Raw genomic sequence first — 47,113 nt, 5'->3', positions numbered from 1 at the left:
ACCGTCGTGACGCTCAAGGCCGAGGGTGAGGGCGCCGAGCAGGCGCTCGACGAGCTCGTCGCCCTTCTCGAGACGGACCTCGACGCGCAGTAGGCACCGCTTTCACAGACACCGGATGCCACGGCCCCAGGGCTCGTGGCATCCGGTGTTTGCGCGTCTCGCCACGCACAACTCCTGCTAGGTGCGCTTGTATGACGCGGGGTGGTCGACAGCCACGGGTCGTGCAGGAGTTGTGCGTGTGGGTGCGGCCACGCACGTCTTGTCGGCGGAATCGCGCGATGACGACGGGTGCGCCAGAACTCCTGCACGACGCTGCGGACCCCAGGCATGGATGGCGGGGTCGCCGGTTCTGCAGGAGTTCTGCAGCTCGATGACGGGCGTGCGACTCAGACCTCGGTGGAGTCCCCGGGGTCGAGGTCGACGAACGAACCGCCGTGCTGTTCGACGGCCCACGTGAGGCGGGCATCGCCCATCTGCTTGCCCGCCACCGAGAGGGTCATGTCGTGCGTGGCGAAGGCGCGCGCGGGCTTGACCTCGAGGACGTAGTCCATGGCCTCGGAGATCTTCAGCCAGGGCGCGCCGACCGGAGCGGCCAGGAGCGCGACGTGCGCACCCTTGGGCACCGTGTATGAATCGCCCGGGTAGTAGAACGCGTCGTTGACGAGAACACCGACGTTGTCGACGACGGGGATCGACTCGTGGATGACGGCGTGCTTCCCGCCGAAGAACTCGAGGTGGAAGGGTCCGAGGTCGAGCGAGTCTCCCGGGTGCACGACCGTGACGTCGAACCCCGCCGCCGCTTTCTGCACGCCCTCCGGCCCGTAGATGGGCACACCGGGATGCGCCTTCTCGAACCGCGTCAGGTGCTCGGGCGTCCAGTGGTCGGGGTGCTCGTGGGTGATCACGACCCCGACGAGGCCGGTGAGCTCCTCCAGCGGCGAGGTGAAGACGCCGGGGTCGATGACGAGGGTGTGTCCCGCCTCGGTGAGAACGAGAGCGGCGTGTTCGTGTTTGGTGACCTGCATGGGAGCGAGTCAACTCCGCGGTGGGGGAGCCTGCAACCGCTGGACGGCGGACCGGATGGATGCCACGGGGTGAACGAGATGCGTCGATGCGGCCCGAACTCTTCCCTCGCGGCGGCGCGCGCGGTACGTTGGGCCGGACACGCCCGGGCTGCGAGTCGATCGCGGCCCGATTTGTCGTGCGCGGCGCCGTAGTGCATACTTGAACGGTTGCGACGCGGCCCCATCGTATAGCGGCCTAGTACGCCGCCCTCTCACGGCGGTAACGCGGGTTCGAATCCCGCTGGGGTCACCAACGAGAAGAAGCCTCGACCGAATGGTCGGGGCTTCTTCTCGTTCCGGTGCCGCAGCTGGACGAGAAGCCGTCAGCGCGGGTTGGGCCCCGTCGTCCTACGCCTCGTGCGACCCCCGACGCTTCCGCACGATGCGCCGCACGCCCCACACGACCAGCACCACGACGCCCGCCACCGCGATCCACGGCAGCAGAAAGCCGAGGCCGATGACGACGCCGTTCAGGGTCGCGATGAGCCCGTTCCAGCCGGCGACCAAGCCGTCGCCGAAGCCGGCGGGATCGGCCGCCACGGTCTGCGAGCGCTCGGTGAGTTGCACGCTGAGCGACGACATCGCGACCTGCGACTGGATCGATGCGAGGACCGACCGGTCGGAGTCGAGCTGTGCCTGACGTTCGGCGAGCGCGGACTCGGCGGCGATGAGGTCGGCGACCGAACCGGCCTGCCCCATCAGCTCGGTCAGACGAGCGACGGATGCCTCGCCCGCGGCGACCCGCGCCCGCAGATCGACCGTCTGCTCGGTGACGTCGGAGCGGTTCACGCTCGTGGCGGTCACATCGCCCACGGCAGACAGGCCATCCATGACCGATGGCAGTGCATCGGCAGGGACGCGGACGGTGATCCAACCGGACGATACCGCGGGCTGCGATCCCGCTCCGTCGAGGGGGATGACGCCGTAGCCGCCGCCGACCTGCGACGACTCCACGTAGCCGTCCGCGGCGGTCGCGGCATCCGAGATCTGCTCGATCGCGGAGCGGACGTCGTCGACTTCCACGGTGCTGGAGCCGGTGGCGATGATCTCCCGGTCGGGGGCGTTCAACGATCCGGACTCGGTCGTTGCATCGCTCGCTGCGCCGCCGACGGCGCTCTCGGGGGCAACCGGCGCACCGAGGTCGCGAGCGCCGTCGCCCGCCACACCGAAGCCCGGGTCGATCGCTCCGCCTTCCGCGACACCGACGACGCCGGAGTCGAACGACGCGGTTCCCGGCGGCATCGACAGCATCGGTCCGATGACGGCCGCGACGACGAGCACGGCGGCCGCCGCGCCGACGCCCGTCCCGACGCCTCGCCGACGCTTACGGCGGGTGAGGCGCTCGTCGGCGATCCGGGTGAACACGACGGACTCCATGGCATCCACGCGGTCGTCGCGGAGGGCGGGGAGGGTGGGGGTGGTCATGGGGTCTCCGTCTCGATCGCGGTGGCGCGCACCCGGGAACGGATGCGGGAGAGGCGGTTGCGTACGGTGCCGTGGGACACGCCGAGCGATTCCGCGGCGGCCTGATAGCCGTAGCCCTCGGCGGCGCACAGGCGGAAGATCTCGCGGTCGAGATCCGCGAGACCGTCGACCGCGGCGAGGATCGCGGCGACCGTCTCGGCCTCCACGACCTGCTTCTCGACGTCGACGAGCGCGGGGATGCGCTCGTCCAGTTCCGCGGTGTTCCCGTGCCGGCGCTTCGACCGGAGCCGGTTCTGCGCCTGCAGGCGGCAGACCGTCGCGAGCCACGGCAGCAGGGAAGCACCCTCCAGCCGCAGCTTCGGGATCTTCCGCCAGGCGGCGACGAACGTCTCCTGAACGACGTCCTCCGCGTCGCTCTCGTCGTGGACGAGTCCGAACGCGATCCAGTACACCGGTCGCACGTACGCGCGATACAGCGACCGGAAGGCCGCTTCCGACCCGTCGGCGGCGCGCGCGACGAGCGCCCTGTCGTCGATGACGTCGTCGGTCATGGCATCCGTTCCCTCGATCCGGCACCCGTGCGAGCACTCTCTCACTCAGAGGTGTCCGCTCGCGCGCGATCGTCTCAGCCACTCGATAGACTTCAGCGTTTCCCCGAACGAAAGGCCCGTCATGGAGTTGCAGCTGGACCCGGTGTTCCAGACGGTCACCCTCGTGGTGCTCGTGCTGATCCTCGCCGCGGATCTGCTCATCATCCTCGCGCGTCCGCACATCCCCTCGCCGAGGGAGTCGACGCTGTGGGTCGTGTTCTACGTGGTGCTGGCGCTCGCGTTCGCGGGTGTGCTGGCGATCGTCGCCGGGGGAGAGGTCGCGGGGCAGTTCGTCGCCGGATGGCTCACGGAGTACAGCCTGTCGATCGACAACCTGTTCGTCTTCGTGCTCATCATGGGGCAGTTCGCGGTGCCGCGGCGCTACCAGCAAGAGGTGCTGATGGTGGGCATCATCATCGCGCTCGTGCTGCGGGGCGCGTTCATCCTCGTCGGCGCGACGATCATCGAGAACTTCAGTCCGATCTTCTACCTGTTCGGCGCGTTCCTCATCTACACCGCGGTCCGACAGGCGTTCCCGGGCGCGGACCACGAGGACGACACGCAGCGCGAGAACCTCATCGTCCGCATGCTGCGTCGCGTCCTGCCGATCAGCGATGCGTACGACGGCAAGAAGATCTTCACGCGCGTCCAGGGCAAGCGCGTGTTCACGCCCATGATCATCGTGTTCGCGGCCATCGGTGTGACCGACCTGCTGTTCGCAATCGACTCGATCCCGGCGATCTTCGGCATCACGCAGAGCCCGTTCATCGTGTTCACGGCGAACCTGTTCGCGCTCATGGGCCTGCGCCAGCTGTACTTCCTGCTCGGCGACCTGCTCGAGCGCCTGCGGTTCCTGCACTACGGCATCGCGTTCATCCTCGCCTTCATCGGCGTGAAGCTCATCCTGCACGCGCTGCACGTGAACGAGCTGCCGTTCCTCAACGGCGGTGAGCCGATCGAGTGGGCGCCCGAGATCTCGACGTGGGTCTCGCTCGCGGTCATCGTGGGATCGATGGCCGTCGCGACGATCGCGAGCCTGGTCGTCTCGCGGCGCGAGCCGGACACCGCGGGGCCGCAGGACGCGGCGGCGCGGGTCGCCGACGAGAAGGGCACGCCTCCTACCGTGGAGCAGCCGGACCGCGACTGAGGCTCCGTGCGCGGACCGCCGTGCCGGCGGTCAGAACGCGTGTAGGTTGGCCCCGAGGCCGCCGTCGACGTACTCCTCGCGCAGGATGCCGCGACGTCGGAGGATCGGCACGAGGTCATCGAGCAGCCGGTGCACGGTGACCGGGTGCAGGTCGCCCCACAGCAGCACGCCGTCGTTGCCCCAGTCGCCGAGCTCCTCGACCCGGTCGGCGAACTCCTCCGCGGTGCCGACGAAGCCCGACCCGTCCTTCAGACGGCCGAGGCGTGCGTGCGCCGCGAGGATCGCGCGCAGGGGAGCATCGGGCTCGTGCTTCCCGACGAGACGGCGGATGCTCCCTTCCGACACGTGCTCGCCGAAGATCGCGCGATCCAGAGGCTGATCGAGGTCGAGCCCGGTGAGGTCGATCTCGAGGTCGCTCGACTGCTTGCGGGCGATGGCGAGCAACGCGGCGTCGTCGGGATCCGCGGATGCCGCGACCAGCCGGTCGGCCTCCTCCGCCGATCCCACGAGCACGGGCTGGATCGCGAACAGGATCTTCACGTCGCTCGCCGCGCGTCCCGCGGCCTCGGCGGCCGCGTGGATGCGGCCGCGGTAGGCGCGGATGCTCTGCTCGTCGAGCGGGGCGAGAGCCAGCTGCACGTCGGAATTGCGCCCGGCGAAGGCGAGGCCACGGCCCGAGCCTCCGGGGGACACGATCGCGGGCTCGCCGTCGGTGAACGGCACCGCGTTGAGCGGGCCGTCGAAGCCGAAGTACTCGCCGCGGTGCGGGGCGGCATCCAGGCGCGTGCCGTCGGCGTACACGCCTGTCTCTTCATCCTCGACGAGGGCGCCGTCGCCCCAGCTGCGCCACAGCGCGCGGAGTCCGTCGATCCACTCCTCGGCACGGTCGTACGCGGCGTCGTGTCCGAGCTGCGGCGCGGTCGAGAAGTGCCGCGCGCTGCCGGTGTCGGTGACGACGTTCAGACCGAGGCGGTGGCCGCTGAGGTGCTGGAGCGTCGCGAACTGCCGGGCCGCGGTGTAGGGCAGATACGCCGCAGGGTTGACCGTGGGTGCGATGCCGAGGTGCCGCGTCGCGGCGAACAGGTAGGGCGCGAGGAGCAACGGATCGTGCTTGGGGCCGCCGAACGCGTGCCGCACGCGCAGGTCGATGGTTTCGGCACTGCCGAGCGACGGCGCATCCTCGATGATCAGCAGGTCGAAACCGGCCTGCTCGAGCGTGCGGGCCGAGTCCTGGTAGAGACCCGGCTCGGTCCATCGGTGGTTCCACCGGAGGTACGGGTGCCCCCAGCCGTGCGGACCGAAACCGCGGGCGAGGAACCACCCGAAGTGCTGGAGCCGGCTCACAGGACCACGACCTCACGGACGTCGGCATCCGCGGGCTCGTCGATGAGAGCGAGGGATGCCACGCCGTCGAGGGCCTGCGCGAGGTCGGCGATGATGTCGTCGACGTCCTCGATGCCGATCGACAGGCGAATGGTCCCCGGGAACACCCCCGCGCGTTCGCGCTCGGCGACGGTGCGCCCCGAGTGGCTCGTGCTCTGCGGGTGCAGGACGAGCGAGCGGACGTCGCCGAGGTGCGTCATGTGGGTGACGAGCCGGACGGACTGCACGACGTGCCGCGCGGCCTCGAGTCCACCGCGGAGGGTCACGGTGAACACCGAGCCACTGCCGCGCGTGAGGTAGCGCCGACCCAGATGGTGGTGCGGGTGCGATGAGAGCCCGACGTAGTCGACGCGCTCGACCTCGGGACGGGTCTCGAGCCACCGCGCGACGGCCAGGGCATTGGCCGACTGCCGCTCCATCCGCAGGCTCAGCGTCTCGACGCCCTGGCCGATGAGGAAGGCGTTGAGCGGAGAGGGCGACGGGCCGAAGCGGGGAGCGACACTCTCGCGCAGGTACTGCCCGCGCGCGCGCCGACCGTGCTTCTCGGCGTAGCTCGCCCCGCCGAGCCGGTCGGTGCCGACGAGGTGCGGGAAGAGGTGACCGGATGCCGCGGCGTCGAAGCGCCCGTCGTCGACGATGACGCCGCCGAGCACCGCGCCCTGGCCGGCGAGGAACTTGCTCGCCGAATGCACGACGACCGCCGCGCCGTATTCGATCGGGCGGAGCAGGTAGGGGGTGGTGAACGTGCTGTCCACGACGAGCGGGATGCCGCGCTCGGCTCCGATGGCGGCGACGGCGGCGACGTCGAGGACGTCGTTGCGGGCGTTGGAGAGCGTCTCGGCGAACATCGCCTTCGTCCGCGGAGTGATGGCGGCGCGCCACGCGTCGAGGTCGTCGGTGTCGACGAACGTCGTCTCGATGCCCAGACGCGAGAAGTTGTCGAGCAGCAGGCCCCGGGTGCCCTCGTAGATGTGCTCGGAGACGATGAGGTGGTCACCGGCATCCAGGAGTCCGAGGAGTGCGACGGTGACCGCGGCCTGACCGCTCGAGACGAGGATCGCCTGGTCGCCGCCCTCGAGCGACGCGAGGCGTTCCTCGACGGCCTGCACGGTCGGATTGCCGGTTCGGGAATAGCCGAAGCCGCTGCCGGTCGAGAAGTGCGCCGCCGACTCATCGAGGTCGGAGAAGGTGAACCCCGCGGTCAGGTAGATCGGTGTGGCCCGCGGTGAGGCGGGCGCGACCGAGGCCCCCACGTGCACCTGACGGGTCGAGAACCCGGTGTCTTCCTGCGCGCCCATGCGGCACTCTCCTTCCCGAAGCGGTGGCGACAGGCTCGCACGCGGACCCCGGCCCCGCCCAAACGTGCGGCGCCGTGTTACGCGGAGGCCCCCGACGGGCCGGTGGTATCGTGACGAGGTGCGGATCGTCGGCCTCCTCCTTAGCGGCCGCGACGAGACCTTGTCCTAGGCCTTTCTCGTCGCGGAGTTTCGTCGCGGGCCTCACATCCCATCCGAGGAGAAACGCAAGTCTCATGAGCACGACATCGATCGACGGCATCCACATTCCCGATCGCCCGCGGACCCTGGCCGAGAAGGTCTGGGACGACCACCTGGTGGTCAAGGGCGAGAACGGTCAGCCCGACCTCATCTACATCGACCTGCACCTAGTGCACGAGGTGACCAGCCCCCAGGCCTTCGACGGCCTCCGCGCCGAGGCGCGTCCGGTGCGTCGCCTCGACCTCACGATCGCCACCGAGGACCACAACACTCCGACGCTCGACATCGATAAGCCGATCGCCGACCTCACCAGCCGCACGCAGATCGAGACGCTGCGCCGCAACGCCGACGAGTTCGGTGTCCGCATCCACTCGCTCGGCGACAAGGAGCAGGGGATCGTCCACGTCGTCGGCCCGCAGTTGGGCCTCACGATGCCGGGCATCACGGTGGTCTGCGGCGACAGCCACACCTCGACCCACGGCGCGTTCGGGGCGATGGCATTCGGCATCGGCACGAGCGAGGTCGAACACGTCCTGGCGACGCAGACCCTGCCGCTGAAGCCGTTCAAGACCATGGCGATCACGGTCGAGGGCGAGCTGAAGCCGGGTGTCACGGCGAAGGACATCATCCTCGCGATCATCGCCAAGATCGGTGCGAACGGCGGGCAGGGCTACGTACTCGAGTTCCGCGGCAGCGCGATCCGCTCCCTCTCGATGGAGGGGCGCATGACGATGTGCAACATGTCGATCGAGGCCGGTGCCCGCGCCGGCATGATCGCGCCCGACGAGACGACCTTCGCCTACGTCAAGGACAAGCCGCACGCTCCGCAGGGGCAGGACTGGGACGACGCCGTCGCCTACTGGCGGACGCTGCCGAGTGACGAGGGCGCCGTCTACGACGCCGAGGTCTTCCTCGACGCGAACGAGCTGGAGCCCTTCGTCACGTGGGGCACGAACCCCGGTCAGGGCGTCTCGCTGTCCGACGTCGTGCCCACGCCCGCCGGGATCACGGACGCGAACGAGCGCGCCGCCGCCGAGCGGGCGCTGGAGTACATGGCGCTGGAGCCCGGAACGCCGATGAAGGACATCCCCGTGGATGCCGTGTTCATGGGCTCGTGCACGAACAGCCGCATCGAAGACCTGCGGGCGTTCGCGTCGGTGATCCAGGGCCGCACCAAGGCCGAGAACGTCCGCGTCATGGTCGTTCCGGGCTCGGCCCGCGTGCGTCTGGAAGCCGAGGCCGAGGGGCTCGACAAGGTGTTCACCGCCTTCGGCGCCGAATGGCGTTTCGCCGGCTGCTCGATGTGCCTCGGTATGAACCCCGACCAGCTCGCCCCGGGCGAGCGCTGTGCGTCGACGTCCAACCGCAACTTCGAAGGACGCCAGGGCAAGGGCGGGCGGACGCACCTCGTCTCGCCGCTGGTCGCCGCGGCGACCGCCGTGCGGGGCACGCTCTCGAGCCCCGCCGACCTCGATCCGCTGCCCGCGGAAACCGTCGCGACCGGGGCGGAGGCCTGACATGGAGAAGTTCACCACGCACACCGGCATCGTGGCCCCGCTGCAGCGCTCCGCCGTCGACACCGATCAGATCATTCCCGCGGTCTACCTCAAGCGCGTCACCAAGACGGGCTTCGAAGACGCGCTGTTCGCGAACTGGCGCCAGGACCCCGAGTTCGTCCTGAACCAGGATGCCTTCCGCTCGGCGTCCATCCTGGTGGCCGGTCCCGACTTCGGGACCGGTTCGAGCCGCGAACACGCCGTGTGGGCGCTGCGCGACTACGGCTTCCGGGTGGTGCTGAGCCCCAAGTTCGCGGACATCTTCCGCGGCAACTCGGGCAAACAGGGACTGGTCACGGGAGTGGTCTCGGAGGACGACGTCGAGCGCATCTGGGCGGCCGTCGCGGCGCAGCCCGGTGTCGAGATGACCGTGGACCTCGAGGCCCGCAGCGCCACGCTCGGCGACCTCCGGGTTTCGTTCGAGATCGACGATTACACTAGGTGGCGGCTTCTCGAAGGGCTCGACGACATCGGGCTCACTCTGCGCGAGGAAGACAAGATCGCGCAGTTCGAGGCGCGCCGCGAGGCATGGCGGCCACGGACCCTTCCGGTCCGCTAAGCCCGGTCGGCCCGATCGGGCCGCTCCGCCGCCCCTCGTCCACGAAGTGAGGTCCACCCCCCTATGAGCACACTCGTCACCGATTCCGGAGATCAGTTCTCCGCGCAGCCGGACTGGGAAGACGCGGAGACCCTCGTGATCCGCGGCGGACGCCCTCTGCACGGAACGGTCGAGGTCAAGGGGGCGAAGAACCTCGTGACCAAGGCGATGGTGGCCGCGCTCCTGGGCGACACCACCAGCACCCTGCGTGACGTCCCGAGCATCAGCGACGTCAAGGTCGTCCGCTCATTGCTCGAGGTGCACGGCGTCACCGTCACCGAGGGCGACGAAGAGGGGACGCTGCACCTCGACCCCTCCGGCGCGGTGGCCGCGCACTTCGAGGAGATCGATGCGCACGCGGGGGCGTCCCGCATCCCGATCCTGTTCTGCGGGCCGCTGCTCCACCTCTTGGGCGAGGCACTGATCCCGGATCTCGGTGGATGCCGCATCGGCAACCGTCCGATCAACTTCCACATGGACGCGTTGCGCGCGTTCGGAGCGGTTGTCGACAAGAGCTACGAGGGCATCCGCATCACGGCGCCGAACGGCCTGCACGGCGCGAACATCACGCTGCCGTACCCGAGCGTCGGCGCGACCGAGCAGGTGCTGCTGACCGCGGTCCGGGCGAAGGGCGTGACGGAGCTCCGCAACGCCGCGATCGAGCCGGAGATCATGGATCTCATCGCCGTCCTGCAGAAGATGGGCGCGATCATCTCGTACGAGCCCAACCGCGTCATCTACATCGAGGGCGTCGACCGTCTCGTCGGCTACGACCACCGCGCGATCTTCGACCGCAACGAGGCCGCGTCCTGGGCGTGCGCCGCTCTCGCGACCGACGGCGAGATCTTCGCCAAGGGCGCCCGCCAGCAGGACATGCTGACGTTCTTGAACGTGTTCCGTAAGGCCGGTGGCTGGTTCGACGTGCGCGAGGACGGCATCCTGTTCCGTCGGGGCGACGATCTCAAGCCCGTCATGGTCGAGACCGACGTGCACCCAGGCTTCATGACCGACTGGCAGCAGCCGCTCATCGTCGCGCTGACGCAGGCCCACGGCACCTCCACGGTGCACGAGACCGTGTACGAGAACCGTCTCGGCTTCACGCAGGCGCTGAACAAGATGGGTGCCGACATCGTCGTGCACCCGCAGGGTCTCGCGAGCCCCGACCGCCGGGTTCCACGGCGCGACCTCGAGCAGGCCGCCGTCATCAACGGGCCGACACCGTTGCACGGCGCCGACGTCGAGGTGCCCGACCTGCGCGGCGGTTACAGCTACGTGATCGCCGCCCTGGCCGCCGAGGGCGAGTCGACGGTGCGCAACATCGGCATCATCCGCCGCGGGTACGAGAAGTTCCTCGAGAAGCTCACCGCTCTCGACGCCGACTTCGACGTCGTGGGCTGACCCGTGGCGGCCTCTCCGGAGAAGAGCCGGCCGAGCGCCTTCTGGCCGCTGGCCGCTGTCGTGGTCCCGCTCGTCGGGATGTTCGCGCGCATCGAGATGCGCGGGGTCGAGAATCTCCCGCGCGAAGGCGCGTACGTTCTCGCTCCGAACCACAATTCGGAGTTCGACCCCCTCGTCATCGCCGTCGCGGTGTGGCGCGCGGGGCGCGCGCCGCGCTTCCTGGCGAAGGAGAGCCTGTTCAAGGTCCCCGTCCTCGGGGCTGCTCTGCGCGCCACCGGCATGGTCCCCGTTCCGCGGACCTCGTCGAGTGCGAACCAGTCGATCGCCGCCGCTCAGAGCATCGCCCGCGACGGCCGCGGGGTGATCGTCTATCCGGAGGGCACCCTGACCCGCGATCCCGACCTCTGGCCGATGCGCGGCAAGACGGGGGCCCTGCGTTTGGCGCTGGGGGGCGACCTGCCCCTCATCCCCATGGCGCAGTGGGGCGTGCAGCAGATCCTCCCTCGCTACGGCAAGCTGAAATTCCCCCGTCGCGTACGCGTGGTCGTCGAGTTCGGTCCGGCGATGGACGTCTCGGAGTACCGCGCGACGGCCACCCAGCCCGCGACCCTCACTCGGGCGACGGATGCGCTCATGGGCCGCATCGCGGAGATGCTGGCGGGGCTGCGTGGCATCCCGGCCCCCGCGGTGCGCTGGAACCCGTCCGCGCACGGGCAGAACGAGACGGGCCGCCTTGAGTCGTAAGCACGAGGTGGCCGGCCCCAAGGTCGCCGTCGTCGGTGCCGGCAGCTGGGGTACGACCTTCGGCAAGATCCTGGCCGATGGCGGTGCCTCCGTCGTCATGTGGGCGCGGCGACCCGAGCTTGCGGCCGAGATCACGGAGTCCAAACGCAACAGCCGGTATCTCGCGGGTATCAATCTTCCGCGCGCCATGACGGCGACGACGGATCTCGCCGAGGCTCTGCGCGGTGCCGAACAGATCTACCTGTCGGTGCCGAGCCAATCGCTGCGCGAGAATCTGGCCGCGATCCGGCCGCTGGTGGAGCACACGAACGTGCCGCTGGTCTCTCTCATGAAGGGCGTCGAGAAGTCGTCGGGCCTGCGGATGAGCCAGGTCATCGAGCAGGTGCTCGAGTGCGACCCGGCGCGCATCGCCGTGGCATCCGGTCCGAATCTCGCCCTGGAGATCGCGCGCGAGCAGCCGACCGCCGCCGTGATCAGCTCGCTGAGCCCCGAGACCGCCGAGGCCGTGGCCCGGCGGGCCCGCAATCGTTACTTCCGGTCGTTCGTGAACACCGACGTGATCGGCACCGAGTTCGGCGGTGTGCTGAAGAACCTGATCGCCGTCGCGATCGGGATCGTCGACGGTGTCGGCTATGGCGAGAACACGAAGGCCTCGATCATCACGCGCGGTCTCGTCGAGATGACCGACTTCGCCGTCGCCCAGGGCGCCCAGCCCGAGACGCTGCAGGGCCTCGCGGGCCTCGGCGATCTCATCGCGACCTGTCAGTCTCCGCTGAGCCGCAACAACACGGCGGGGCGCCTGCTCGGACAGGGTTACGGCTACCAGGACGTGGTCAAGCAGATGCAGCAGACCGCGGAGGGACTGGCATCCGTCGCCCCCGTGCTGCAGCTCGCGCGCGAAGTCGGTGTCGACATGCCGATCGTGCGCCAGGTGAAGATGGTGCTCGACGGCACCATGGATCCCCGTGACATCGCGCCGCATCTCACGACCGACGACGACCAGCCGCAGGGCGAGAGGACGCAGAATGACCAAACCGGTGGTGGCGGTGCTCTTCGGCGGGCGCTCCAGCGAGCATTCGATCAGTTCCGCCACGGCGGGCGGGGTGTTGCGGGCGATCGATCGTGACCGCTTCCGGGTGATCCCTGTCGGGATCACGCGCGACGGCGCCTTCGTGCTCGAGGACGACGACCCCGACAAGTTCGCGCTGCGCCCCGAGGCTCTGCCGGAGGTCCTCGACAACGGCAGCCGTGTGCGTCTGCCCGAGTCGGCGGTGTCGCGCGAGTGGACGGTGACGGATGCCGGCGGTGAGCGCTCCCTCGGCGATGTGGACGTGGTCCTCCCCATCCTGCACGGCCGCTTCGGTGAGGACGGCACGATCCAGGGACTCCTCGAGCTGCTCGGCATCCCGTACGCCGGGGGCGGCGTGCTGATGTCGGCGATCGGCATGAACAAGAACGTCACGAAGCGCGTCCTGCGTTCGGCGGGCGTACCCGTCGTGCCGTGGGTCGCCGTGACCCGCGCCGACCTCGTGCGGGATCGCGAGCTATGGGAGCGCCGTATCCGCGCGCTGGAGCTTCCCGTGTTCGTCAAGCCGAACGAGGCCGGGTCGAGCGTCGGCGTGACGAAAGTGTCACGGTGGGAAGACCTGGATGCCGCCCTGGAGACGGCCTTCGCCGAAGACCGCCTCGCGCTGGTCGAGAAGGCGATCGTCGGCCGCGAGCTCGAGTGCGGTGTGCTGCCCGGGCGCGACGGCGGTGCGGTGCGGGTGAGCGTCGCCGGCGAGATCGTGGTCACGGGCCGGGAGTTCTACGACTTCGAGGCGAAGTACCTCGACGCGCCCGGTGTCGATCTCGTGTGCCCCGCCGAACTGCGCGACGGCGAACTCGCCGAGATGCAGCGCATCGCCGCCCAGGCCTTCGAAGCCCTCGGCGGCGAGGGTCTCGCGCGCGTCGACTTCTTCTACACCGGCACGGAGTTCTACGTGAACGAGGTGAACACCATGCCCGGGTTCACCCCGATCTCGATGTTCCCGACGTGCTGGATCGCCTCGGGGCTGACGTACCCCGACCTCATCAGCGATCTGCTCGACGCGGCCCTCGAGCGGAACTGACACCCCTCAGGGCGTCGGCGCGGCCGTTGCGTCCGAGGGCGTCGTGCATACCTGGCCGGTCTCGGGCAGGTAGTCGCGGATGAGCGGGGCGAGCGCGCGCGCGATGTCGGCGCTGCTCGCGCTGCCGGCGTCGAGGAAGATCTGCACGGCCGGCTGGTGGCCGAATGTCGTCAGGGTGTACCGCTGATCGGCGGCCTGCGACTCATCGACGATCCAGTCGACCCCGTCGAACGTGCGGCACGGGAGCGTCGAGGGCCCAGGAGCCTCGAGTCCGCACGTCAGCAGGACGCTCGCGGGGGTGCCCCACGCGCCGGTCGCCTGCGCGTCGGTCCACCGGCGTTCCTGCCCGGAGATCGAGTCGGGCAGTCGCGAGATGACCTGGGCGCACGCGGGGTCGTTGGCGTCCTCGGCCGGCTCCATCGCGACCGTCGCGCTGCAGGCAGCCAACCCGGGGAGGAGGGCGAGGGCGGCGATCAGCGCGAGGGGACGACGGGAGCGGGGCACCCCTCCAGGCTAATAGCGTGGGAGGGTGACCGACGCCGAGCCCACCGTGGGGGAACTGTCCGAGGGGCAGGTTCTCCGCGGCATCCTGGACCGCCTTCCCGCCTCGACCGCTCCCGTCGGGCCGGGCGACGATGCGGCGGTGCTCGCGATTCCCGACGGCCGAGTGGTCGCCACCACCGACACGTTGGTGCACGGCCCCGACTTCCGACTCGCGTGGTCGTCGGCGGCCGACCTCGGCTACAAGGCGGCGGCGGTCAATCTCGCGGACGTCGCCGCGATGGGCGCGCGGCCGGTCGCTCTGCTCGTCGCGCTGGCGATGCCGGATGCCACGCCGCTGTCGTTCGTCCGCGGATTGGCGGACGGGCTCGCCGAGGCGTGCGCCGACCTGGCGCCGGGCTGCGCGGTGGAGGGCGGCGACCTCACCGTGTCGGACACGTTGACGATCGCCGTCACCGCGCTCGGCAGCCTCGACGGACGGGATCCGGTGCGCCGTTCCGGGGCGCGACCGGGAGACGCCGTGCACGTCGTCGGCGACTTGGGCGTCGCGGGTCGTGGGTTGGACGTCCTCTTCACGCGCTTCGTCGATGCCGGTGGCACGCCGATCGCGATCACCGCCGAGGATCGGATGGCGCTGGATGCCGCTGATGCCCAGGGCCTGGACCGCCAGCTCCGCCCGCACCCACCGATCGCGGACGCGCTGCGGGCCGCCGACGCGGGGGCGACGGCGATGATGGACGTGTCGGACGGACTGGCCCTGGATGCCGAGCGGCTCGCCGACGCGTCGGGCGTGACGATCGCGTTCGACTCCGCGGCGCTGGGTGAGGATCCGGCCCGGGCGCTGGGCGGGGGAGAGGATCACGGGTTCCTCGTGACGTTCCCCGCCGGGACGGTCGGACCGGGGCGGCGCGTCGGCACGGTCGAGCGCCGCGGCGAGATCGCCGTGACGGTCGACGGCCGCCCCTGGACCGGCCGGACCGGCTGGGATCCCTACCGCGACTGGGACGCCGGCCGCGGCTGAGGGGCGCAGAGCTGGTGCGTGAGTCGCCAAGATCTGTCGCCTCTCGCGACGCACAGGCGACAAATCCTGGCGACTCACGCGCGGTGCGCGGGGGAGAGGTGCGCGGGAGGAGTGGGGATCAGCGGGGCGGGCGGCCCCACCACAGCGTGGTGTCGCCGTAGGTGCGGTGGCGGTCGGGCTCGAGTCCCGCGGCATCCCAGTCCGGCGGGGAGGAGCGCTTCGCGCGCTCGACGATCACCGCGGCGTCTGGGCTCAGCCGGGGAGCGACGCCGACCAGGGCGCGCGTGATCTCGGTGTCGGGGACGTCGTACGGCGGGTCGAGGAACACGAGGTCCCACTCCGCGGTCGCGGTCTCGGCGTAGGTCGCCGCGTTGGCGCGGTGGACACGTGCGGTGCCCGGGACGCCGGCGGTGCGCAGGCGGTCGGCGTTCTTGCGGATGAGAGCGGCCGCGGGTCCCGACAGCTCCACGAGGTCGGCGGAGACGGCGCCGCGGCTCAGGCTCTCGAGTCCGAGCGCGCCGGAGCCGGCGTAGAGATCGAGGACGCGCGCGCCCTCGACCAGATCGGCTGACTCGAGGGCGCCGAACAGGGACTCGCGCACGCGGTCGCTGGTCGGTCGCGTGCCCTTGGCGGGAACGTCGAGGACCGTGCCGCCCGCGCGGCCGGAGATGATGCGGGTCACCCTCACACCCTACAAACCGGGTGTCCGGGGGGATGCCTAGACTCGGTGCATGCCCGGACTCTCGCTGTCGTCGCGACTCGACGGCGCCGTGGGCGGCAAGACCGCGGCGGCGTTCGAGCGGGCCTTCGGCATGAAGACGGTGGGCGAACTGCTCGAGCACTACCCGCGCCGCTACGCCCGCCGCGGCGAGCTCACCCCCATCGCGACGCTGCCGATCGGCGAGCCGGTCACGATCGTGGCCGAGGTGGTGAGCGCGACCGAGCGCCGCATGCAGAACCGGCGAGGCTCGCTGCTCGAGGTCATCATCAGCGACGGCGACGGCCGCATGTCGCTGACGTTCTTCAACCAGTCGTGGCGGCTGAAAGACCTCACCCCCGGTCGACGCGGCATCTTCTCCGGCAAGGTGGGGGAGTACCGGCGGCAGACGCAGCTGACCCACCCCGACTACGAGCTGTTCGACGACCTCGAAGAAGCGCGGGCCGAGGCCGAGGTCAACGCGAAGCGACCGATTCCGATCTACCCGGCGACCAGCACGGTCCCGAGCACGCTCGTGCAGAAGACGATCTCGCTCGTGCTCGACGCACTGGGCGCTGTCGACGACCCCCTGCCGGATCGGCTGCGGGAGCACCGCGGACTCGTGGGTGTGCGAGCCGCGCTCGAGCACATCCACCGCCCTTCTCATGACGACGAGATCCCGCCCGCGGTCGAGACCCTGCGCATGCAGGAAGCGTTCGTGCTCCAGACCGCCCTGCTGCAGCAGCGGCAGTTCGTCCGCGCGCTGTCGGCGACGAAACGTCCCGCCCTGCCGGGGGGGCTGCTCGAACGCTTCGACGCCGGACTGCCGTTCGCGTTGACCGCCGATCAAGAGACGGTCGGCGCCCGCATCGCCGATGACCTCGTGGGCGACTGGCCGATGAACCGCCTGGTGCAGGGCGAGGTGGGCTCGGGCAAGACCCTCGTGGCGCTTCGCGCGATGCTGCAGGTCGCCGAAACGGGCGGGCAGTCCGCCCTCATCGCCCCGACCGAGGTGCTCGCCGCGCAGCACGTGCGCTCGATCGCCAAGATGCTCGGCCCGCAGCTCGCACCCGAGCTGATGCCGACGCTCCTCACCGGGCAGCTCCCCGCCGCCGAGCGCCGCCGTGCCGCGCTGCGCGTGGCATCCGGTCAGGCCCGGATCGTCGTCGGCACGCACGCGTTGCTCAGCTCGACCACCACCTTCGCCGATCTCGGTTTCGTCGTCGTCGACGAGCAGCATCGCTTCGGCGTCGACCAGCGCGAGGCTCTCCGCGCGAAGGGCGACTCTCCGCACACGCTCGTGCTCACGGCCACCCCCATCCCGCGGACCGTCGCGATGACGGTGTTCGGCGACCTCGACGTGTCGACCATCCGGACGATGCCGGCCGGGCGCGCCGGCATCCAGACCTTCGTCGCCCCGCTCGCGGAGAAACCGGGCTGGTTCGCCCGCGTGTGGGACCGCGTCGCCGAAGAGGTGGCCAAGACGCACCAGGTGTTCGTCGTCTGCGCCGCGATCGACGCCGAGAAGCTCACGAAGGACGAGGTCGGCGACGAGCCGACCGACGGTGCCGACGCACGCACGCGGTGGGGCGTCGTGCAGGTGGGGGCGCTGCTCGACACACTGCCGGCGTTCGCCGACATCCGCGTCGAGATCCTGCACGGCAAGATGCCCGCGGACGAGAAGGATGCCGTGATGCAGGCGTTCGCGCGCGGCGACATCGATGTTCTGGTCGCCACGACGGTCATCGAGGTCGGGGTCGACGTCCCGAACGCGTCGACGATGGTGATCCTCGAGGCCGACCGTTTCGGAGTGTCGCAACTGCATCAGCTGCGCGGGCGCGTCGGCCGCGGCGGGCTGCCCGGCCTGTGCCTGCTCGTGACGGAAGCGGCGCCGGGAACCTCGTCGCGCTCACGCGTCGAGGCGGTGGCACGGACGCTCGACGGCTTCGAACTCGCCGAGGTCGATCTCGAGCTTCGCGGCGAGGGCGACGTTCTCGGTGGGGCGCAGTCCGGCGCGCGGTCGTCGCTGCGGCTCCTCCGGGTCGTGACCGATTCGGAGCTCATCGTCGAAGCGCGCGCCGCGGCGGAGACCGTGCTCGCCGACGACCCCGCCCTCGTGCGGCACCCCGGGCTCGCGGCCGCCCTCGAGCGCCGTGTCGGTGTCGAGGAGCGCGCGGCCCTCGCCAAGTCGTGATCGGTAGGCTGGCGGAATGAGTCCGCGGATCGCCGTCGTACCCGGTTCCTTCGATCCCCCGACGCGGGGGCACCTCGACGTGATCCGCCGCGCGGCCGGACTGTTCGACCAGCTGCACGTCCTGGTCGTGCACAACCCGGGCAAAGAGGCCATGCTGCCGATCGCACAGCGACAGGCGCTCCTCGAGCAGTCCATTCAGGAGGAGGGCGTCGAGGGCGACGTCATCGTCGCCGCGTGGAGCATGGGTCTCCTCGTCGACTACGCCACCGACGTGGGCGCGCAAGTGCTGGTCAAAGGCATCCGGTCGCAGGTCGACGTCGCGTACGAGACGCCGATGGCCATCGTGAACCGCGACCTCGCGCACGTCGAGACCGTGTTCCTGCTGCCCGACCCGTCGCACGCGCTCGTCTCCAGCTCGCTCGTCCGACAGGTCGCGGCTCTCGGTGGCGATGTGTCGCCGTACGTGCCCGCCGCGGTCGCCCGGTTCCTCGACACCGGCGCGCGCGGCCTCTGACGACCGGGTCCGTGCGGCCCCCGTTCAGGGGTGCGCGGGTAGCATGGACGACCGTGAGAACCCACCGACCCGGACCTTTCCAGCTCCCCGTGCGCGACATCGAGCGCAAGCCGGGGGAGATGCGCGAGCACGAGCTCGAGATCCCCGCACCCGAGAAGTGGGGTGAGGGCCTCGTGTCCGTCCCCGCCCAGGAGCCGATCGAGATCGACGTGCGCTTGGAGTCCGTTCATGAGGGCATCCTCGTGTCCGGAACCGTCTACGCCACGGCCTCCGGTGTGTGCGGACGCTGCCTCACCGACATCACCGAGCCCGTCGAAGTCGAGTTCCAGGAACTTTTCGCGTATCCTGGGGACGAAGCGAACGACTTCGACGTTCAAGACGACCACGTGGATCTTGAAAATGTGGTCCGGGATGCCATCGTCCTCTCGCTTCCGTTCCAGCCGGTGTGTCAGCCGGATTGCCCCGGGCTCGACCCGGTCACGGGTGAGAAGCTGACAGAGAGCGCCGGCGACACGGAGCAGACGCCCGTCGATCCCCGGTGGGCCGCGCTCCAGCAGTACACCCCAGACGACGGCGATGCGCTTCGCGCCGCCCCCAAGACAGAGAAGAGCTAGCCATGGCAGGTAACCCCCCGAAGCGGAAGGTCTCCCGCTCGAACACCCGCTCGCGTCGCGCGCAGTGGAAGGCCGAAGCCCCCGCGCTGGTCAAGACCATCGAGAACGGCAAGGTCGTCTACAGCCGCCCCCACCAGGCGAAGGTCGTCACCGACTCGCAGGGCACCGAGCTCTTCCTCGAGTACAAGGGCCGCAAGGTCGCCGACGTCTGATCGACGTCCGGTGACGCGAATCTCTGCGCTCATCGAGAAGCTCGGGGTCGACATCGACCCCGAGCTTCTTTCTCTTGCGCTGACCCACCGCTCGTTCGCATACGAGAACGGCGCCATCCCGCACAACGAGCGCCTGGAGTTCCTCGGTGACTCGGTGCTCGGACAAGCGGTGACCGTGCGCCTCTTCACGGGGCACCCCGAACTCGACGAGGGCAGCCTCGCCAAGCGCCGCGCGAGCGTCGTGTCCACCGTGGCTCTGGCCGAGGTGGCACGCGGCATCGGTTTGGGCGACCACGTCCGGCTCGGACGCGGCGAGATCCTCACCGGCGGGCGCGACAAGGACTCGATCCTCGCCGACACGATGGAAGCCGTGATCGGCGCGACGTACCTGTCTGCGGGCCCCGAGGCTGCGACGTCGCTGGTGCTGCGACTGGTCGAGCCGCTCCTCGCCGACCCCGACCGGTACGGTGCGGCGATGGACCCCAAAACGAGCCTGCAGGAGATCGCGGCGCGCCAGTCGCTGGCCGCCCCGCACTATGCGGTCGAGGCGACCGGTCCCGATCACGATCGGCGCTTCACCGCGACGGTGACGGTCGGCGATGTCGCGACCCAGGGCACGGGGTCCAGCAAGAAACAGGCCGAAATGGCTGCTGCCCTCGCTGCGTGGCGCGAGCTCGACGCCCGTGCCTGAGCTGCCCGAGGTCGAGGTCGTCCGCGCCGGCCTCGAGCCCGCGGTGACGGGTGCGCTCATCGCGTCGGTCGACGTGCGGGACGCCCGCGCCCTGACCCGCCACTCCGGAACGCCGGACCAGTTCGAGGCCGAACTCACCGGGCGCCGTATCGGGGGCGCGGTTCGCCGGGGCAAGTTCCTGTGGATGCCCGTCGGCGACGATGAAGCGATCGTGACGCACCTCGGCATGAGCGGCCAGATGCTCCTGCGCGTGCCGGGCGCACCCGAGGAGCGGCACGAACGCATCCGCATCGAGCTCGAGCATCCGGTGCACGGTCCGCTGTCGGTCGTCTTCGCGGACCAGCGCACGTTCGGCTCGCTGGCGCTCGACGCGCTCGTCGACACACCGGATGCCGCCGCGGGTGGCCGCGGCTCGTCGCTGCCGCGCGTCCCGACGCAGGTCGCCCACATCGCCCGCGACCCGCTCGACCCGGCGTTCGACGATGCCCGCTTCCGCGCGCGCCTGGCGCGAACCTCGTCGGGGATCAAGCGCGTGCTGCTCGACCAGACCGTGGCGAGCGGCATCGGCAACATCTACGCCGACGAGTCGCTGTGGGCCGCGCGCATCCACCCGGAGACCGTGGCATCCGATCTGCCGACGCGGTCGGTGAACCGGCTGCTGGCCGAGGTTCGGGCGGTGCTGGAGAAGGCCCTCGCCGAGGGTGGTACGAGCTTCGACGCCCAGTACGTCAACGTCAACGGCCAGGCGGGGTACTTCGCGCACTCGCTCAATGCCTACGGCCGCACCGCCCAGCCGTGCCCGCGTTGTGGGCGCCCGATCGTGCGGGTGAGCTTCATGAACCGCTCGAGCCACTTCTGCCCGCGATGCCAGCGCGTGCGCTGATCGCCAGTTGACCTCAAGCACTTGAGGTGTGCTGAGCTAGCGGCATGTCGATGTTCACCATCCAACAGGCCGCACGCCGGTCCGGGCTCAGTGAGCCCACCCTCCGCTACTACGAGGACGTCGGGCTCATAGGCCCGATCGCGCGCGACGCGAGCAGCGGCCACCGGCGCTACCGCGAGAGCGACCTCGACGATCTGCAGGTGCTCGCGTGTCTCCGGGCGATGGGCGTCGGCATCGAGGACATGCGGACCTACCAGGCGAATCGTACGAGGGGCAACGACGCCGCGGCCCAGCAACGCGACATTCTGCTGGGCCATGCGGAACGCGTGGAGGTCGAGATGGCGACCCTGCGTGTGCATCTCGACTACCTGCGCCGCAAGGCGGAGTTGTGGGATGCCCGCGACCGCGGCGACGCAACCGCCGAAGCGGAGGCGCAGTCGCGAGTGCACGAGATCTATCCCGAGCTGAAGATGCTGTTTCGCGCTTGACCTCCAGCGCTTGAGGTCTGTTCGACTCGCTTCATGACCGATTCACACTCCACCGTCCTCGTGACCGGCGCCTCCGGGTATCTCGGGACCCGCGTCGTCGCCGACCTCCTCCAGCAGGGCACGCGCGTGCGTGCCACCGTCCGATCCCTCGACGCGGAGCCGGCGCTCCGTGGCGCCGTCCGCCGCACCGGAGCCGACGACGCCGCCCTTGAGCTGACCGTCGCCTCCCTGACCGACAACGCAGGCTGGGACGCCGCGGTGTCCGGTGTCGCGGGCGTATATCACCTGGCATCCCCGATGACGCACGTCACCGAGGACGCGGACCTCGTGGTCACCCCGGCGCGCGACGGCGCGCTGCGCGTACTCCGCGCGGCGCGGGATGCCAGGGTCGCCCGGGTCGTGCTGACCTCGTCCTTCGCGGCCGTCGGTTACTCGGCGAAGCCGCTGAATGGCGCGGGCGTGCGAGAGTTCGACGAGGACGACTGGACCGATCCGGACCAGCCCGGACTCCCGGCGTACCCTCGCTCGAAGGCCGTGGCAGAGCGCGCCGCGTGGGACTTCGTCGAGAGGGAGGGCGGCGAGCTCGAGCTGGTCGTCCTCAACCCGACGTGGATCGCCGGACCCACCCTGACGGCCGACCCCCGGTCCTCGTTGCAGGCATTCCTCGGGATGCTCGACGGGCGCATGACCCTCGCGCCGCGTCAGCGGTTCGGCATCGCCGATGTGCGAGACGTGTCGGCGGCGCACCTGGCGGCGATGAACACCGCGGACGCCGCGGGCAGACGCTTCCTGTTGCTCGCCGACGGCCCGACGATCTCGTGGCTGGGAGTGGCATCCCTTCTGCGGGCGCACCTCGGCGACCTGGCGGCCGCGGCGCCCACCGCGGAGAAGCCGGGCGACGAGTTGCCGCCGCTCGTGATCCACAACGAGCGCGCGAAGGCGGAGCTCGGTTTCACCCCGCGTCCGGCCGAGACCACGATCGTCGAGACGCTAGACGACATGCGCGAGCGCGGGATGCTCGTCCGGGTCTGACGCGCACCGCGCCCGCGGCCGGCCCGCGAGACCGCACCCGCCTGACGAACCCGCCGCAGACTGCAGCGGAGACGTCAGGCGGATGCAGTCTCGGCGATCAGACCCCGCCGGGCATCAGCCGAGCACTTTCTGCCAGGCGCCCTCGTACGACATCGGGGCGAACCCGATCGCCTCGTTGATCGAGAGCATGGGCCTGTTCTCCTCCGCGTTCCACGTCAGCACGCGGGGTGACTCCGGGATGGCCTCGCGCCAGGCGACCAGTCCGGCGCACTTCACCAGCATCCCGAGGCGATGCCCGCGATGGGATGCCACGACCAGGGTGTCCTCTTGCTGCGTCACAGCCGTGCGATCCTTCCCGATGGACAGCTCGTTGAAGGCGGCGAGTTCGCCGCTGTCGATGTGCTGGGCGACGGTCACGAGCACGTGTCGGTCGGCCTCGGTGTACCGGCGTTCCCAGTCGGTGACGCGAGCGGCATCCCAGATCTCTTCGTCGTAGTCGAGGCCCGCGGCCGGCGCGTCCGTGATCATGCGCGACTTCATGTAGGCGAACGCGTCGACGAACTCGGGCGGCGTGGGGAGCGTCCACTGGATGACGCGATAACCGGTCGCCGCGTTCTCGGCCTCGGCGAGCAGCGTCCGCAGGTGCGTCTCGCTGTCGGGGAGATCGAGGCGGCTCTGCCGCACGATCTGCTCGAGGGTGTACCCGGCGTCGAGATAGAACCGCGCGGCGCGGTCGAGCGGGATGCTCCCGAACCCGGTCGGCGCCTCGAGGCGAGGTCCCTCCGCGGCCGGGTGCTCGGCCCACGACTGCAGGATGGTGCGACCGTGCTCGCGCGCGGTGCGTTCGATCAGCTCGTGCGCCGCGCGTCCGATGCCGCGCCCCCACGCGCTGCGGCGCAGCTCGATGAGCCAGAAGCCCGTCCGCGCGCCAGCCTCCTGCGGCAGGTCGAGGCCGACACGGCCCACCACCTCCCCGTCGAGGACGGCGATCCACAGCAGCCGGAGCTGTGCCGCGATGGGGCGGTAGAGGGCGAGGAGCTCGTCGGCGGGCATGGCGTGGTCGTCGTGACCGGCGATCTCGGCGTAGACCAGATTGCGCATGCGCGCCATCTCGCGGAAGTCGTGGGCGTCGGGGGCATCGATGGATGCCGGAAGGGGGAGCGGGCGGAGCTCGAGGCCGGGCGGAAGGGTGGTCATGTCGGAACTTTCGGTGGAAGGGAACGGGAGGGCGGGGCCGGGGAGTCCGGCCCCGCCGGGTCACAGCGGCGGACGCGAGAGAAGCGCCTGCCGCTGCCACTGCGCCTCGCGCCGGGAGCGCTCGAGAGCGGCCCGGTTCGCGAGATCGTCGCGCTCGGTGCGGTGCACGAGGCGATCGACGCGCGCGGCGGCGCGGGTGAGCAGCCACAGGCCGAGGCGGAGGGAGAGACGGTCGAGGAGACCGAGGCGGGTCTCGACGACGGGAAAGGACAGCGCGGATGCCGTGTGCTGCGGCGCGCGTGTGAGCGAGGCGTTCATGCGGATGCTCCGATGAGAAGAACGAGCAGAGGAGCCACGGCCTAGAGAAGGCGAGAAGTGGCGGAAGGGTCGAAGACGACCCGGGTGCACGGCATCCGGGAAACGGACGACGGTGCGGGAGCGGAGACGGAAAGACGTCTCGACGCGACGCGGTTACGCCTGAAGAACAGGCATGCCGACGGCGGTGGTCACTCCGCGCAGGGGTGCGGACAGCACGGTAACGGCGGTGAAGCCGGTGGCGGTGAAGCCGGTGATGGTGCGAATCATGGGAGTGACCTCCTCTCTCAGTCGGTTGCGACCACCGACGTTAGCGAAGGCATCCAGCGGATGTCAAGCGAAGATTCAGGAATGATGGTCACCCGGGCGAGTCGGCGTCCGCGCGAACGGCCAGCCACCGCGGGATTCCGCGGGTCGTCGGGTAGCGTGAGGCGGAAGTCCACCGGGTCGGGAAGGCGCATCCGCATGCACCTGAAGAGCGTCACGCTGAAGGGGTTCAAGTCCTTCGCGCAGTCGACGACGTTCGCTCTCGAGCCGGGCGTCACCTGCATCGTGGGGCCGAACGGCTCGGGGAAGTCCAATGTGGTGGACGCACTCGCGTGGGTGATGGGCGAGCAAGGGGCGAAGACCCTCCGCGGCGGCAAGATGGAGGACGTCATCTTCGCCGGCACCTCGACCCGCGGTCCTCTCGGACGCGCGGAGGTGCAGCTGACGGTCGACAACACCGACGGCGCGCTCCCGATCGACTACACCGAGGTCACGATCAGCCGCACGCTGTTCCGTACCGGAGCCAGCGAGTACGCGATCAACGGTCAGACGTGCCGTCTGCTCGACGTGCAGGAGCTGCTGAGCGACTCGGGCCTCGGCCGGGAGATGCACGTGATCATCGGCCAGGGGCGGCTCGACACCGTGCTGCAGGCGTCGGCGGAGGAACGGCGCGGCTTCATCGAGGAGGCCGCCGGCATCCTCAAGCACCGCCGCCGCAAGGAGAAGACGGTCCGCAAGCTCGAGGCGATGGAGACCAACCTCACCCGGTTGAGCGACCTCGCCGGGGAGTTGCGTCGACAGCTGAAACCCCTCGGCAAGCAGGCCGAGATCGCCCGGGAGGCGGCCACCATCGCCGCGGTCGTTCGTGACGCGAAGGCGCGGCTGTTCGCCGATGAACTCGTGAGCCTGCGGCGCGAGCTCGCCGACGCCGCGGCGGCCGAGAGCGAACGCCACACCGAGCGGCTGATGCTGCAGGACCAGGCGGACGGCATCCGGCACAAGGTCGAGCGACTCGAGGAGGAGCAGCGTTCGGAGGCCGTCGACCGCGCACGACGCGTCGCGTTTTCCCTGGAGCAGGTGCAGGAGCGCCTTCGCGGGCTGTACACGCTCGCGGGCCAGCGTCTGACGCTGCTCGCCGATGACGAGGGCGACAGCTCTACTGCCGTGCCGACCGTGACGCAGGCGACGATCGACGACCTTCGCACCGAGATCGACGACATCGCCGGCGGTCTCGGTGACGCCCAGGATGCCGCGGCGGACGCCGCCCGCGGAGTCGCACGTGCCCGCGCCGAACTCGACGCATTGGACACGGACATCGCCGCGCAGAGCGCGCTGGTGTCCGAACACGACATGAAGCTCACCGCACTGCGCGGTTCCGCCGAGGCGGCGGCGTCGGGACTGGCCGCCGTCCGCGGAGCCGTCGACCGACAGCAACGGGCTCTGGATGCCGCACGCGAGCGCCTCGCCGAGGCCGAACAGGCGCGCGCCGACCTCGATCCCGACGTGACGCCGGAGGAATCGACGGCGGAGCACGCCGCGGCGTACGAGCGCGCACAGCGCGAGACGAACGAGACCGAGACCGAAGTGTCTGGCATCCGTGACCGTCTGCACGCCGCGGAGCGCGAACGCGACGCGCTCACCGCACAGACCGCGGCCCTCGGGCGCGCGTTGGATGTGCGCAATGCGGCGGCGGATCTCGCGGGGAGCGGAGGCGACGGCATCCGTGGACTCGTCGGCGATGCTGTGAAGGTGACCGCGGGGTACGAAGCCGCGATCGCCGCGGTCCTCGGGTCCCTGGCCGAAGGGCTTCTGGTCGATGACGGCGCGGCGGCGTTCGCGGCGGCCCGGGCCGCGCGCGAGGGTGATCTCGGCGTCGTCGAGATCGCGATCGCCGACGCACCCGACGCGGGGGAGACGACTCCGATCGAGGGCGCCGTCCGTGCGGTCGAGGTCGTCTCGGCGCCCGCGGGGGTGCGCGGCGTCCTGGCCGGCGTCTGGATCGTCGACGACATCGCTGCCGCGGAGGTCGTGCGCCCGGCGCTCGAGTCCGCGTCGCCGGGAACGGCCGTCGTCACGCGCGACGGCGAGGTCGTCACCGCCCGCACGGTGCGTGCCGGCTCGGGCTCGGGACGGTCGCGTCTCGAACTCGCCGCCGAACGTGATGCGGCCGCTGATCGACTCGCTGAGATCACCGTGGTGGCCGACTCCCTCCGGGAGGCCCTGGGCGACGCGCAACAGACGTTGACGGACGCTCGCGCGCGAACCAAGGACGCGCTCGCGACCCTCCGCGCTCACGACGCCGCCCTGGCGGCCCACGCCGAAAGGCTGAACCGCGTCACCGTGCGGTTTGAGGCGGCGGTCGCGGAGTGCGAGCGGCTCGAGGCCGGCCTCGCGCAGGCGCAGGCCGCCGTCGCCGAGGCCGAGGAGCACGCCCGCCTGGCGGACGAGACGCTCGCCCGGGCGCTGGAGGTGCCCCGTCCCCTGCTCGACGCGTCCGCGCGCGAGGGCATGGTGGCCGATCTGGAGGAGGCGCGCGAGGGCGAGATGCGGGCGCGGCTCGACATCGAAACCCTGCGCGAGCGCGTCCGTGCGGGGGAGGCCCGCATCGTTCAGCTGGAACAGCAGCGCGAGCGCGAGCGGTCCGCCGCGGCTGCGGCTGCACGGCGCGCGGTGATCCGCCGGGCGCAGCGCGAGATCGCAGCCGAGGTCGCGGGGGCGCTTCCGGCGCTGCTCGACTCGGTAGACCGGTCGGTCAGCCAGGCACGGGTCGAGCTCGCCGCAGCCGAGTCGGCCCGCTCCGCCGTCACGGCCGGCCTGGCCCGCGCTCGAGCGGACGAGAACTCTGTGCGGGAACGCCTCGCGCGCCTGACCGAGAGCGTCCACGGCCTTGAGCTGCAGATGCACGAGAAGCGACTCCACGTCACGAGCCTGCTCGAGCGCGTGCAGTCGGAGCTGTCGCTCGACGAAGACATTCTCGTTTCGGAATACGGACCCGACCAGGCCATCCCGGTCGGCGACGGTGACGCCAGCGAGCCCTTCGATCGCGCGGCACAGAAACGTCGACTTCAGGAGGCCGAGCGGAAACTCGCCCAACTCGGCCGCGTGAATCCGCTCGCGCTCGAGGAGTTCGCCGCGTTGGAGCAGCGTCACGCCTTCCTGACGGAACAGCTCGCCGATCTGCAGCAGACCCGCACCGACCTGCAGACGATCATCGCCGAGCTCGACGATCGGATGCAGACGATCTTCGTCGCCGCTTTCGAGGACACGCGCGCAGCCTTCGGCGAGATCTTCCCGATCCTCTTCCCAGGGGGAGCCGGCAGCATCTCGCTCACCGACCCGGACAACCCCCTGACGACAGGGATCGAGGTCGCGGTACGCCCCGTCGGCAAGAAGATCGAGCGGCTCTCGCTCCTCTCGGGCGGGGAGCGGTCGCTGGCTGCGGTGGCGTTCCTCACGGCCATCTTCACGGCGCGCCCGAGCCCGTTCTACATCCTCGACGAGGTGGAGGCGGCGCTCGACGACGCGAACCTCGGTCGCCTGCTCGGGGTGTTCGAGAAGCTGCGTGAGAGCAGCCAGCTCATCGTCATCACGCACCAGAAGCGGACGATGGAGATCGCGGACGCGCTTTACGGCGTGTCCATGCGTCAGGACGGCGTGTCGGCGGTGGTCGGCCAGCGCGTCGGCGATCGCGCCCGCGCGACGGCGGAACCGGCCCCCGTAAGCTGAGGGAATGGCTGAGAACTCCTGGTCGCTCGGCCGCGCGCTGCGCGGGCTGTTCGTCAAACCCACGATCGACGAGACCACGTGGGACGACCTGGAGACGGCATTGCTGACGGCCGACTTCGGCCCCGACGTCACCGAGCGTCTGGTCGACGAACTACGCGAGAAGGTCGACCGCTACCGCACGACCGACCCACGCGATCTCCAGCGCATGCTCCGCGAGACCCTCGAGGAGCACTTCGCCAAGTTCGACACGACGCTGCGCCTCACCGAGCGCCCGGCGGTCGTGCTCGTCGTGGGTGTCAACGGCGTCGGCAAGACCACGACGATCGGGAAGTTCGCGAAGTTCCTCCAGCGCTACGGCCGCAGCGTCGTGGTCGGCGCGGCGGACACCTTCCGGGCCGCGGCCGTCGACCAGCTCGCGACGTGGGCCGAACGCGGGGGAGCCACGATCGTTCGCCCCCAACAGGAAGGCCAGGACCCGGCATCCGTCGCCTTCCAGACCGTCGCGCACGCGAAAGAGACGGGCACGGAGATCGTGCTCATCGATACGGCGGGACGCCTGCACACCAAGGGCGGCCTGATGGACGAGCTCGGCAAGATCAAGCGCGTCATCGAGAAGCAGGCCCCGATCAGCGAGGTCCTCCTCGTTCTGGATGCCACGACCGGGCAGAACGGCCTGATGCAGGCCCAGGCCTTCCTCGACAGCGCCGGGGTGACCGGGCTCGTCCTCACCAAGCTGGACGGGTCGGCGAAGGGCGGCTTCGTCCTGGCGGTCCAGGAGCGCACCGGCATCCCCGTCAAACTGCTCGGCCAGGGCGAGGGCATCAACGATCTCACGGGCTTCACGCCCCACGTCTTCGCCGCCTCGCTCGTCGACTAGGCCCATACCGCACGCAGCGGCCCTGGCGGGTCGCCTTCCGTGCGGAGGGTCGGGCTGGTTTCATGGGGGGATGGCGATCGAGCACGACTTCTTCGGACTCCTCGAGTCAGGACCCGACGGGTCGATCTTCTGGTCGGAGAACGTGGAGTTCGGCGACCAGAGCGTCACGGTCGATCTCACCGCCCCCGACCAGGACGACGTGTCGATCGACGCGCTCGACGTCGCCGCGGCGATGATCTCGTCGCTCGAGACGATCGACCTCGCCGCCCGGAACGCCATGGTCAACGAGCTCGACGACCGCACCAGCGAGGTGACCGAGTACATCCTGCAGCAGCAGGCGACCCTCGGCGATGAGCTGAACGACTTGCTCTCCGACCCCTCCGGAGACACGCACATCGACGTGATCAAGTCGCTGCAGTTGATGAGCATGACGATCCTCGCCGACGAGCACGGCGGCGCTGATCCCTTCGCGGTCCTCGAATACGCGCTCGACCCCGACTCGACCGATGACGTGCTCCTGGTCAACCTCGCATCCGACGGGCAGGTGCAGTCGGTCACCAGCGCCGACTGATCGTGCAGACGTTCCTTCCCTACCCGTCGTTCGTCGACTCCGCCGACGCGCTGGACAGCCGCCGACTCGGCAAGCAGCGCGTCGAGACGTTCCAGCTCCTGCGTGCGCTCACGATTCCCGACCACGGGTGGCGCCACCACCCCGCCGCGAAGATGTGGGACGGGCACCTGCCCGCCCTGGTGTCGTACGGGCTGGTCATGACCGATGCCTGGATCGCGCAGGGCCGCGCCGACACTGTGCGGGAGAAGATCCTCGCCTTCGCGCCGGATGTCGACGCACGACCGCAGGGTGAGCTGGACCTCCCGCCGTGGCTGGGCGACGAGGCCTTTCACCTGGCGCACCGGTCGAACCTCGTCCGCAAGGATGCCGAGTTCTACCGGCCCCGCTTCGGCGACGTCCCCGACGACCTTCCCTACGTCTGGCCGGTGTGAGTGACGTTCCTCGTCAGTGCCCGTGGAACGCGGGGATGACGAGGTAGACGCCGACGAGAACCGCGGCCGCGAAACCGGCGAAGCAGGCGAGGCCGCCGATCGTCGATGCCATCGGTCGTGGGCGGATCCGGTCGGTCACGACCGCGTCGGCACCCTCCGGATCCCCGTCGCCCGCGACCTGGATGTCCGGTGCGCCGACGGCGAGCAGGCGGATGCCGGCGGTGTACAGCCCCACGATGAGGAGTGTCGCGACGAGGCCGACGACGAAGACGAGACCGATCGAGCCCCACTCCACGCCGAGCCATCCGGCCGCTGAAGCCTGCATGTGTACGAACCGGTTCATGCCCGTCCTCCTTCTCGCTGCGTGGTCAGGCGCCGACCCGCGTGATCGGCGTCCAGCGATTCATCGTTGACGTTCTCGGCCGAGACGGGCTTGCGGCGGGCGAGCGCGAACAGCCCCGCGCATGCACCGAGGCCGACGACGAGAACCCCGATCAGGCCGACGGCGCTCGCGCCGGCCACCCAGGCCGCGAGCCCGCCGACGAGGGCGGCCGCCGGCAGCGTCACGACCCAGGCGAACGCGATCCGTGCGACCACGTTCCAGTGCACGGAGGCGAGACGTCTCCCGAGCCCCGAGCCGACCACGGCGCCCGAAGTCACCTGCGTCGTCGAGAGGGGGAATCCGAGGGTCGACGAGATGAGGATGGTGGATGCCGCGCTCGTCTCGGCCGCGAACCCCTGGGGCGGTCGCACGTCGGTGATGCGCTTGCCCACGGTCCTCATGATGCGCCACCCCCCGAGGTAGGTGCCCAGGGCGATGGCCAGACCCGCGCCGAGGATGACCCAGAACTGCGGGGCTGTTCCTGCCTCCTGGTATCCCGCGACGATCAGCGTCAGCGTGATGACGCCCATGGTCTTCTGTGCGTCATTGGTTCCGTGCGCGAGCGAGACCAGGGACGCGGAGACCGTCTGGCCGTGTCGGAAGGCGGTCGTGGAACCGGCCACACGCGCCATCCTGGTGACCCGGTAGACGAGGTAGGTGGCGACGAGCGCGACGGCGCCGGCGATGAAGGGGGAGAGGAGCGCGGGCAGGACGATCTTGGAGACGACGCCGCCCCACTCGACCGCGGAGAAGCCCGCGCCGATGACGGCGGCGCCGATGAGCCCGCCGAAGAGCGCGTGGGTGGAACTGGACGGGAGGCCCAGCCACCAGGTGAGGAGGTTCCACAGGACCGCGCCCATCAGGCCGGCGAAGATCATGGGCACCGTGATGCTCGGGAGTCCTCGATCGTCCTGGGCGAGGATGCCCTCGGAAACGGTCTTCGCCACGGCGGTGGAGAGGAATGCTCCGACGAGATTCAGAACGGCGGAGATGAGCACGGCGACCTTGGGCTTCAACGCGCCCGTGGCGACGGAGGTCGCCATCGCGTTCGCGGTGTCATGGAAGCCGTTGGTGAAGTCGAAGAAGAACGAAAGGCTGATGACGAGGAGGACGGGAATGAGGACGGCGAGGTCCACCGGATGCTCCGTTCGAGAGGTGTTTCCCACGTGCGGTCGGATGACCGCGCGTCAGGCTAGACCTCGAAAGCGAACGAAGAGGGAGCTTTCCCGAGAGGTGGGGACAGGTCTACTCTGCGTCGTTCACACCGCCTGGGCGAAGCCGGCGTCGGCCGCCGCGATGTCCTTCGCCAGGTGCGCGAGGTGCGGCGGGATCTCCCGACCCTTCGACACCATCGACTGCGCCCACAGGCGGCCCGCGCGATAGGAGGAGCGCACCAGGGGCCCGGCGAGCACGCCAAGGAATCCGATGCGCTCGGCCTCCTCCTTGAACTCGACGAACTCGGCGGGCTTGACCCACCGCTGCACGGGCAGGTGCCGCGGTGTGGGGCGCAGGTACTGCGTGATCGTGATGATGTCGGTCCCGGCCTCATGCAGGTCGTTCAGGGCCTGCACGACCTCCTCGGGTTCCTCGCCCATTCCGAGGATCAGGTTCGACTTCGTGATGAGTCCCGCGTTCCGCGCGGCGGTCAGTACCCCGAGCGAACGCTCGTACCGGAATGCCGGTCGGATGCGTTTGAAGATGCGCGGCACCGTCTCGACGTTGTGCGCGAACACCTCGGGTCGCGCCGAGAAGACCTCGTCGAGCAGTGCGGGATCTCCGGAGAAATCGGTCGCGAGGATCTCGACGCCGGTACCCGGGTTCTCGGCGTGGATGCGCCGCACGGTCTCGGCGTGCAGCCACGCGCCCTCGTCGGGCAGATCATCGCGAGCGACACCGGTGACCGTGGCGTAGCGCAGTTGCATGCGGGAGACGCTCTCCGCGACGCGGCGCGGCTCATCCTTGTCGTAGTCGGCGGGCTTGCCGGTGTCGATCTGGCAGAAGTCGCAGCGCCGCGTGCACTGCGAGCCGCCGATGAGGAACGTCGCCTCGCGGTCCTCCCAGCACTCGAAGATGTTGGGGCATCCCGCCTCCTGGCAGACCGTGTGGAGCTCCTCGGTCTTCACGAGATTCTGCAGCGCCGTGTACTCGGGGCCGAGGCGGGCCTTCGTCTTGATCCACTCGGGCTTGCGCTCGATCGGGGTCTCGGCGTTGCGGACCTCGAGCCGCAGGAGCTTGCGCCCGTTCGGAGCGGTGGATGCCGCGCCCCCGGCGCTGCCGGTCCCGCAGGCGCTCACGCGGCCACCGCCGCGTACTCGGCGCGGAAAGCGTGTTCGACGCTGTCGACGATGTCGGCGGGGGAGACTTCGGCACCGAGGACCTCGCTGAGCGTGGTCACTCCGGCATCCGTGATTCCGCAGGGCACGATGCCTCGGAATCCGGCCAGGGAGTTGTCGCAGTTGACCGCGAACCCGTGCATGGTGACACCTTTCTCGACGCGCACGCCGATCGCCGCGACCTTGTCGACGCCGAGCGGGCGACGCACCCACACGCCGCTGCGCCCCTCGACGCGGAAGCCCTCGACGCCGTGCGTCGCGAGGGCGGAGATGAGCAGGCCCTCGAGCCGCCGGACGTGGGCCACGACGTCCAGGGGCTCGGGGAGTCGGACGATGGGGTAACCGACCAGCTGCCCCGGACCGTGCCACGTGATCTTGCCGCCGCGATCGACATCGATGACTGGGGTTCCGTCGGTCGGGCGTTCGTGCGCTTCGGTGCGCTTGCCCGCGGTGTAGACCGACTCGTGCTCGAGAAGCAAAAGCGCGTCGGGTCGCGTCCCCGTGAGGACCTCCGCATGGATCGCGCGCTGGAGTTCCCAGCCGCTCAGGTACGGCACGTAGTCAGGGGCGAGCCCCACGCGAAGGATGTCGAGCATCAGCGCTCCCGTTTGTTGGATTGCGTCCAAGAATACATAACAGCGGGCCTCCTAGGCTGTCGGCATGGCCACCGAATCGCGCACCGGACGTCCGCGCGCCTCATCGCGCGAGGTGCTGTCGGAAGCGGCCTGCGAACTGTTCCTCGAGAAGGGCTACGACGCGACGTCGGTGTCGGACATCACGCGTCGAGCCGGCGTGAGCCGCTCGAGCTTCTTCAACTACTTCTCCGCGAAGAGCGACGTGCTGTGGTCGGGTCTCGACGCGCGGGTCGACACCGCGGTCACCGAGCTCCGGGGCGGCGGTGACGTGCGGGACGTGCTCCGGGCCATCGGCGACGGACTCGCCCCCGACGCCCTGGCCCTTGCGATCGTAAACGCGGATGCCATGGGGATCGGCGCCGAGCTCGACCGCGACCGGGCGATCCGCCAGTTCCGCCTGCAGCGCGAGACCGCGGCGCGACTGGTGCGCGACGGCGCCGCCCCGCTGGGTGCGCAGGTGCGCGCGGGCGCCCTCGCGGCGGCCGTGCTCGCCGCGGTCTGGGCCTGGGCCGACCACACGGCCGGGCGTTCCCTGACCGAGACGCTGTCGGAGGCTCTGGCCACGGCGTGAGGTCGGGGCATCCCGAGCCGCGTAAACTCGTCCCATCATGGCGACTTTCGGCACCCTCTCCGACCGGCTCACAGAGACCTTCCGCAATCTGCGCAAGAAGGGCCAGCTCACGCCGGCCGACGTCGACGGGACGGTCCGCGAGATCCGGCGCGCCCTCCTCGACGCCGACGTGGCCCTGCCCGTCGTCAAGGAGTTCACGGCGGCCGTGCGCGAGCGCGCCCTCGGAGACGAGGTCAACCGCGCGCTGAACCCCGCGCAGCAGGTCGTGCAGATCGTCAACGACGAGCTGATCGGCATCCTCGGCGGCCAGCAGCGCCGTCTGCAGTTCGCGAAGAACCCCCCGACCGTCATCATGCTCGCCGGTCTCCAGGGGTCGGGCAAGACGACGTTCGCGGGCAAGCTCGCGAAGATGCTCGAGAAGGACGGCCACACGCCCCTCCTCGTCGCCTGCGACCTCCAGCGCCCGAACGCCGTGAACCAGCTGCAGGTCGTCGCCGAGCGGGCGGGCGCCGCCATCTACGCTCCCGAACCCGGCAACGGCGTCGGCGACCCCGTGAAGGTCGCCCGTGACGGTGTCGCCTACGCCACGCGCCAGCAGCACGACATCGTCATCATCGACACCGCTGGTCGCCTCGGCGTCGACGCCGAGCTGATGAAGCAGGCCGCCGACATCCGCACGGCGACGCAGCCCGACGAGGTGCTGTTCGTCATCGACGCGATGATCGGTCAGGATGCCGTGAACACGGCGAAGGCGTTCCAGGACGGTGTCGACTTCACCGGAGTCGTGCTGTCCAAGCTCGACGGTGACGCTCGCGGTGGCGCCGCGCTGTCCGTGGCATCGGTGACGGGGCGTCCGATCATCTTCGCGTCGACGGGCGAGGGTCTCGACGACGTCGAGGCGTTCCACCCCGACCGCATGGCATCCCGCATCCTCGACCTCGGTGACATCCTCACCCTGATCGAGCAGGCTCAGCACGCGTTCGACGAGGCCGAGGCGATGAAGGTCGCCGAGAAGCTGGCGACCGAGAGCTTCACCCTCGAGGACTTCCTCGAGCAGATGCAGCAGATGAAGAAGATGGGCTCCATGAAGAAGATGCTCGGGATGCTCCCGGGCATGGGGTCCATGAAGCAGCAGCTCGAGGACTTCGACGAGCGCGAGATCGACCGCACCGAGGCGATCATCCGGTCGATGACGGTGGCCGAGCGCCGCAACCCCAAGATCCTCAACGGTTCGCGCCGCCTCCGCATTGCGCGCGGTTCGGGCATGACCGTCACCGACGTGAACCAGCTCGTGCAGCGCTTCGAGCAGGCCGCGAAGATGATGAAGACCGTCGCGCGGGGCGGTGTGCCCAGCATCCCGGGCATGGGTCCCGTCGGCGGAAAGCCGGGCGCTTCGTCGAAGCGCGGCAAGCAGCAGAAGGCCAAGGGGTCGCGCTCGGGCAACCCGGCCAAGCGCGCGGCTGAGAACGCCGGCATCGCCGCCGCGGCGCCGGCGACGGGTTCCGGTTTCGGCCTCGGCGGTCAGAAGGCGCCGAGCGAGGCCGACCTCGCGGAGCTGCAGAAACTCCTCGGCCGCGGCTGAGTCCTTCGCCTACGCGCACGCGCCGTGCGTCACACCCGCAGGGCCGCGAGATGCTCGCGCAGCGTGGGTCCGCCCCGGAACTCGCGGATGAGGTGCTGCACGACGGCGCGGAGGTCGCCGTCCGCGGCCTCGGCCACGGCGATCTGACGGGCGGAGCTGCCGCCGGTCGCGAGGATCGTCTCGAGCCCTGCGAACTCGCGCGCGCACTTGAGTTCGACGGCGATGTCGGCGAGCTCCTCCATGGTCGTCCGGAGGTGATCGCGCACAGGCAGCTGGGTTCCCTCGCGGTCGACGATGACGCGGGCGTCGAGTCCGTAGCGAGCGGCCCGCCACTTGTTCTCGCGGGCGTACCACGGAGGGATGCCGGGCAGGTCCCCGCCCGCGTCGAGGATGCGCGAGAAGTGCTCGACGAGGGTCTGCGCGAGGGCGGCGACGGCGGCGAGCTCCGGCAGCGTCGACATCCCGTCGCACGCGCGGATCTCGACGGTGCCCCACCGCGGCGCCGGTCGGATGTCCCACCGCACCTCGCTGGCATCCGCCATCACACCGGTGCGGACCATGTCGTCGAGATAGTCCTCGAACTCCGCCCAGTCCTTCAGCTGCCACGGCAGTCCGGCGGTCGGAAGCTGCTGGAACACCAGTGCACGGTTGCTGGCGTAGCCGGTGCGGTCGCCCGCCCAGAAGGGGCTGGATGCCGAAAGCGCCTGCAGGTGGGGGAGGAACACGGTCAGCGCGTTGACGATCGGGATGACCTTCTCGACGTCATCGACACCGATGTGCACGTGGATGCCCCAGATCATCATGTTGCGGCCCCACCACTGGGTGCGCTCGATGAGGGTGTGGTACCTCGTCTTGTCCGTGACCTGCTGGTCGTACCACTGCGCGAAGGGGTGGCTGCCGGCGCACAGCAGCTCCACGCCGCGCGGCTCGGTCTGCTCGCGCAGCGCGCCGATGGCATCCGCGATGTCGTCGACCGCCTCGGCGACGGTGTGCCCCACGCCGCTGGTGACCTCCACGGTGTTGGTGAGCAGTTCACCGGTGACCGTGAACCGCTCGTGCGCGGTGGCCTCCTCGACGAGCTCGAGGATCTCGGGCGCGCGCGGCACGAGATCGCCGGTCTCGCGGTCCGCGAGCATGAGCTCCCACTCCAGTCCGACGGACGAACGCGCGGACGGTGCGAACGGGAGCCTCATCCGGTCAGTCTGACACGACGACACCGACGACGGCTGGTTCGCTACCCGCCGCGTCATCTGGCAGAATAGAGGGTCGGACCAGGTGCTCGACCCTCTATCCAGCGCCGGTCCTCCTCTTTGAGCTTCCGCCGGGTGTGCACCCCACGCTCCAGGCGATCGGTTCGTTCCCTTCCCACCACAGGAGAAATCGTGGCTGTCAAGATCCGTCTCAAGCGTCTCGGCAAGATCCGTGCGCCGTACTACCGCATCGTCGTCGCCGACTCGCGCACCAAGCGCGACGGTCGTGTGATCGAGGAGATCGGCAAGTACCACCCGACCGAGGAGCCCTCGTTCATCGAGGTCGACTCGGAGCGCGCCCAGTACTGGCTCGGCGTCGGCGCTCAGCCGACCGAGCAGGTGCGCGCCATCCTCAAGCTCACCGGCGACTGGGGCACCTTCAAGGGCGACAAGGACGCGAAGTCCACCGTCAAGGTGCGCGAGCCCAAGGCCGCCTTCGAGGCCGACGCCTCGAAGAAGTCGGTCGTCAAGCCCAAGGCCGAGAAGAAGGCCGACGAGGCTCCGGCCGCCGAGGCGCCCGCCGCCGACGAGACCTCGGCAGAGTAATTCCCGTGCTGTCCGCCGCGCTCGAGCACGTCGTCAAGGGGATCGTCGATCACCCGGATGCCGTGACCATCCGTTCCGCCACGTCGCCCCGCGGCGAGGTGCTGGAGGTTCGCGTGCACCCCGATGACCGGGGTCGCGTGATCGGGCGCGGCGGTCGCACCGCCAAGGCGCTGCGCACGCTCATCACGGCCCTCGCCGACGGGCAGCGCGTCCGCGTCGACGTCGCCGACGACTGATGTCGGCCGGCGACGCCGCGGGCGCCCAGCCCGCCAAGACCCAGCTCCGTGTGGGCCGCCTGGTCAAGGCCCACGGCCTCAAGGGTGCGTTCAAGCTCGAGCTGTACACCGATGACCCCGAGGGACGCTTCGTCCCCGGCAGCACCTTCACCCTTCAGGTTCCCGAGACCTCGCCGTGGCACGGCCGCGAGCTGACCGTCCGCGAGTTCCGCTGGATGAACTCTCACCCCGTCGCGTTCTTCGAGGGTGTCGACGACCGCACGGCCGCGGAAGAGCTGGTGAAGGCGATCCTGTGGATCGACCAGGACACCGAGTCCGCGCCCGCCGAAGAAGACGCCTGGTACGACCACCAGCTCGTCGGACTCGATGTCGTGCGCGATGGCGCGGTCATCGGCCGGGTCGTCCGCGTCGACCACTTCCCCGCCCAAGACCTTCTGATCGTGCGTCCGACGGGGCGCGGCGAAGACGCCGACGTTCTCGTGCCGTTCGTGAGCGCGATCGTGCCCGAGGTCGACGTCGAGGGTGGCCGGGTCGTGGTCACGCCCCCGGCGGGCCTCTTCGAGGAGCTTCCGGGCGACGACGATGCACCGCGGGAGGAGACGGCATCCGACGACGATGCTGACGGCGCCGACCACGCGTCCGACGAGGATGCGACCGACGGGGCCGCTGAGACTCCCGAGGACTGACGTGCGCATCGACGTCGTCTCGATCTTCCCGACGATCTTCGACGCTCTCGAGGTCTCGTTGCTCGGGAAAGCCCGGCAGTCGGGGCTTCTCGACGTCCGCGTCCACGATCTCCGTGACTACACGCACGACCGGCACCGTACCGTCGACGACACCCCGTACGGCGGCGGCGCCGGCATGGTGATGAAGCCCGAGCCGTGGGGCGAGGCGCTCGACGACGTCGTGCGCGACGCCGCGGCATCCCCGGTCATCGTCTTCCCGTCGCCGGCGGGGGAGCGCTTCACGCAGAAGATCGCCCGCGAGCTCTCGACCGAGGAGCACCTGGTGTTCGGATGCGGCCGTTACGAGGGCATCGACGAGCGGGTGTTCGACTACGCGGCGGATCTCGGACGCGTGCGTCTGCTGAGCCTCGGCGACTACGTGCTCAACGGCGGGGAGGTGGCGGTCATGGCGATGGTCGAGGCCATCGGGCGCCTGATCCCGGGCGTCGTGGGCAACCCGGAGAGCCTCGTCGAGGAATCGCACGAAGACGGCCTCCTCGAATACCCCTCCTTCACCAAACCCGCGGCGTGGCGGGGACGCGACGTTCCTCCCGTGCTCCTGAGCGGCAACCACGGTGCCGTGGCCGCGTGGCGGCGCGAGCAGCAGCTCGAGCGCACCCGAACGCGGCGCCCGGACCTTCTGGACTCCTGACGTCGCGCTAGGGTACGCGCGTGCCTTTCGCTCTCGTTCTCACCGTCGTGCTGGCCGGCCTCGCCGCATTCCAAGCGGCTCTGGCGGCGGGAGCGCCCTGGGGCACCCTCGCCTGGGGTGGTCAGCATCGGGTGCTGCCCGTGAGGCTGCGCGTCGCCAGCGCGGTGTCGATCCTCGTGTACCTGCTGATCGACCTCATCGCGTGGACACGCGTCGGTGCCCTGAGGCTGTTCCCCCCGCCGGTCGCCGAGGTGGCGATGTGGGTGATCTTCGGGTATTTCAGTCTCGGCATCCTGATGAATGCGGTGTCCCGCAGCCCGGCGGAGCGCTACACGATGGTCCCGGTCGCGCTCGTGCTCGCCGTGTCGAGCTTCTTCATCGCTCTGGGCTGGGGAGCCCTCGCGTACGCCGTATGAGATCGGACGGTCAGTCGACGCCGAGGAACGAGCGATCGGTCAGCACGACCGGCCCGTCGGCGGTGATCGCGATGGTGTGTTCGGAGTGAGCGCCGCGTGAACCGTCGGCGCTGCGCAGCGTCCAGCCGTCCGGGTCGGTGACCAACTCGTCGGTGGTCTGCAGGAACCACGGCTCGAGCGCGAGCACGAGACCGGCGCGCAGGGGGTAGCCGCGGCCGGCCTTGCCGTTGTTCGGCACGTGCGGGTCGCCGTGCATCGTGCGACCGACGCCGTGCCCCCCGAAGTCGGTGTTGATCGACAGCCCGTCGGCGTGCGCGATCGAGGCGACCGCCGCCGAGATGTCGCCGATCTTGTGGCCGACGGTGGCAGCGTCGATCGCCGCGGCGAGAGCGCGCTGCGTCGTGTCGATGAGCGCGAGGTCCTCGTCGCGCGGGGTGCCGACGACGAACGAGACGGCCGAGTCGGCGACCCACCCGTCGACGGAGACGGCGAAGTCGAGCGAGACGAGGTCGCCGTCGCGCAGGGCGTAGTCGTGGGGCAGCCCGTGCAGGACCGCGTCGTTGATCGAGGTGCACAGCACCTTGCCGAAGGGGCTCGCCCCGAACGACGGGTGGTAATCGATGTAGCACGACTCCGCCCCGGCGGCGCGGATCATGTCGTGGGCCCGGCGGTCCAGTTGCAGGAGGTTGGTGCCGACCTTCGTCTCATCGCGCAGCGTCGCCAGGACTTCCGCGACGAATCGGCCGGCCGGGCGCATGGCCTCGATCTCGGCGGGGGTGCGCAGTTCGATCATCGGTGGTTCCCTTTCCTCGAACCTCCATTCTCTCCGATCGGCGCGTTCGGCGTTCAAAGCCGTCGCACAACTGGCCGCCGTAGCATCGGGTCATGGTGCTGCGCCGTTCGTTCCTCCACTGGCTCTTCCCGGCCGCCGTCGTGCTGCCGCTCTGGCTCTTCGTCGGGTGGATCGTGTTCAGCGGCGGGAGCGGCTGGGCGCTGCTGTGGTTGCTGATCGCCGCGCCGGCGGTCTTCGTCACGCAGATCCTGGTGTCGCTCATCGTCCGCGGTCGCGGGTCGGTGCGCACCGCGCGCGCCGCGTCGTGGCGCGACGTCATCGGGATCGGCCTGTGGCACGTCGTGATCGTGGCATTGGGCTTCTACGACGGCCGGGTGTTCTTCCCTCTGCTCGTGCTCAGCGTCGTGGGGGCGTTCGTTCTGCTGTGGTCGTCCCTCGCGCAGCTGTGGAACGAAGCGCGCGGCGGCATCGCTGTCCTGCACACCACCGACGGCACCGGCTACATCCCGCCGACGCGGGAGCAGCCGCGGCCGCGGGTGGAGGGCGAGGTCATCGTGATCACGGAGAAGCCCGCGGCACCGTAGCCCGGTTTGGTCGGTGTGTCCGTCCGTGGCAGAATAGGCGTTTGTGCCCTGACCGGCTCTGCCTCAGGGGAGTCCGCCGCCTCCGCGGCTCGGGCACGCTCCCTCTTTTCCCCTTTTATCGTGCGATCGACCTGTGGCGGTCGCAGGAAGTGACGATCATGCAGATCCTCGACTCCGTCGACGCGGCTTCGCTGCGCTCCGACATTCCCGTCTTCGGCCCCGGTGACACCGTCAAGGTGCACGTGAACATCACCGAGGGCAACCGCTCGCGCATCCAGGTGTTCCAGGGCGTCGTCATCGGCCGCTCGGGCGACGGCGTGCGCGAGACCTTCTGCGTCCGCAAGGTCAGCTTCCAGGTCGGCGTCGAGCGCACCTTCCCCGTGCACAGCCCCGTGATCGACCACATCGAGGTCGTCACCCGCGGTGACGTGCGTCGCGCGAAGCTCTACTACCTGCGCAACCTGCGTGGCAAGAAGGCCAAGATCAAGGAGAAGCGCGACCGCTGAGTCCGCCTCCCCGAACGCCCCGCGATCCGTCGCGGGGCGTTCGTCGTCTCCGGGCCCCGGGAAGTGGCATCCGGATGCCGATGGCGGTGCGAATTCACAGCCGCAGGGTGCCGTGTGCCGTTCGGTGGGCCGGAGGGAATGTGCGAGGCTTGTCGGGCGGTCTTCCGGTGTGCGGTGAGCCCGGCGAAGGATCAACATGAGCGACGAGACCGCATCTCCCCCGACTTCGGCTCCGGCCCGTCGACGGCGCGGAGTCCTGACGTTCCTGCGCGACGTGGTGGTCATCCTGCTGATCGCGTTGCTGGTGTCGTTCCTCGTCAAGACGTTCGTGGTGCGGTCGTTCTACATCCCGTCGGCATCCATGAACAACACCCTCCTGCAGAACGACCGCATCCTCGTCGATGAGCTGACGCCGCGATTCGGCGACTACTCGCGCGGCGACGTGGTGGTGTTCCGCGATCCGGGCGGTTGGCTGCCCTCGACGACCCAGCCGCCGCGCCCGCCCCTCGTGGAGGCGACGGACTGGGTGCTCTCGCTCGTGGGTCTCGCGGCCCCCGACAGCGACGACCACCTCATCAAGCGTGTCATCGGCACCCCCGGCGACCACGTCGTGTGCTGCAACGCCCTCGGCCAGACCGAGGTCAACGGTGTGCCGATCGTCGAGTCGTACGTGAAGCTCGCTCCGGGGGCCACCGCCCCTGAGCCGGTGCCGTACGACATCACAGTCCCGCAGGGGTCGTTGTGGGTGCTCGGCGACAACCGCAACAGCTCGAAGGACTCCCGCTACAACCAGGAGCAGCCCGGCAAGGGCTTCGTCCCGATCGACAACGTCGTGGGACGCGCGTTCCTCATCACGTGGCCGTTCGACCGCTTCGGCGCAATCGATTTCCACCACGAGGTGTTCGCGGGGGTGCCGGCACCGGAGTCGGCGCCGTGATCGAACCGACCCTCACGCTGGAGAGGCGCCTGCTCAAGGAGCACGCGCTCATCATCGCGTGCGACGAGGTCGGGCGCGGGGCCCTCGCGGGCCCGGTCGCGGTCGGTGCGGCCGTGGTCGACCCCGCGCGGTCACGCAAGCGCGTGCCGTTGGGCCTCCGTGACTCCAAGCTGGTCCCCGAGGCCCGCCGACCCGATGTGGCCGCCCGCGCAGCGGCGTTCGTGCAGCACAGTGCCGTGGGGTGGGCGAGCTCGGAGGAGATCGACGAGATCGGCATCATCCGCGCCTTGGGCCTCGCCGCGGTTCGTGCAATCGCCGACCTGCGTGCGCACGGTGTCGTCCCCGAGGATGCGCTCGTGATCCTCGACGGCAACCACGACTACATCACTCCGGCCGGTGAGAGCGGTCTTCGGGTGAAGCCGATCATCAAGGCCGACCGTGACTGCGCGAGCGCCGCCGCGGCATCCGTCATCGCCAAGGTCGCCCGCGACGCCGTGATGACGGGCCTGCACGACGAGCTGCCCGCCTACGGCTGGGCGCGCAACAAGGGGTATGCGAGCCTCGACCATCGCGAAGCGATCGGTGTGCACGGCATGAGCGTGCACCACCGGCAGTCGTGGGCGATCGCGCCGGCGCCGACGCTGTTCTGAATGTCTGCGGCGTGAGCGTCGCGGCCGGTCGGCGCGGGCGCCTGTCGCGCCTAGGATGGGAGAACCATGGATGACGACGTCTTCGAGGACTACGACCGCGAACTCGAACTGGCCCTGTACCGCGAGTACCGCGACGTGGTCTCGCAGTTCCAGTATGTGATCGAGACCGAACGCCGGTTCTATCTCGCGAACGATGTCAATGTCGTCCGCCGCGACACCGAGCACGATTTCTACTTCGAGATCTCGATGACCGACGTGTGGGTGTGGGACATCTACCGCGCCGACCGTTTCGTGAAGTCCGTCCGGGTTCTGACGTTCAAAGACGTCAACGTCGAAGAGCTCACGCGCCGCGACTTCCAGCTGCCCGAAGAGCTCTCGCTCGACAACTGACGGTTCCTCCCCAGGGACCCTTCTTCCGGGCCCGTCCCCGGATCGCGCTTTTCGCCCGGCGGTGCTCGGGTCCCGGATGCCACGCTCTCGGGCATGGCAGCGAAAGACGACTTCGGGCGAGCCGGTGAAGAACGGGCCGCTCGCCACCTGACCGCGAACGGTTTCCGCATCCTCGATCGCAACTGGCGGTGTGCGCAGGGCGAGCTCGACATCGTCGCCGAGACCGCGGGCATGCTCGTCGTGGTGGAGGTGAAGACCCGGGCGAGCGAGGCGTTCGGGCACCCGTTCGAAGCCATCGACCGGCGGAAGGCGCAACGGCTGTGGCGCTTGGCGCTCGCGTGGATCGCCGTCCATCCCGATGAGGCCAAGGGACGACATCTGCGGCTGGATGCGATCGCATTGACCGGTCCCGACCCGCGGACCGCGCGACTCGAGCATCTCGAGGACGCGTTGTGACCGTCGCGCGGACGTGGGCGGTCGCTCTGACGGGCATGCGCGGTGACCTGGTCGAGGTCGAGGCGGATCTTTCCCCGCAGACGCCGGAGTTCGCGATCATCGGTCTTCCCGACAAGGCCCTGGGTGAGGCGGGTCGACGCGTGCGGAACGCCTGCACGAACCGCGGACTCGAGCTCCCGAAGCGCCGGCTGACGGTGAACCTCTCACCGGCCAGCCTTCCGAAACGCGGGTCGGCCTTCGACGTCGCGATCGCGGTGGCCGCTCTCGCGACCACCGGGATGATGGATGCCGCCCGCGTCGCCGACACCGTCCACATCGGTGAGCTCGGCCTGGACGGACGCTTGCGACCGGTCCCGGGGGTCCTGCCGTCCGTGCTCGCGGCGCACCGGGCCGGGCGATCGCGCGTGGTGGTGCCCGCGGCGAACGCGTCGGAGGCATCGCTCGTGGAGGGTATCGAGGTGCGCGCGGCGAGGTGCCTGGCCGAGGTTGTTCGCTGGCACGGCGGAGACAGTGACGCACCGGATCTCGAGCCGGTGCTCCCCGGCGACGTTCCCCGCCTTGCCGACGAGGCACTCGACCTCGCAGATATCCTCGGCCAACCTGACGCCGTCGATGCGCTGATCGTCGCCGCCGCGGGTGGACACCACCTCCTGATGAGCGGTCCACCCGGCGCGGGCAAGACGATGCTGGCCCGCCGGCTGCCCGGCATCCTCCCGGATCTCGACGACGAGGCGGCGCTGTCCGTCGCGTCGGTGCGGTCGCTCTCGGGCGAGGTCGTGACGCGCCTCAGCCGGACTCCGCCGTTCGAGAGTCCGCACCACGGCGCGAGCGCCGCCGCCCTGATCGGAGGCGGGTCGGGCGTTGTTCGCCCCGGAGCCATCGCCCGCGCCAGCGAGGGGGTGCTGTTCCTCGACGAAGGGGGCGAGTTCCCGGCCTCCGTGCTCGACGCGCTCCGTCAGCCGCTGGAAAGCGGAGTGATCCAGCTCCACCGCTCGGGGGTGTCGGCGACGTTCCCCGCGCGATTCCAGCTGGTCGTCGCCACCAATCCATGCCCGTGCGGGCAGTACGGCGTCCCTGGTGGCGTCTGCGAGTGCGCGCCGCAGGCGATCCGTCGCTACACGCGGCGTCTCTCCGGGCCGCTGCTGGATCGCATCGACCTCGATCTGCGATTGCAGCGCGTCTCGAACGCGCGTCGTGAGAGCGCGACCGCCGCGGTATCGACGCAGTCCGCGCGCGTCACCGTAGCCGCGGCTCGGGAAAGGGCCGCTCGGCGCTGGGCGAGGACGCCCTGGCGGCGAAACGCCGACGTTCCGGGGACCTGGTTGCGCGGTGCCGCGGCTCCGGATGCCGAAGTCCTCCGTCCCCTCGACACGGCCCTTCGCCGCGGCGCCCTCACCCTGCGCGGCTACGACCGTCTGCTTCGGGTCGCGTGGACGATCGCGGACATCGCGGGTCATGACCGTCTGCAAGCCGAGGACGTCGGACGGGCACTGTTCCTTCGACAGGGCAACGCGGCGTGAAGGGCGCGGAGCTGAACCCGGAGAACGCGGCGACGGTGATGTTCGGTCTGGGGCTGTCGGAGAACGCCGACGACCTCGAGGCTTACGCCCGCGTGTGCTGGTCCGTGCTCGCCGAGCCCGGGGACGGGGCGGCGGGCGACCTCGTGTCGCGGTTCGGAGCCGTCGAGGCGCTCCGCATCGCGGTGGCCGACGCCGACGATGAGTGGAACGCCGGTCGCGCGCGATGGCGGCCGCGCGCCGAGTCCGCCACAGTGAACTCTGCTCTCGCCTCGGCCCGGCGGTCCGGCGCGACTCTCCTGGTTCCGTCGGATGCGCAGTGGCCCACACGACTCGATGACCTCGGCGTCCACGCACCGCACGTGTTGTGGGTCAGGGGCGACCCGGGGAATCTCTCCGCGGGTCCGACGGTGGCGATCGTCGGAGCCAGAGCGGCGACGCCGTACGGCGAGAGTGTCGCCGCCGACCTCGCTGCGGACCTCGCGGCTGCGGGCGTGACCGTGGTCTCCGGCGCCGCGTACGGCATCGACGGCGCCGCCCACCGAGCGGCACTCGCCGTCGACGGAAGCACCGTCGCCTTCCTCGCGGGCGGCGTCGATCGCCCCTACCCGCGCGGGCACGAAGGGTTGCTGTCCCGGATCGCTTCGTCCGGCGCCGTCCTCAGCGAGACACCGTGCGGTGCGGCTCCGACGAAGTGGCGGTTCCTCTCGCGAAACCGTTTGATCGCGGCCGTGGCGGACGCCGTGGTGGTCGTCGAGGCGGGCCACCGCAGCGGTTCGTTGAACACCGCCGCACATGCGGCGCAGCTCGGCCGTGCCCTCGGCGCCGTGCCCGGACCCGTGACGAGCGCTGCCTCCGCGGGCAGTCATCGAGTGCTGCGAGAGTTCGACGGTGTCTGCGTGACGTCCGCGGCTGACGTGCGGGAGATGCTCGGTGCCGACACCGCCCCCGGGCAGCGCTCGCACGACCGGACGGATGACATGACGCGAATGATGGATGCCCTGTCCACCCGGGTGGGGCGAGATGCGGGGGACATCGCCCGGCGGGCGGGTTTCTCGGATGCCGGCGCCCAGGCGCTGCTCGGTCTCGCGGAACTCGAGGGACGTGTCGCGCGCGGAGAGGACGGACGGTGGCGCGCACGCCACCGAGAGGGATGAGTATCCGCGCGCGTCGATCCCCGGCCCGTCCGCATCGACCGGCAGTCTGGAGGCGTGCAGATCTCCGAGGCGATCGAGGGCTACCTGAGCCACCTCGCCGACGTGCGCCGCCTTTCCGCGGCGACGGTGCGGGCCTACCGGTCCGATCTGTCCGACCTCGCGCGAGCATCCGGAGACGCCGACCTCGACGAGATCGACGTCGAGACCCTCCGCGAGTGGCAGTGGGATGCCACCACCGCCGGGCTCAGCAAGGCCACCGCCGCGCGCCGCACGTCCGCCGTCAAAGGCTTCCTGTCCTGGGCGCGCGAGGAGGGCATGACGGACGTCGACCCCGCGCAGCGACTCGTCGCGCCCAAACGCGGACGTACGCTCCCGACCGTGGCGACGGCACCCGCCCTCAGCGAGGTGCTGACCGATGCGAAGGAGGCTGCGCGGGACGGCGACCCCATCGCGCTGCGGGATCACGCGCTTCTCGAGCTGCTGTACGGATCCGGCGCGCGTGTCTCGGAGATCTGCGGTCTGGATGTCGACGACATCGACCACGAGCGCCGAACCCTGCGAGTCCGGGGCAAGGGCGACAAGGAGAGGGTCGTCCCGTACGGGCGCCCCGCAGCCGAAGCCCTCCACGCGTACCTCGTCCGCGGGCGACCCGCCCTGTCCGCTCGGGGAGAGCACGCCGGTGCGGCGGTGTTCCTCGGTGTGCGCGGGGGACGCCTCGGTCCGCGCGCGGTGCATTCCGTCGTCTCCCGCACCGTCGCCCCGGCGGTCGGTGCGGACTCACTCGGGCCGCACGCCCTCCGCCATTCGGCCGCGACGCACCTGCTCGACGGGGGAGCCGACCTCCGATCGGTGCAGGAGATCCTCGGTCACGCGAGCCTCGGCACCACGCAGATCTACACCCATGTGTCCGCCGAGCGCTTGCGGGAGGCGTACCGTCTCGCCCATCCGCGCGCCTGACGCCCCCACCCGCGCGCCTGACCCTTTCGCGCGCCTGACGCGGCGTCACGCTCCTGACGCGGCGTCGTGCCGAGGTCAGCGGCACGCCTCGGCAG

At 70.1% G+C, this 47,113-nt stretch carries 52 protein-coding genes and 1 tRNA gene; 38 read left to right on the top strand and 15 right to left on the bottom strand.

The genetic code is table 11. From position 1 onward, the window contains the following. Positions 1 to 93 (top strand): HPr family phosphocarrier protein (locus D8Y23_RS09680; protein WP_164878191.1); only part of this gene is annotated, 93 nt, incomplete at its 5' end. 293 nt (positions 94 to 386) lie between these two features. Here D8Y23_RS09680 and D8Y23_RS09675 read toward each other — a convergent pair. Further along, the gene (locus D8Y23_RS09675) at positions 387 to 1,025 is read right to left on the bottom strand and encodes an MBL fold metallo-hydrolase (protein ID WP_128217934.1); all 639 of its coding nucleotides are present in this window, start codon (positions 1,023 to 1,025) and stop codon (positions 387 to 389) included. Between the two features lie 216 nt (positions 1,026 to 1,241). On the opposite strand from D8Y23_RS09675, the gene D8Y23_RS09670 reads away from it, so the two are divergent. Further along, a tRNA-Glu gene (locus D8Y23_RS09670) sits at positions 1,242 to 1,317 on the top strand. 95 nt (positions 1,318 to 1,412) lie between these two features. Here the strand turns inward: D8Y23_RS09670 and D8Y23_RS09665 are convergent. Together D8Y23_RS09665 and D8Y23_RS09660 are read right to left on the bottom strand one after the other, a co-directional pair. Then, entirely contained in the window at positions 1,413 to 2,489 is a 1,077-nt protein-coding gene (locus tag D8Y23_RS09665; protein ID WP_128217933.1) for a DUF4349 domain-containing protein, read from the bottom strand. After that, a complete protein-coding gene (locus D8Y23_RS09660; RefSeq protein WP_128217932.1) occupies positions 2,486 to 3,040 on the bottom strand; it encodes an RNA polymerase sigma factor in 555 nt (184 codons plus the stop codon). Before D8Y23_RS09660 ends, D8Y23_RS09665 begins: the two co-directional genes overlap by 4 nt. Before the next feature lie 121 nt (positions 3,041 to 3,161). On the opposite strand from D8Y23_RS09660, the gene D8Y23_RS09655 reads away from it, so the two are divergent. Beyond that, entirely contained in the window at positions 3,162 to 4,226 is a 1,065-nt protein-coding gene (locus D8Y23_RS09655) for a TerC family protein (protein WP_128217931.1), read from the top strand. Between the two features lie 30 nt (positions 4,227 to 4,256). On the opposite strand, the gene D8Y23_RS09650 is transcribed toward D8Y23_RS09655, so the two are convergent. Together D8Y23_RS09650 and D8Y23_RS09645 are read right to left on the bottom strand one after the other, a co-directional pair. Next, positions 4,257 to 5,570 carry an LLM class flavin-dependent oxidoreductase gene (locus D8Y23_RS09650; protein WP_128217930.1) on the bottom strand — a complete coding sequence of 438 codons (1,314 nt, stop codon included), beginning with the start codon at positions 5,568 to 5,570 and terminating at the stop codon, positions 4,257 to 4,259. Next, positions 5,567 to 6,907, bottom strand: coding sequence for an O-acetylhomoserine aminocarboxypropyltransferase/cysteine synthase family protein (locus D8Y23_RS09645; protein WP_128217929.1), 1,341 nt, complete (start codon positions 6,905 to 6,907; stop codon positions 5,567 to 5,569). The genes D8Y23_RS09650 and D8Y23_RS09645 overlap by 4 nt, the downstream gene beginning before the upstream one ends. A 233-nt stretch (positions 6,908 to 7,140) precedes the next feature. Between D8Y23_RS09645 and leuC the strand changes: the two genes are divergently transcribed. The 6 genes from leuC to D8Y23_RS09615 all read left to right on the top strand — a co-directional run bounded on the left by leuC (position 7,141) and on the right by D8Y23_RS09615 (position 13,512). Next, the gene (leuC, locus tag D8Y23_RS09640) at positions 7,141 to 8,622 is read left to right on the top strand and encodes a 3-isopropylmalate dehydratase large subunit (RefSeq protein WP_128217928.1); all 1,482 of its coding nucleotides are present in this window, start codon (positions 7,141 to 7,143) and stop codon (positions 8,620 to 8,622) included. Between the two features lies 1 nt (position 8,623). Beyond that, complete coding sequence (leuD, locus tag D8Y23_RS09635) at positions 8,624 to 9,220, top strand: 3-isopropylmalate dehydratase small subunit (RefSeq protein WP_128217927.1); 597 nt, start codon at positions 8,624 to 8,626, stop codon at positions 9,218 to 9,220. A 63-nt stretch (positions 9,221 to 9,283) separates the two neighbouring features. Further along, positions 9,284 to 10,657 (top strand): UDP-N-acetylglucosamine 1-carboxyvinyltransferase, encoded by a 1,374-nt coding sequence (murA, locus tag D8Y23_RS09630; RefSeq protein ID WP_128217926.1) that lies wholly within the window; start codon positions 9,284 to 9,286, stop codon positions 10,655 to 10,657. Between the two features lie 3 nt (positions 10,658 to 10,660). After that, positions 10,661 to 11,401 carry a lysophospholipid acyltransferase family protein gene (locus tag D8Y23_RS09625; RefSeq protein WP_128217925.1) on the top strand — a complete coding sequence of 247 codons (741 nt, stop codon included), beginning with the start codon at positions 10,661 to 10,663 and terminating at the stop codon, positions 11,399 to 11,401. After that, positions 11,391 to 12,527 carry an NAD(P)H-dependent glycerol-3-phosphate dehydrogenase gene (locus D8Y23_RS09620; protein WP_128217924.1) on the top strand — a complete coding sequence of 379 codons (1,137 nt, stop codon included), beginning with the start codon at positions 11,391 to 11,393 and terminating at the stop codon, positions 12,525 to 12,527. The genes D8Y23_RS09625 and D8Y23_RS09620 overlap by 11 nt, the downstream gene beginning before the upstream one ends. Beyond that, complete coding sequence (locus D8Y23_RS09615; protein WP_128217923.1) at positions 12,427 to 13,512, top strand: D-alanine--D-alanine ligase family protein; 1,086 nt, start codon at positions 12,427 to 12,429, stop codon at positions 13,510 to 13,512. Before D8Y23_RS09620 ends, D8Y23_RS09615 begins: the two co-directional genes overlap by 101 nt. Before the next feature lie 6 nt (positions 13,513 to 13,518). Here the strand turns inward: D8Y23_RS09615 and D8Y23_RS09610 are convergent, their stop codons facing one another. After that, entirely contained in the window at positions 13,519 to 14,016 is a 498-nt protein-coding gene (locus D8Y23_RS09610) for a DUF3515 family protein (RefSeq protein WP_240663856.1), read from the bottom strand. A gap of 25 nt (positions 14,017 to 14,041) precedes the next feature. On the opposite strand from D8Y23_RS09610, the gene thiL reads away from it, so the two are divergent. Next, on the top strand, positions 14,042 to 15,034 hold the full coding sequence (thiL, locus tag D8Y23_RS09605) for a thiamine-phosphate kinase (protein WP_128217922.1): 993 nt from the start codon (positions 14,042 to 14,044) through the stop codon (positions 15,032 to 15,034). A 118-nt stretch (positions 15,035 to 15,152) separates the two neighbouring features. Here the strand turns inward: thiL and rsmD are convergent, their stop codons facing one another. Next, a complete protein-coding gene (gene rsmD, locus D8Y23_RS09600) occupies positions 15,153 to 15,716 on the bottom strand; it encodes a 16S rRNA (guanine(966)-N(2))-methyltransferase RsmD (protein ID WP_205796984.1) in 564 nt (187 codons plus the stop codon). 49 nt (positions 15,717 to 15,765) lie between these two features. On the opposite strand from rsmD, the gene D8Y23_RS09595 reads away from it, so the two are divergent. The 8 genes from D8Y23_RS09595 to D8Y23_RS09560 all read left to right on the top strand — a co-directional run bounded on the left by D8Y23_RS09595 (position 15,766) and on the right by D8Y23_RS09560 (position 22,359). Further along, positions 15,766 to 17,925 carry an ATP-dependent DNA helicase RecG gene (locus D8Y23_RS09595; RefSeq protein WP_128217920.1) on the top strand — a complete coding sequence of 720 codons (2,160 nt, stop codon included), beginning with the start codon at positions 15,766 to 15,768 and terminating at the stop codon, positions 17,923 to 17,925. Between the two features lie 16 nt (positions 17,926 to 17,941). Continuing rightward, positions 17,942 to 18,439, top strand: coding sequence for a pantetheine-phosphate adenylyltransferase (gene coaD / locus D8Y23_RS09590; RefSeq protein ID WP_128217919.1), 498 nt, complete (start codon positions 17,942 to 17,944; stop codon positions 18,437 to 18,439). 119 nt (positions 18,440 to 18,558) lie between these two features. After that, positions 18,559 to 19,053 carry a YceD family protein gene (locus D8Y23_RS09585; protein ID WP_128217938.1) on the top strand — a complete coding sequence of 165 codons (495 nt, stop codon included), beginning with the start codon at positions 18,559 to 18,561 and terminating at the stop codon, positions 19,051 to 19,053. A 2-nt stretch (positions 19,054 to 19,055) separates the two neighbouring features. Further along, positions 19,056 to 19,265, top strand: a complete 210-nt coding sequence (rpmF, locus tag D8Y23_RS09580) for a 50S ribosomal protein L32 (RefSeq protein ID WP_013586329.1) — start codon at positions 19,056 to 19,058, stop codon at positions 19,263 to 19,265. Between the two features lie 19 nt (positions 19,266 to 19,284). Beyond that, on the top strand, positions 19,285 to 19,956 hold the full coding sequence (gene rnc, locus D8Y23_RS09575) for a ribonuclease III (protein WP_128217937.1): 672 nt from the start codon (positions 19,285 to 19,287) through the stop codon (positions 19,954 to 19,956). After that, positions 19,949 to 20,839 (top strand): bifunctional DNA-formamidopyrimidine glycosylase/DNA-(apurinic or apyrimidinic site) lyase, encoded by an 891-nt coding sequence (mutM, locus tag D8Y23_RS09570; protein ID WP_128217918.1) that lies wholly within the window; start codon positions 19,949 to 19,951, stop codon positions 20,837 to 20,839. Before rnc ends, mutM begins: the two co-directional genes overlap by 8 nt. 44 nt (positions 20,840 to 20,883) lie before the next feature. Next, positions 20,884 to 21,327 (top strand): MerR family transcriptional regulator, encoded by a 444-nt coding sequence (locus tag D8Y23_RS09565; RefSeq protein WP_128217917.1) that lies wholly within the window; start codon positions 20,884 to 20,886, stop codon positions 21,325 to 21,327. Positions 21,328 to 21,360: 33 nt separating this feature from the next. Further along, positions 21,361 to 22,359, top strand: coding sequence for an NAD-dependent epimerase/dehydratase family protein (locus D8Y23_RS09560; RefSeq protein WP_128217916.1), 999 nt, complete (start codon positions 21,361 to 21,363; stop codon positions 22,357 to 22,359). 114 nt (positions 22,360 to 22,473) lie between these two features. Here the strand turns inward: D8Y23_RS09560 and D8Y23_RS09555 are convergent, their stop codons facing one another. After that, the gene (locus D8Y23_RS09555) at positions 22,474 to 23,556 is read right to left on the bottom strand and encodes a GNAT family N-acetyltransferase (protein WP_128217915.1); all 1,083 of its coding nucleotides are present in this window, start codon (positions 23,554 to 23,556) and stop codon (positions 22,474 to 22,476) included. 60 nt (positions 23,557 to 23,616) lie between these two features. Further along, the gene (locus D8Y23_RS09550; protein ID WP_128217914.1) at positions 23,617 to 23,874 is read right to left on the bottom strand and encodes a hypothetical protein; all 258 of its coding nucleotides are present in this window, start codon (positions 23,872 to 23,874) and stop codon (positions 23,617 to 23,619) included. A 462-nt stretch (positions 23,875 to 24,336) separates the two neighbouring features. On the opposite strand from D8Y23_RS09550, the gene smc reads away from it, so the two are divergent. The 4 genes from smc to D8Y23_RS09530 all read left to right on the top strand — a co-directional run bounded on the left by smc (position 24,337) and on the right by D8Y23_RS09530 (position 29,743). After that, positions 24,337 to 27,864: a chromosome segregation protein SMC gene (smc, locus tag D8Y23_RS09545; RefSeq protein WP_128217913.1), complete on the top strand. Its 3,528-nt coding sequence runs from the start codon at positions 24,337 to 24,339 to the stop codon at positions 27,862 to 27,864. A 4-nt stretch (positions 27,865 to 27,868) separates the two neighbouring features. Beyond that, complete coding sequence (gene ftsY, locus D8Y23_RS09540) at positions 27,869 to 28,741, top strand: signal recognition particle-docking protein FtsY (protein WP_128217912.1); 873 nt, start codon at positions 27,869 to 27,871, stop codon at positions 28,739 to 28,741. Positions 28,742 to 28,811: 70 nt separating this feature from the next. Next, complete coding sequence (locus tag D8Y23_RS09535) at positions 28,812 to 29,312, top strand: DUF2004 domain-containing protein (protein ID WP_128217911.1); 501 nt, start codon at positions 28,812 to 28,814, stop codon at positions 29,310 to 29,312. 2 nt (positions 29,313 to 29,314) lie between these two features. Beyond that, positions 29,315 to 29,743: an MSMEG_6728 family protein gene (locus D8Y23_RS09530; protein WP_128217910.1), complete on the top strand. Its 429-nt coding sequence runs from the start codon at positions 29,315 to 29,317 to the stop codon at positions 29,741 to 29,743. A 13-nt stretch (positions 29,744 to 29,756) separates the two neighbouring features. Here the strand turns inward: D8Y23_RS09530 and D8Y23_RS09525 are convergent, their stop codons facing one another. The 4 genes from D8Y23_RS09525 to lipB form a co-directional block, all read right to left on the bottom strand. Further along, positions 29,757 to 30,086: a hypothetical protein gene (locus D8Y23_RS09525; RefSeq protein WP_128217909.1), complete on the bottom strand. Its 330-nt coding sequence runs from the start codon at positions 30,084 to 30,086 to the stop codon at positions 29,757 to 29,759. Beyond that, a complete protein-coding gene (locus D8Y23_RS09520) occupies positions 30,083 to 31,261 on the bottom strand; it encodes an inorganic phosphate transporter (RefSeq protein WP_164878190.1) in 1,179 nt (392 codons plus the stop codon). The genes D8Y23_RS09525 and D8Y23_RS09520 overlap by 4 nt, the downstream gene beginning before the upstream one ends. Before the next feature lie 123 nt (positions 31,262 to 31,384). Further along, on the bottom strand, positions 31,385 to 32,419 hold the full coding sequence (gene lipA / locus D8Y23_RS09515; protein WP_128217908.1) for a lipoyl synthase: 1,035 nt from the start codon (positions 32,417 to 32,419) through the stop codon (positions 31,385 to 31,387). Continuing rightward, positions 32,416 to 33,054 (bottom strand): lipoyl(octanoyl) transferase LipB, encoded by a 639-nt coding sequence (lipB, locus tag D8Y23_RS09510; protein WP_128217907.1) that lies wholly within the window; start codon positions 33,052 to 33,054, stop codon positions 32,416 to 32,418. The genes lipA and lipB overlap by 4 nt, the downstream gene beginning before the upstream one ends. 64 nt (positions 33,055 to 33,118) lie before the next feature. Between lipB and D8Y23_RS09505 the strand changes: the two genes are divergently transcribed. Together D8Y23_RS09505 and ffh are read left to right on the top strand one after the other, a co-directional pair. Then, complete coding sequence (locus tag D8Y23_RS09505) at positions 33,119 to 33,664, top strand: TetR/AcrR family transcriptional regulator (protein WP_128217906.1); 546 nt, start codon at positions 33,119 to 33,121, stop codon at positions 33,662 to 33,664. Positions 33,665 to 33,701: 37 nt separating this feature from the next. After that, positions 33,702 to 35,246 (top strand): signal recognition particle protein, encoded by a 1,545-nt coding sequence (ffh, locus tag D8Y23_RS09500; RefSeq protein ID WP_128217905.1) that lies wholly within the window; start codon positions 33,702 to 33,704, stop codon positions 35,244 to 35,246. A gap of 29 nt (positions 35,247 to 35,275) precedes the next feature. Here the strand turns inward: ffh and D8Y23_RS09495 are convergent, their stop codons facing one another. Then, positions 35,276 to 36,439 (bottom strand): glutamate--cysteine ligase, encoded by a 1,164-nt coding sequence (locus D8Y23_RS09495; RefSeq protein WP_128217904.1) that lies wholly within the window; start codon positions 36,437 to 36,439, stop codon positions 35,276 to 35,278. 189 nt (positions 36,440 to 36,628) lie between these two features. Here D8Y23_RS09495 and rpsP point away from each other — a divergent pair, with 189 nt between their 5' ends. Genes rpsP through D8Y23_RS09470 form a run of 5 tightly spaced genes read left to right on the top strand, consistent with a single transcriptional unit; the run spans position 36,629 to position 39,071 of the window. After that, positions 36,629 to 37,042, top strand: coding sequence for a 30S ribosomal protein S16 (gene rpsP / locus D8Y23_RS09490; protein WP_128217903.1), 414 nt, complete (start codon positions 36,629 to 36,631; stop codon positions 37,040 to 37,042). A 5-nt stretch (positions 37,043 to 37,047) separates the two neighbouring features. Continuing rightward, positions 37,048 to 37,278 carry an RNA-binding protein gene (locus tag D8Y23_RS09485; protein ID WP_063257548.1) on the top strand — a complete coding sequence of 77 codons (231 nt, stop codon included), beginning with the start codon at positions 37,048 to 37,050 and terminating at the stop codon, positions 37,276 to 37,278. Then, a complete protein-coding gene (gene rimM, locus D8Y23_RS09480; RefSeq protein ID WP_128217902.1) occupies positions 37,278 to 37,964 on the top strand; it encodes a ribosome maturation factor RimM in 687 nt (228 codons plus the stop codon). The genes D8Y23_RS09485 and rimM overlap by 1 nt, the downstream gene beginning before the upstream one ends. A gap of 1 nt (position 37,965) precedes the next feature. Continuing rightward, positions 37,966 to 38,655: a tRNA (guanosine(37)-N1)-methyltransferase TrmD gene (trmD, locus tag D8Y23_RS09475; protein WP_128217901.1), complete on the top strand. Its 690-nt coding sequence runs from the start codon at positions 37,966 to 37,968 to the stop codon at positions 38,653 to 38,655. 20 nt (positions 38,656 to 38,675) lie between these two features. Next, the gene (locus tag D8Y23_RS09470; protein ID WP_128217900.1) at positions 38,676 to 39,071 is read left to right on the top strand and encodes a hypothetical protein; all 396 of its coding nucleotides are present in this window, start codon (positions 38,676 to 38,678) and stop codon (positions 39,069 to 39,071) included. A 10-nt stretch (positions 39,072 to 39,081) separates the two neighbouring features. Here D8Y23_RS09470 and map read toward each other — a convergent pair whose 3' ends face one another. Further along, positions 39,082 to 39,864, bottom strand: coding sequence for a type I methionyl aminopeptidase (gene map / locus D8Y23_RS09465; protein WP_128217899.1), 783 nt, complete (start codon positions 39,862 to 39,864; stop codon positions 39,082 to 39,084). Positions 39,865 to 39,956: 92 nt separating this feature from the next. Here map and D8Y23_RS09460 point away from each other — a divergent pair, with 92 nt between their 5' ends. The 9 genes from D8Y23_RS09460 to D8Y23_RS09420 all read left to right on the top strand — a co-directional run bounded on the left by D8Y23_RS09460 (position 39,957) and on the right by D8Y23_RS09420 (position 47,018). Beyond that, entirely contained in the window at positions 39,957 to 40,448 is a 492-nt protein-coding gene (locus D8Y23_RS09460) for an MFS transporter permease (RefSeq protein WP_128217898.1), read from the top strand. A 158-nt stretch (positions 40,449 to 40,606) separates the two neighbouring features. After that, positions 40,607 to 40,954 (top strand): 50S ribosomal protein L19, encoded by a 348-nt coding sequence (gene rplS, locus D8Y23_RS09455; protein WP_076491715.1) that lies wholly within the window; start codon positions 40,607 to 40,609, stop codon positions 40,952 to 40,954. A 196-nt stretch (positions 40,955 to 41,150) separates the two neighbouring features. Continuing rightward, entirely contained in the window at positions 41,151 to 41,891 is a 741-nt protein-coding gene (gene lepB / locus D8Y23_RS09450; protein WP_128217897.1) for a signal peptidase I, read from the top strand. Continuing rightward, positions 41,888 to 42,541, top strand: coding sequence for a ribonuclease HII (locus D8Y23_RS09445; protein ID WP_128217896.1), 654 nt, complete (start codon positions 41,888 to 41,890; stop codon positions 42,539 to 42,541). The genes lepB and D8Y23_RS09445 overlap by 4 nt, the downstream gene beginning before the upstream one ends. A 66-nt stretch (positions 42,542 to 42,607) precedes the next feature. Continuing rightward, a complete protein-coding gene (locus D8Y23_RS09440) occupies positions 42,608 to 42,931 on the top strand; it encodes a DUF2469 family protein (protein WP_128217895.1) in 324 nt (107 codons plus the stop codon). Between the two features lie 93 nt (positions 42,932 to 43,024). Next, a complete protein-coding gene (locus D8Y23_RS09435; protein ID WP_128217894.1) occupies positions 43,025 to 43,387 on the top strand; it encodes a YraN family protein in 363 nt (120 codons plus the stop codon). Then, on the top strand, positions 43,384 to 44,907 hold the full coding sequence (locus D8Y23_RS09430; RefSeq protein ID WP_128217893.1) for a YifB family Mg chelatase-like AAA ATPase: 1,524 nt from the start codon (positions 43,384 to 43,386) through the stop codon (positions 44,905 to 44,907). The genes D8Y23_RS09435 and D8Y23_RS09430 overlap by 4 nt, the downstream gene beginning before the upstream one ends. A 38-nt stretch (positions 44,908 to 44,945) precedes the next feature. Further along, a complete protein-coding gene (gene dprA / locus D8Y23_RS09425) occupies positions 44,946 to 46,061 on the top strand; it encodes a DNA-processing protein DprA (RefSeq protein ID WP_128217935.1) in 1,116 nt (371 codons plus the stop codon). A 54-nt stretch (positions 46,062 to 46,115) separates the two neighbouring features. Further along, complete coding sequence (locus D8Y23_RS09420; RefSeq protein WP_128217892.1) at positions 46,116 to 47,018, top strand: tyrosine recombinase XerC; 903 nt, start codon at positions 46,116 to 46,118, stop codon at positions 47,016 to 47,018. The last annotated feature ends 95 nt before the right edge of the window (positions 47,019 to 47,113 follow it).

This window comes from Microbacterium enclense, from assembly GCF_004022425.1.
Taxonomy (GTDB): domain Bacteria; phylum Actinomycetota; class Actinomycetes; order Actinomycetales; family Microbacteriaceae; genus Microbacterium; species Microbacterium enclense_A.
The sequence above is the reverse complement of the archived record's forward strand: the minus strand, read 5'-3'. Positions and strand labels throughout refer to the sequence as shown.

Coding starts and splice junctions, on each gene's coding strand:
- D8Y23_RS09560 (WP_128217916.1), top strand. CDS start 21,361: ATGACCGATTCACACTCCACCGTCCTCGTGACCGGCGCCTCCGGGTAT.
- ffh (WP_128217905.1), top strand. CDS start 33,702: ATGGCGACTTTCGGCACCCTCTCCGACCGGCTCACAGAGACCTTCCGC.
- D8Y23_RS09565 (WP_128217917.1), top strand. CDS start 20,884: ATGTCGATGTTCACCATCCAACAGGCCGCACGCCGGTCCGGGCTCAGT.
- rimM (WP_128217902.1), top strand. CDS start 37,278: ATGTCGGCCGGCGACGCCGCGGGCGCCCAGCCCGCCAAGACCCAGCTC.
- D8Y23_RS09550 (WP_128217914.1), bottom strand. CDS start 23,874: ATGAACGCCTCGCTCACACGCGCGCCGCAGCACACGGCATCCGCGCTG.
- D8Y23_RS09675 (WP_128217934.1), bottom strand. CDS start 1,025: ATGCAGGTCACCAAACACGAACACGCCGCTCTCGTTCTCACCGAGGCG.
- leuC (WP_128217928.1), top strand. CDS start 7,141: ATGAGCACGACATCGATCGACGGCATCCACATTCCCGATCGCCCGCGG.
- map (WP_128217899.1), bottom strand. CDS start 39,864: ATGATCGAACTGCGCACCCCCGCCGAGATCGAGGCCATGCGCCCGGCC.
- D8Y23_RS09505 (WP_128217906.1), top strand. CDS start 33,119: ATGGCCACCGAATCGCGCACCGGACGTCCGCGCGCCTCATCGCGCGAG.
- dprA (WP_128217935.1), top strand. CDS start 44,946: ATGTTCGGTCTGGGGCTGTCGGAGAACGCCGACGACCTCGAGGCTTAC.
- D8Y23_RS09595 (WP_128217920.1), top strand. CDS start 15,766: ATGCCCGGACTCTCGCTGTCGTCGCGACTCGACGGCGCCGTGGGCGGC.
- rplS (WP_076491715.1), top strand. CDS start 40,607: ATGCAGATCCTCGACTCCGTCGACGCGGCTTCGCTGCGCTCCGACATT.
- D8Y23_RS09525 (WP_128217909.1), bottom strand. CDS start 30,086: ATGAACCGGTTCGTACACATGCAGGCTTCAGCGGCCGGATGGCTCGGC.
- coaD (WP_128217919.1), top strand. CDS start 17,942: ATGAGTCCGCGGATCGCCGTCGTACCCGGTTCCTTCGATCCCCCGACG.
- D8Y23_RS09645 (WP_128217929.1), bottom strand. CDS start 6,907: ATGGGCGCGCAGGAAGACACCGGGTTCTCGACCCGTCAGGTGCACGTG.
- ftsY (WP_128217912.1), top strand. CDS start 27,869: ATGGCTGAGAACTCCTGGTCGCTCGGCCGCGCGCTGCGCGGGCTGTTC.
- D8Y23_RS09615 (WP_128217923.1), top strand. CDS start 12,427: ATGACCAAACCGGTGGTGGCGGTGCTCTTCGGCGGGCGCTCCAGCGAG.
- lepB (WP_128217897.1), top strand. CDS start 41,151: ATGAGCGACGAGACCGCATCTCCCCCGACTTCGGCTCCGGCCCGTCGA.
- rpmF (WP_013586329.1), top strand. CDS start 19,056: ATGGCAGGTAACCCCCCGAAGCGGAAGGTCTCCCGCTCGAACACCCGC.
- D8Y23_RS09655 (WP_128217931.1), top strand. CDS start 3,162: ATGGAGTTGCAGCTGGACCCGGTGTTCCAGACGGTCACCCTCGTGGTG.
- D8Y23_RS09555 (WP_128217915.1), bottom strand. CDS start 23,556: ATGACCACCCTTCCGCCCGGCCTCGAGCTCCGCCCGCTCCCCCTTCCG.
- D8Y23_RS09585 (WP_128217938.1), top strand. CDS start 18,559: ATGCGCGAGCACGAGCTCGAGATCCCCGCACCCGAGAAGTGGGGTGAG.
- D8Y23_RS09665 (WP_128217933.1), bottom strand. CDS start 2,489: ATGACCACCCCCACCCTCCCCGCCCTCCGCGACGACCGCGTGGATGCC.
- murA (WP_128217926.1), top strand. CDS start 9,284: ATGAGCACACTCGTCACCGATTCCGGAGATCAGTTCTCCGCGCAGCCG.
- D8Y23_RS09440 (WP_128217895.1), top strand. CDS start 42,608: ATGGATGACGACGTCTTCGAGGACTACGACCGCGAACTCGAACTGGCC.
- D8Y23_RS09660 (WP_128217932.1), bottom strand. CDS start 3,040: ATGACCGACGACGTCATCGACGACAGGGCGCTCGTCGCGCGCGCCGCC.
- D8Y23_RS09495 (WP_128217904.1), bottom strand. CDS start 36,439: ATGAGGCTCCCGTTCGCACCGTCCGCGCGTTCGTCCGTCGGACTGGAG.
- leuD (WP_128217927.1), top strand. CDS start 8,624: ATGGAGAAGTTCACCACGCACACCGGCATCGTGGCCCCGCTGCAGCGC.
- D8Y23_RS09535 (WP_128217911.1), top strand. CDS start 28,812: ATGGCGATCGAGCACGACTTCTTCGGACTCCTCGAGTCAGGACCCGAC.
- smc (WP_128217913.1), top strand. CDS start 24,337: ATGCACCTGAAGAGCGTCACGCTGAAGGGGTTCAAGTCCTTCGCGCAG.
- D8Y23_RS09435 (WP_128217894.1), top strand. CDS start 43,025: ATGGCAGCGAAAGACGACTTCGGGCGAGCCGGTGAAGAACGGGCCGCT.
- D8Y23_RS09460 (WP_128217898.1), top strand. CDS start 39,957: ATGGTGCTGCGCCGTTCGTTCCTCCACTGGCTCTTCCCGGCCGCCGTC.
- lipB (WP_128217907.1), bottom strand. CDS start 33,054: ATGCTCGACATCCTTCGCGTGGGGCTCGCCCCTGACTACGTGCCGTAC.